Annotated in this window: 54 protein-coding genes (1 of these 54 running past the window's edge); 28 read left to right on the plus strand and 26 right to left on the minus strand. The window is 74.2% G+C overall.

Features of this window, described 5'->3' with window-relative positions:
* Positions 1–142: 142 nt before the first annotated feature.
* Complete coding sequence (locus ACIQVD_RS20885; protein ID WP_400687524.1) at positions 143–1,759, minus strand: MDR family MFS transporter; 1,617 nt, start codon at positions 1,757–1,759, stop codon at positions 143–145.
* A gap of 209 nt (positions 1,760–1,968) precedes the next feature.
* Between ACIQVD_RS20885 and ACIQVD_RS20890 the strand changes: the two genes are divergently transcribed.
* Complete coding sequence (locus tag ACIQVD_RS20890; protein ID WP_400687522.1) at positions 1,969–2,565, plus strand: TetR/AcrR family transcriptional regulator; 597 nt, start codon at positions 1,969–1,971, stop codon at positions 2,563–2,565.
* 36 nt (positions 2,566–2,601) lie between these two features.
* On the opposite strand, the gene ACIQVD_RS20895 is transcribed toward ACIQVD_RS20890, so the two are convergent.
* Entirely contained in the window at positions 2,602–3,657 is a 1,056-nt protein-coding gene (locus tag ACIQVD_RS20895; RefSeq protein ID WP_402291069.1) for a M23 family metallopeptidase, read from the minus strand.
* Positions 3,658–4,020: 363 nt separating this feature from the next.
* Between ACIQVD_RS20895 and ACIQVD_RS20900 the strand changes: the two genes are divergently transcribed.
* Positions 4,021–5,127 (plus strand): threonine aldolase family protein, encoded by a 1,107-nt coding sequence (locus tag ACIQVD_RS20900; RefSeq protein WP_402291071.1) that lies wholly within the window; start codon positions 4,021–4,023, stop codon positions 5,125–5,127.
* Positions 5,128–5,214: 87 nt separating this feature from the next.
* On the opposite strand, the gene ACIQVD_RS20905 is transcribed toward ACIQVD_RS20900, so the two are convergent.
* Both ACIQVD_RS20905 and ACIQVD_RS20910 read right to left on the minus strand, forming a co-directional pair.
* Positions 5,215–7,494 (minus strand): immune inhibitor A domain-containing protein, encoded by a 2,280-nt coding sequence (locus tag ACIQVD_RS20905; RefSeq protein ID WP_402291267.1) that lies wholly within the window; start codon positions 7,492–7,494, stop codon positions 5,215–5,217.
* A gap of 439 nt (positions 7,495–7,933) precedes the next feature.
* Positions 7,934–10,453: an ATP-dependent Clp protease ATP-binding subunit gene (locus ACIQVD_RS20910; protein WP_100837683.1), complete on the minus strand. Its 2,520-nt coding sequence runs from the start codon at positions 10,451–10,453 to the stop codon at positions 7,934–7,936.
* 465 nt (positions 10,454–10,918) lie between these two features.
* Between ACIQVD_RS20910 and ACIQVD_RS20915 the strand changes: the two genes are divergently transcribed.
* The gene (locus tag ACIQVD_RS20915; protein ID WP_400687516.1) at positions 10,919–11,350 is read left to right on the plus strand and encodes a hypothetical protein; all 432 of its coding nucleotides are present in this window, start codon (positions 10,919–10,921) and stop codon (positions 11,348–11,350) included.
* A gap of 41 nt (positions 11,351–11,391) precedes the next feature.
* Here the strand turns inward: ACIQVD_RS20915 and ACIQVD_RS20920 are convergent, their stop codons facing one another.
* From ACIQVD_RS20920 to ACIQVD_RS20985, 14 genes are all read right to left on the minus strand, one after another.
* Complete coding sequence (locus ACIQVD_RS20920) at positions 11,392–11,757, minus strand: Lsr2 family protein (RefSeq protein WP_100837685.1); 366 nt, start codon at positions 11,755–11,757, stop codon at positions 11,392–11,394.
* A gap of 104 nt (positions 11,758–11,861) precedes the next feature.
* Positions 11,862–12,389 carry an amino-acid N-acetyltransferase gene (locus ACIQVD_RS20925; protein WP_100837686.1) on the minus strand — a complete coding sequence of 176 codons (528 nt, stop codon included), beginning with the start codon at positions 12,387–12,389 and terminating at the stop codon, positions 11,862–11,864.
* Between the two features lie 11 nt (positions 12,390–12,400).
* Positions 12,401–12,793, minus strand: coding sequence for a BlaI/MecI/CopY family transcriptional regulator (locus ACIQVD_RS20930; protein WP_402291074.1), 393 nt, complete (start codon positions 12,791–12,793; stop codon positions 12,401–12,403).
* 104 nt (positions 12,794–12,897) lie between these two features.
* Positions 12,898–13,050 carry a hypothetical protein gene (locus ACIQVD_RS20935; RefSeq protein ID WP_199528246.1) on the minus strand — a complete coding sequence of 51 codons (153 nt, stop codon included), beginning with the start codon at positions 13,048–13,050 and terminating at the stop codon, positions 12,898–12,900.
* Positions 13,051–13,053: 3 nt separating this feature from the next.
* On the minus strand, positions 13,054–14,631 hold the full coding sequence (lysX, locus tag ACIQVD_RS20940; protein WP_402291077.1) for a bifunctional lysylphosphatidylglycerol synthetase/lysine--tRNA ligase LysX: 1,578 nt from the start codon (positions 14,629–14,631) through the stop codon (positions 13,054–13,056).
* Positions 14,632–14,742: 111 nt separating this feature from the next.
* A complete protein-coding gene (locus ACIQVD_RS20945) occupies positions 14,743–15,441 on the minus strand; it encodes a hypothetical protein (RefSeq protein ID WP_402291079.1) in 699 nt (232 codons plus the stop codon).
* 161 nt (positions 15,442–15,602) lie between these two features.
* Positions 15,603–16,400 (minus strand): type III pantothenate kinase, encoded by a 798-nt coding sequence (locus tag ACIQVD_RS20950; protein WP_111555941.1) that lies wholly within the window; start codon positions 16,398–16,400, stop codon positions 15,603–15,605.
* 38 nt (positions 16,401–16,438) lie between these two features.
* Positions 16,439–17,410, minus strand: a complete 972-nt coding sequence (gene nadC, locus ACIQVD_RS20955; RefSeq protein WP_100837691.1) for a carboxylating nicotinate-nucleotide diphosphorylase — start codon at positions 17,408–17,410, stop codon at positions 16,439–16,441.
* 62 nt (positions 17,411–17,472) lie between these two features.
* Positions 17,473–19,086 carry an L-aspartate oxidase gene (locus tag ACIQVD_RS20960; protein ID WP_400687507.1) on the minus strand — a complete coding sequence of 538 codons (1,614 nt, stop codon included), beginning with the start codon at positions 19,084–19,086 and terminating at the stop codon, positions 17,473–17,475.
* 16 nt (positions 19,087–19,102) lie between these two features.
* The gene (gene panD / locus ACIQVD_RS20965) at positions 19,103–19,552 is read right to left on the minus strand and encodes an aspartate 1-decarboxylase (protein ID WP_100837693.1); all 450 of its coding nucleotides are present in this window, start codon (positions 19,550–19,552) and stop codon (positions 19,103–19,105) included.
* 96 nt (positions 19,553–19,648) lie between these two features.
* Positions 19,649–20,554, minus strand: coding sequence for a pantoate--beta-alanine ligase (gene panC / locus ACIQVD_RS20970; RefSeq protein WP_400687505.1), 906 nt, complete (start codon positions 20,552–20,554; stop codon positions 19,649–19,651).
* A complete protein-coding gene (locus tag ACIQVD_RS20975) occupies positions 20,554–21,468 on the minus strand; it encodes a DUF2520 domain-containing protein (RefSeq protein WP_100837695.1) in 915 nt (304 codons plus the stop codon). Before ACIQVD_RS20975 ends, panC begins: the two co-directional genes overlap by 1 nt.
* A gap of 117 nt (positions 21,469–21,585) precedes the next feature.
* Positions 21,586–22,275 (minus strand): response regulator transcription factor, encoded by a 690-nt coding sequence (locus tag ACIQVD_RS20980; RefSeq protein WP_100837696.1) that lies wholly within the window; start codon positions 22,273–22,275, stop codon positions 21,586–21,588.
* 33 nt (positions 22,276–22,308) lie between these two features.
* Complete coding sequence (locus tag ACIQVD_RS20985; RefSeq protein ID WP_400687500.1) at positions 22,309–23,520, minus strand: sensor histidine kinase; 1,212 nt, start codon at positions 23,518–23,520, stop codon at positions 22,309–22,311.
* Between the two features lie 105 nt (positions 23,521–23,625).
* Between ACIQVD_RS20985 and ACIQVD_RS20990 the strand changes: the two genes are divergently transcribed.
* Both ACIQVD_RS20990 and ACIQVD_RS20995 read left to right on the plus strand, forming a co-directional pair.
* On the plus strand, positions 23,626–24,630 hold the full coding sequence (locus ACIQVD_RS20990; protein ID WP_402291083.1) for an SAM-dependent methyltransferase: 1,005 nt from the start codon (positions 23,626–23,628) through the stop codon (positions 24,628–24,630).
* 15 nt (positions 24,631–24,645) lie between these two features.
* Positions 24,646–25,809 (plus strand): NADH-quinone oxidoreductase subunit D, encoded by a 1,164-nt coding sequence (locus ACIQVD_RS20995; RefSeq protein WP_400687496.1) that lies wholly within the window; start codon positions 24,646–24,648, stop codon positions 25,807–25,809.
* A 31-nt stretch (positions 25,810–25,840) separates the two neighbouring features.
* Here the strand turns inward: ACIQVD_RS20995 and ACIQVD_RS21000 are convergent, their stop codons facing one another.
* On the minus strand, positions 25,841–26,731 hold the full coding sequence (locus tag ACIQVD_RS21000) for a hypothetical protein (protein ID WP_402291085.1): 891 nt from the start codon (positions 26,729–26,731) through the stop codon (positions 25,841–25,843).
* Positions 26,732–26,952: 221 nt separating this feature from the next.
* Between ACIQVD_RS21000 and ACIQVD_RS21005 the strand changes: the two genes are divergently transcribed.
* The 8 genes from ACIQVD_RS21005 (at position 26,953) to ACIQVD_RS21040 (ending at position 37,398) form a co-directional block, all read left to right on the plus strand.
* On the plus strand, positions 26,953–27,297 hold the full coding sequence (locus ACIQVD_RS21005; protein WP_400687492.1) for a WXG100 family type VII secretion target: 345 nt from the start codon (positions 26,953–26,955) through the stop codon (positions 27,295–27,297).
* Positions 27,298–27,362: 65 nt separating this feature from the next.
* On the plus strand, positions 27,363–30,632 hold the full coding sequence (locus ACIQVD_RS21010; protein ID WP_402291087.1) for a toxin glutamine deamidase domain-containing protein: 3,270 nt from the start codon (positions 27,363–27,365) through the stop codon (positions 30,630–30,632).
* Positions 30,629–31,906, plus strand: coding sequence for an SUKH-4 family immunity protein (locus ACIQVD_RS21015; protein ID WP_402291089.1), 1,278 nt, complete (start codon positions 30,629–30,631; stop codon positions 31,904–31,906). Before ACIQVD_RS21010 ends, ACIQVD_RS21015 begins: the two co-directional genes overlap by 4 nt.
* A gap of 73 nt (positions 31,907–31,979) precedes the next feature.
* The gene (locus ACIQVD_RS21020; protein ID WP_100837704.1) at positions 31,980–32,933 is read left to right on the plus strand and encodes an exopolyphosphatase; all 954 of its coding nucleotides are present in this window, start codon (positions 31,980–31,982) and stop codon (positions 32,931–32,933) included.
* Positions 32,934–33,199: 266 nt separating this feature from the next.
* Entirely contained in the window at positions 33,200–34,027 is an 828-nt protein-coding gene (locus tag ACIQVD_RS21025) for a sugar phosphate isomerase/epimerase family protein (RefSeq protein ID WP_402291269.1), read from the plus strand.
* Positions 34,028–34,088: 61 nt separating this feature from the next.
* The gene (locus tag ACIQVD_RS21030; protein ID WP_400687484.1) at positions 34,089–34,868 is read left to right on the plus strand and encodes a class I SAM-dependent methyltransferase; all 780 of its coding nucleotides are present in this window, start codon (positions 34,089–34,091) and stop codon (positions 34,866–34,868) included.
* A 116-nt stretch (positions 34,869–34,984) separates the two neighbouring features.
* Positions 34,985–36,829 (plus strand): dihydroxy-acid dehydratase, encoded by a 1,845-nt coding sequence (gene ilvD, locus ACIQVD_RS21035; protein ID WP_400687482.1) that lies wholly within the window; start codon positions 34,985–34,987, stop codon positions 36,827–36,829.
* Between the two features lie 47 nt (positions 36,830–36,876).
* Positions 36,877–37,398, plus strand: a complete 522-nt coding sequence (locus tag ACIQVD_RS21040) for a hypothetical protein (RefSeq protein WP_402291092.1) — start codon at positions 36,877–36,879, stop codon at positions 37,396–37,398.
* A gap of 7 nt (positions 37,399–37,405) precedes the next feature.
* Here ACIQVD_RS21040 and ACIQVD_RS21045 read toward each other — a convergent pair whose 3' ends face one another.
* A complete protein-coding gene (locus ACIQVD_RS21045; protein WP_402291094.1) occupies positions 37,406–38,611 on the minus strand; it encodes a hypothetical protein in 1,206 nt (401 codons plus the stop codon).
* Between the two features lie 61 nt (positions 38,612–38,672).
* The gene (locus tag ACIQVD_RS21050) at positions 38,673–39,101 is read right to left on the minus strand and encodes a hypothetical protein (RefSeq protein ID WP_400687476.1); all 429 of its coding nucleotides are present in this window, start codon (positions 39,099–39,101) and stop codon (positions 38,673–38,675) included.
* Positions 39,102–39,237: 136 nt separating this feature from the next.
* Between ACIQVD_RS21050 and ACIQVD_RS21055 the strand changes: the two genes are divergently transcribed.
* The 5 genes from ACIQVD_RS21055 to ACIQVD_RS21075 all read left to right on the plus strand — a co-directional run bounded on the left by ACIQVD_RS21055 (position 39,238) and on the right by ACIQVD_RS21075 (position 43,150).
* The gene (locus ACIQVD_RS21055) at positions 39,238–39,855 is read left to right on the plus strand and encodes a DUF6461 domain-containing protein (protein WP_402291096.1); all 618 of its coding nucleotides are present in this window, start codon (positions 39,238–39,240) and stop codon (positions 39,853–39,855) included.
* Positions 39,856–39,990: 135 nt separating this feature from the next.
* Entirely contained in the window at positions 39,991–40,818 is an 828-nt protein-coding gene (gene proC / locus ACIQVD_RS21060) for a pyrroline-5-carboxylate reductase (protein ID WP_402291098.1), read from the plus strand.
* Between the two features lie 11 nt (positions 40,819–40,829).
* Positions 40,830–41,483, plus strand: a complete 654-nt coding sequence (locus ACIQVD_RS21065) for an HAD family hydrolase (RefSeq protein WP_400687470.1) — start codon at positions 40,830–40,832, stop codon at positions 41,481–41,483.
* A 165-nt stretch (positions 41,484–41,648) separates the two neighbouring features.
* Positions 41,649–42,860 (plus strand): MFS transporter, encoded by a 1,212-nt coding sequence (locus ACIQVD_RS21070; protein ID WP_400687605.1) that lies wholly within the window; start codon positions 41,649–41,651, stop codon positions 42,858–42,860.
* 68 nt (positions 42,861–42,928) lie between these two features.
* Positions 42,929–43,150, plus strand: a complete 222-nt coding sequence (locus ACIQVD_RS21075) for a DUF6879 family protein (protein WP_402291100.1) — start codon at positions 42,929–42,931, stop codon at positions 43,148–43,150.
* A gap of 148 nt (positions 43,151–43,298) precedes the next feature.
* On the opposite strand, the gene ACIQVD_RS21080 is transcribed toward ACIQVD_RS21075, so the two are convergent.
* Complete coding sequence (locus ACIQVD_RS21080) at positions 43,299–43,514, minus strand: DUF397 domain-containing protein (RefSeq protein ID WP_402291102.1); 216 nt, start codon at positions 43,512–43,514, stop codon at positions 43,299–43,301.
* Positions 43,504–44,331 (minus strand): Scr1 family TA system antitoxin-like transcriptional regulator, encoded by an 828-nt coding sequence (locus ACIQVD_RS21085; protein ID WP_402291104.1) that lies wholly within the window; start codon positions 44,329–44,331, stop codon positions 43,504–43,506. The genes ACIQVD_RS21080 and ACIQVD_RS21085 overlap by 11 nt, the downstream gene beginning before the upstream one ends.
* Positions 44,332–44,601: 270 nt before the next feature.
* Here ACIQVD_RS21085 and ACIQVD_RS21090 point away from each other — a divergent pair, with 270 nt between their 5' ends.
* The 6 genes from ACIQVD_RS21090 (at position 44,602) to ACIQVD_RS21115 (ending at position 49,378) form a co-directional block, all read left to right on the plus strand.
* Positions 44,602–45,789, plus strand: a complete 1,188-nt coding sequence (locus ACIQVD_RS21090; protein WP_402291106.1) for an acetoin utilization protein AcuC — start codon at positions 44,602–44,604, stop codon at positions 45,787–45,789.
* Complete coding sequence (locus ACIQVD_RS21095; protein ID WP_402291108.1) at positions 45,786–46,625, plus strand: phosphatase; 840 nt, start codon at positions 45,786–45,788, stop codon at positions 46,623–46,625. The genes ACIQVD_RS21090 and ACIQVD_RS21095 overlap by 4 nt, the downstream gene beginning before the upstream one ends.
* A gap of 117 nt (positions 46,626–46,742) precedes the next feature.
* Positions 46,743–46,952 (plus strand): helix-turn-helix domain-containing protein, encoded by a 210-nt coding sequence (locus ACIQVD_RS21100; RefSeq protein ID WP_014136488.1) that lies wholly within the window; start codon positions 46,743–46,745, stop codon positions 46,950–46,952.
* Between the two features lie 123 nt (positions 46,953–47,075).
* Positions 47,076–47,174: a 30S ribosomal protein bS22 gene (locus ACIQVD_RS21105; protein WP_003948845.1), complete on the plus strand. Its 99-nt coding sequence runs from the start codon at positions 47,076–47,078 to the stop codon at positions 47,172–47,174.
* Between the two features lie 147 nt (positions 47,175–47,321).
* Positions 47,322–48,377: an NAD-dependent epimerase/dehydratase family protein gene (locus ACIQVD_RS21110; RefSeq protein ID WP_100837717.1), complete on the plus strand. Its 1,056-nt coding sequence runs from the start codon at positions 47,322–47,324 to the stop codon at positions 48,375–48,377.
* Entirely contained in the window at positions 48,374–49,378 is a 1,005-nt protein-coding gene (locus ACIQVD_RS21115) for a lysophospholipid acyltransferase family protein (RefSeq protein WP_100837718.1), read from the plus strand. The genes ACIQVD_RS21110 and ACIQVD_RS21115 overlap by 4 nt, the downstream gene beginning before the upstream one ends.
* Before the next feature lie 61 nt (positions 49,379–49,439).
* On the opposite strand, the gene ACIQVD_RS21120 is transcribed toward ACIQVD_RS21115, so the two are convergent.
* From ACIQVD_RS21120 to ACIQVD_RS21130, 3 genes are all read right to left on the minus strand, one after another.
* A complete protein-coding gene (locus ACIQVD_RS21120; protein WP_400687456.1) occupies positions 49,440–50,648 on the minus strand; it encodes a DUF5667 domain-containing protein in 1,209 nt (402 codons plus the stop codon).
* Between the two features lie 303 nt (positions 50,649–50,951).
* Positions 50,952–51,827, minus strand: coding sequence for an ECF subfamily RNA polymerase sigma factor, BldN family (locus ACIQVD_RS21125; RefSeq protein ID WP_402291111.1), 876 nt, complete (start codon positions 51,825–51,827; stop codon positions 50,952–50,954).
* Between the two features lie 500 nt (positions 51,828–52,327).
* Positions 52,328–53,260, minus strand: a complete 933-nt coding sequence (locus ACIQVD_RS21130; protein WP_400687452.1) for an HAD family hydrolase — start codon at positions 53,258–53,260, stop codon at positions 52,328–52,330.
* A gap of 95 nt (positions 53,261–53,355) precedes the next feature.
* Between ACIQVD_RS21130 and ACIQVD_RS21135 the strand changes: the two genes are divergently transcribed.
* The 4 genes from ACIQVD_RS21135 to ACIQVD_RS21150 all read left to right on the plus strand — a co-directional run.
* Positions 53,356–53,628 (plus strand): glutaredoxin family protein, encoded by a 273-nt coding sequence (locus tag ACIQVD_RS21135; protein WP_400687450.1) that lies wholly within the window; start codon positions 53,356–53,358, stop codon positions 53,626–53,628.
* Positions 53,629–53,796: 168 nt separating this feature from the next.
* Positions 53,797–54,480, plus strand: a complete 684-nt coding sequence (locus ACIQVD_RS21140) for an exonuclease domain-containing protein (RefSeq protein ID WP_402291113.1) — start codon at positions 53,797–53,799, stop codon at positions 54,478–54,480.
* Between the two features lie 107 nt (positions 54,481–54,587).
* Positions 54,588–55,445, plus strand: a complete 858-nt coding sequence (locus ACIQVD_RS21145) for a redox-sensing transcriptional repressor Rex (protein ID WP_400687603.1) — start codon at positions 54,588–54,590, stop codon at positions 55,443–55,445.
* Positions 55,446–55,476: 31 nt separating this feature from the next.
* Positions 55,477–56,432: the 5' portion of a glutamyl-tRNA reductase gene (locus ACIQVD_RS21150; RefSeq protein ID WP_400687446.1), read on the plus strand. The gene runs 451 nt beyond the window's last position; the window shows 956 of its 1,407 coding nt (coding positions 1–956); it begins with the start codon at positions 55,477–55,479; its stop codon lies beyond the right edge, outside the window.

Consider the following 56,432-nt stretch of genomic DNA (forward strand, 5'->3'; position numbering starts at 1 on the left):
GGGGCGGGGGGGGGCGCGGCGGGCGGGGGGGGGGGGGGGGCGCGGGCCCCCCCCGGGGGGGCGGGGGCGGGGGGCGCCGCGGGGGGGGCCCCGGGGCCGGGGGGGGGCCCGGGGCCGCCGCGCGTTCAGGCCGCGGGGGGCGTCAGAGCGCGCCCTCCAGGGCGGCCTCGGCCTTGGCCTCGGCGGCGTCCGCGCCGCCGCGGAGCTTGACCTCGCGCACGAACAGCGCGGCGACGACGGCGACCAGGCTGATCACCGTGCCCCACAGGAAGACGGTGTGCATGCCGTTGGAGATGCCGTGCTGGTAGGCGTTGAGCACGTTCGCCGGCAGCTGCTTCAGGGTGGCCGGGTTCATCGCCGACATGCCCTCGCCGCCGCCGCTCTGGGCCATCTTGGCCAGGGTCTCCGGGGGGAGGGTCCTGACGGAGTCGTTGACCTGGTTGATGTACAGGGTGCCAAACAGCGCGACGCCGAACGAGCCGCCGATGGTGCGGAACAGGGTGGCGGAGGACGAGGCGACGCCCATGTCCTTCATCTCCACGCTGTTCTGCGCGACCAGCATGGTGACCTGCATCAGGAAGCCCATGCCGGCGCCGAGCACCACCATGTAGCAGGAGGAGGCGAAGCTGGTGGTGTCCACCGAGAGGGTGGACAGCAGCAGCGAGCCGCCGGCCATCACCGCGGTGCCGATGATCGGGTAGATCCGGTACTTGCCGGTCCGGGTGATGGCCTGGCCGACCACCAGCGAGATCACCAGCATGCCGAACATCATCGGCATCAGCAGCAGGCCGGAGTTGGTCGCCGAGGCGCCCTGGACGATCTGCTGGTAGGTGGGCAGGAAGGTCACCGCGCCGAACATCGAGAAACCGACGATGAAGCCGATGATCGAGACCATGGTGAAGTTCCGGTTGCGGAACAGCTTGAGCGGCAGGATCGGCTCGGCGACCCGCTGCTCGACGTAGCAGAAGCCGATCAGCGAGGCCACGCCGAGCGCGCCCAGGCCGAGGATCTGCTTCGAGCCCCAGGCGTACTCGTGGCCGCCCCAGGTGGTGATCAGCACGGCCGAGACGATGCCGACGGTGAGCAGGACCGCGCCGAAGTAGTCGATCTTCGCGTTGGAGCGGACCTTGGGCAGCTTCAGCACGACGACGACGAAGGCCAGCGCGATCGCGCCCAGCGGCAGGTTGACGTAGAACGTCCAGCGCCAGCTCAGGTGGTCGGTGATGAAGCCGCCGATCAGCGGGCCGCCGACGGTGGCCAGCGCCATCACGGCGGCGAACATGCCCTGGTACTTGCCGCGGTCGCGGGGCAGCACCAGCGCGCCCATGATCGACATCACGCCGACCATCAGACCTCCGGCGCCCAGGCCCTGGACGGCCCGGAAGGCGATCAGCTGGTCCATGGTCTGCGACAGGCCGGACAGCGCCGAGCCGAGCAGGAAGATGGCGATCGAGACCAGGAACGAGCCCTTGCGGCCGTACAGGTCGCCGACCTTGCCCCAGATCGGGGTGGAGGCGGCGGTGGCCAGGGTGTAGGCCGTCACCACCCAGGACATGTGCTCGGCGCCGTTCAGTTCGCCGACGATGGTCGGCATCGCGGTGCCGACGATCAGGTTGTCGAGCATGGCGAGCAGCATGGTGATCACCAGGCCGACCATCACCAGGCGGACTTCGCGGTGCGGGCGCTGCTCGAACTCGTCGGGCTTCCCGAGTTCGACCGACGGCTCCTCCGGAACCGCCTCGGACTGCTGGGTTGTCATGGTGCGTCTCTCCCGGGGCGCAGGAGCCGCGGGGTGCCGCGGCGGTACTTACTTGACGACCGGCTAGTTAATCGTCGTCCGGCACGGTAGGTTGTTCCCTAGCCGGTCGTCAAGCCAGTTTCGAAGCAGCCCCTCTGGGCAGGGAGAATGCCGAGAGAACCGGACCTTGACACCCGTCCGCTCCCCGCTTAAGAGGCAGGCCGCCAGCGATGACCACCACCCAGAGCCCCCGCAGCGACACCAGAGCGCGGATCATCGACGTGGCCCTGGAGCTGTTCGCCGAGCACGGCTACGAGAAGACCTCGCTGCGGGAGATCGCCGACCGCCTCGGCGTCACCAAGGCCGCCCTCTACTACCACTTCAAGACCAAGGACGACATCGTCCGCGGCATCGTGGAGAAGATGGCCGCCCCGCTCGACGACGCCATCGCCTACGGCGAGGGCAGGCCCTGGTCGCCCGGACTCCGCGACGAGCTGCTGCGCCGCTTCGCGGCCGGGATGGGCGAGCGGGCCCCGCTGCTGCGCTTCTTCCACGAGAACCAGCCCGCGCTGCGGGAGTCCGCGGCCGGGCTGGCGTTCAAGGACCGGATGATCCGGATGATCGGCCTGCTGCACGGGCCGGAGCCGACCTTCCGCGACCGGCTGCGCGCCACCGTGGCGCTGACCTCCATGCACTCGGCGATGTTCCTGCTCAAGGCGGACCTCTGCGAGCCCGACCGGCCGGGCCCCTCGGTCGAGGAGGCGATGGACGCGGCCCTGGAGGTCGCCCTGGAGGTCGCGGCACGCATCGAGCCGCCCGCGCGGTAGGCGCGGACGGCTCGGCGGGGTGCGGCGGGCGGCGGATCAGAAGTTGGTCGCGCCGTGCTGCTTCAGGTAGCCGACCGGGTCGATCACCTTCGCGTACTGGTTGGCGGTGCGGATCTCGAAGTGCAGGTGCGGGCCGTGCGAGTTGCCGGTGTTGCCGGACTTGCCGACCTGGTCGCCCGCGTCCACGTGCTGCCCGGCCTTCACGCCCAGCTGCGACAGGTGCGCGTACTGGGCGAAGCGGCCGTCGGAGAGCTTCAGCACGATCTGGTTGCCGTAGGCGCCCGCGTAGCCGGAGGACACCACGGTGGCGTCGCCGACCGCCAGCACCGGGGTGCCGACCGAGACCGCGAAGTCGGTGCCGGTGTGGTAGCCGGCCGCGTACGCCGCGTTGGTCTTGTGGTACGGGTTGCTGATCGTCGCGCCCGGCGCCGGGGAGGACCAGGCCGGCTTCGCGGCGGCGGCGGCCTGCTCGGCAGCGGCCTGCTCGGCGGCGGCCTGGGCCGCCTGCTGCTCGGCGGCCTGCTGCTGGGCGGCCTGCTCGGCCGCCGCCTGCGCCGCCTGCTGCTCCGCGGCGGCCTGGGCGGCCTGCTGCTCCGCGGCCTGCTGGTCGGCGGTGGCCTGGGCGGCCTGCTGCTGGGCGGCCTGCTGCTCGTCGCTCTGCCCGGCGGCCCGCAGCTCGGTGCGCTCCTCGCCGCGGGAGGCCGACTCGTCCTGGGTCCGGGTCTGGGCCGGGGCGTCCGCCCCGGAGCCGCCGCCCAGCGAGGCGACGACCGCGGCCTTGACCGCGGCGGTCTGCTCGCTCGGCTGCTCGGCCTGGACCGGCAGGCGGAAGTCCTGCACGGCGGTGGTGGTGGCGGTGCCGGTGGCGGCGGTGGCCGCGGCGGCGTGGTCGGCCGGGTGCCCGCTCTGCGCGATGGCCTGCCCGGTGGGGATCAGCAGGGCGCCGGCGGCGACCACCGCGGCGCCGGAGGCGATCGCCTTGGCGGGGGCCAGTCGGGCGGTGGTCAGCGGCGCGGAGGAGAGCACGGAACGGACGTGGCCGGTGCTGATCGCCTGGAGAACCCGGCGGCCGGTGGCGGGGAGAGAACGCATCGGAGTCGGTACCTCACGGACGGGGCCAGTGCGGGGCCGAGTCGGTGCGACTCGCCGAACTGGTGGAACGACTCCGGTGTAAACGAACCGGATGCGCAGGCCCAAGAGTGTGACCTACGACGGCCGGTAGTGCGTGAGGGGCGGGGAATACCCCCTCGGAGCCTCGGGCGGAACGGCTTTCCGCGCCCCAAACCTCCTACCGTGGGTCGTATGTCGGAAATGTGCTGTGAGCAGCGCCACCGGCGAGCGCCCGGTTTGGGTCCGAACCGGCCCGGGTAGAACCGGCTTTCGAACCAGCTGCGCGATCCGATCCACCCGCCCCCGGCCCCGGCCGGGGAACCCCCCGTCGGAGATGATCAGCTGATGAACGACACCCCTGTTCAGGACCGCCGCTTCCGGGCCCGCCGCCAGGCCGACCGCCTGCTCTCCGGCGGCCGCCCGCAGACCGTCCGCGAGGCGCTCGCCGCCCTGGCCGCCCTGGACGACGGCCCCCTCCCGCTGGACGAGCCCGTCGACATGTACGGCAGCGGCGTCGTCCGCACCCTGGAGCGGCGCACCGCCGACCTGCTCGGCAAGCCCGACGCCGCCTACTTCCCGACCGGGACGATGGCCCAGCAGGCCGCCCTCAAGACCTGGGCCGACACCCACGGCCCGGTGGTCGCCATGCACCCGCTCGCCCACCCCGAGGTGCACGAGCGCCGCGCCCACCAGGTGCTCTCCGGCCTGCGCAGCGTCCCGCAGACCACCGCCCCCCGGCACCCCGCCGCCGCCGAGCTGGCCGCCCTGGACGAGCCGTACGACGTGCTGATGCTGGAGCTGCCGCTGCGCGACGCCGGCTTCCTGCTGCCCGACTGGGCCGAGCTGGAGGCGCTGTACGAACTGGCCGAGCGCCAGGGCCGCCCGGTCCACCTGGACGGGGCCCGGCTCTGGGAGTCCGCCCCGCACCTGGGCCGCACCCTGCCGGAGGTCTGCGCCCGGGCCGGCTCGGTGTACGTCTCCTGCTACAAGTCGCTCGGCGGCCACAGCGGCGCCCTGGTGGCCGGCGAGGAGGAGTACGTGCGCCGGCTGCGGGTCTGGCGGCACCGCTACGGCGGCAACCTCTGGCAGCAGTGGCCGGCGGTGCTCTCCGCGCTGGCCGGCCTGGACCGCGAGCTGCCCCGGCTGCCCGGGTACGTGGCGCACGCCAAGGTGGTCGCCGCCGCGCTCGCCGGCGCCCCGGGCGCCCGGGTGCACCCCGAGCCGCCGCACACCCACCAGTTCCAGTTCTGGCTGCCGCACCCCGCCGACCGCCTGAACGAGGCCGGTCTGCGGCAGGCCGAGGAGCAGGGCGTCGCGCTGTTCGGCGCCTGGCGCGAGCCGGGCCCGCAGCCCGGCCTGTCGATGACCGAGGTGACGGTGGCCGCCGACGCCGCCGAGTGGAGCGCCGAGGAGGTCACCGAGGCGCTGGAGGACTTCCTGGCCCTGCTCTGACCGGCCCGCCCGGGGTGCGCCGGGCACGCGAAGGGCCCCGGCGGTTCGGAAACCGCCGGGGCCCTCGCTGTCGCTACCGCCGCCGGGTCACTTCTTCCGGACCGGCTTGACGTGGATCAGGGCCTCCAGGTCGTTGTAGGACTGCCACAGCACCTCGATCTGGGTGCCGGTGTCCGGGACCTGGACGCTGCTGTACGGGTTGTCGGCCGACCAGTACTTGGTGGTGTGGTCGTTGAAGACCGTCACACCGCGCGAGCTCGGGATCTTGGTGAGCACGTCGGCCTTGTGGATGTTCAGGCCGTCGGTGCGCTCGAAGCCGAAGGTCGAGTCGTAGCCCTGGAAGCGCGGGCGCAGCAGCGTGCCGTCGCTCCACTTCAGCGGGGCCGGGTGGGCGTCGATCGGGAGGATCAGGCCCTGGCCCGGGTGGTTGGCCACGTTGTTGTCCGACTGCGAGGAGTCCCACAGCCAGATCAGGATGCCGTTCTGGTTGGCGTAGTGCTCCACCCAGTCCGGACGGGCGGCCGAGCCGAAGTTGTACGGGCCGGTCTTCAGCGTGGTGTCGTACGAGACGTACTGGCGGTTCTCGACCAGGTAGTGCTGGTCGTAGTCCTTGGCGAACTTGCCGGTGATCCGGGAGAACCCGGTGGCGGTCCAGCCGTTGTCGCCGTTCTCGGCGCCGTCGGTGAACAGGGCCGCGCCGTTCGCGGTCACCGCGATGTTGTCCAGGGCCAGGCCCTTGTAGTGGACGCCGCCGTCGGTGGTGTTGTGGAAGCGGATCTTGACGGCCTTGCCGGCGTACGCGTCCAGCGGGAAGGACAGGTCGCCCCAGGCGCCGTTGCTGGAGCCGTTGATGGCGTTGTCCGGCAGCGCGGTGCCGTTGAAGGTGCCGGCCAGCGGGGTCCAGTTCTTGCCGCCGTCGGTGGAGACCTCGGCGTACGCGTAGTCGTAGTCCGTCTCCAGGTCGAACCAGGCCTTCGCGGTCAGCGTGGCCGAGGTCTTCCCGGTCAGGTCCAGGTCACGGGTCAGCGCGACGTTCAGGTCGTCGGCGCTGCCGCTCCACCACTCGTTGGCGCCCTCGAACGGGGTGTTGACCTCGGTGGTGACGGTCTTCGCCGGCAGGTTGACGATCAGGCCCTGCTTGCGCTTGCTGTTGTACTCGACCGGGCCGAGCAGCGAGAGCGACTCCTTGCCGGCCTTGGCGGTGTCGTAGTTCAGCCAGCCCAGCTTGAGCTTCGACCAGACGTCGAGGTCGTTCGGCATGTCGCCGATCTCGTTCTTGCCCTCGCCCAGCCAGGAGCCGGAGGACATCAGCGACCAGAAGCCGACCGAGTTGTCGATGCCCTGGCCGGAGGTGTCGTACAGGTCCGGCAGGCCCAGGTCGTGGCCGTACTCGTGGGCGAACACGCCCAGGCCGCCGTTCTCCGGCTGCATGGTGTAGTCGCCGACCCACAGGCCGGTGGCGCCGATCTGGGTGCCGCCGAGCTTGTTGTTGTCCGGGCCGGTCTTGCCGGCCTGGTTGGCGTACGCGTAGGAGCGGTGCGCCCACAGCGCGTCGGTGCCCTGGACGCCGCCGCCGGCCGACTGGTCCTCACCGGCGTGGACGATCTGGAAGTGGTCCAGGTAGCCGTCCGGCTCGTTGAAGTTGCCGTCGCCGTCGTAGTCGTAGCGGTCCCACTGGTCGTACTGCGCCAGGTCGGCCTTGATCTGGGCGTCGGTGCGGCCCTTGGCCTTCTGGTCGGCGACCCAGGCGTCGATGCCGTCGCGGATCAGGTCCTGCGCGTTGGCGCAGACGTGCTGGCCGCAGTAGTCCGAGCCGTAGCGGGCCTCGTTCCACGGCACCCGCACCCAGTCGGTGACCAGGCCGTCGACCGAGTACCGGCCGGAGGACTGGCGCTCGTAGTACGTCTTCAGCGAGGGCTTGTTCTTCGCGAAGTAGATGTCCTGGTAGTGCGCCTGGTTGTAGTCCGCCTGCCAGGCCGTCGAGTTGTCGTTCTTGCGGTCCGGGGCGGCGATCTGGTTGTGCGCCGGGCCGGGGGTGCCGCCGTACTTGACCTTGCCGTCCGGAGTCGTGCTGGTGGTGTCCACCTGGGTGCCGAAGTCGACCAGGATCGTGAAGATCTTGTCGGTGCGCTCGCGGGACAGCTCGACGTACTTGTCGCGGCCCAGCTTGATCGAGGAGCCGTTGCCGTGCTGCTCGACCTTCGCGGTGCCGTTGACCAACTGCTCCACCGCGGCGGTCTGCTCGGCCTGCTGCTTGTCGGCCAGCGGGCTCTGCAGTTCGCGCGGGACGCTGTCGTTCTGGAGCGCCTCGGCCGGGTCGGTGACCGTCTTGGTCGCGGGGGCGGCGGTGGCGGTCCCCGGGAGCATTCCGGCGCCCAGCGCGGCGGTCACCGCGATGGCGGCGGAAGCCGCGACAGCCCTCTTGGTTATCTTCAACGTGGTGACGTCCTCCCCTTACCGGTCGGGCTGGTTGGCCGAACCGGTGAACCAATGCAAGACAGGTGGACGACATTTGACCCAAGGTCCGGTAAAAAAGAAAGACCTTGACCCTGGTGTGGCCACGCCGCTATGCTCCCGCATCCCGGTTTCCCTGACGGTCCGTCAACCTACCTACCGTTCCTGTCCGCTAAGGGTCGGTCGTGCCCGCACCGCGCCGCGGTCCACCCGTTCGGCGGGCCGCCCGGCCGCATTCACAGCACACGGAAACCTAAACAGTTTTTCAACTGAAGAGCAGGACGGTAGAAAACCGCCGCCCCCGACCTGATCAGGTCGGGGGCGGCGGCTTGCCGAACGCTTTGCGGGGCTATTACTTGGTCAGGTCCGGACCGGCCGCCGAGACCGCCGCGGGAGTGTCCGCCACCGGGGACTTCTCCTCACCGCGGAAGGTGAACTTGGCTTCCTTGCCCTCGCCCTCCACACCGACCACCACGATGTGGCCGGCCCGCAGCTCACCGAACAGGATCTTCTCGGACAGGTGGTCCTCGATCTCCCGCTGGATCGTGCGGCGCAGCGGACGCGCGCCCAGGATCGGGTCGTAGCCGCGCTTGGCCAGCAGCTGCTTGGCCTCGACGCTGAGCTCGATGCCCATGTCGCGGTCCTTCATCCGCTGGTCGACCCGGGCGATCATCAGGTCGACGATCTCGATGATGTTCGCCTCGGACAGCTGGTGGAAGACCACGATGTCGTCGACGCGGTTCAGGAACTCGGGGCGGAAGTGCTGCTTGAGCTCCTCGCCGACCTTCGCCTTCATCCGCTCGTAGCCGGCCTGGACGTCACCCGTGGCGGCGAAGCCCAGGTTGAAGCCCTTGGAGATGTCCCGGGTGCCGAGGTTGGTGGTCATGATGATGACCGTGTTCTTGAAGTCCACGACCCGGCCCTGGGAGTCGGTCAGGCGACCGTCCTCCAGGATCTGCAGCAGCGAGTTGAAGATGTCCGGGTGGGCCTTCTCGACCTCGTCGAACAGGACCACCGAGAACGGCTTGCGACGCACCTTCTCGGTGAGCTGGCCGCCCTCCTCGTAGCCCACGTAGCCGGGCGGGGAGCCGAACAGCCGGGAGACGGTGTGCTTCTCCGAGAACTCGGACATGTCCAGCGCGATCAGCGCGTCCTCGTCCCCGAACAGGAACTCCGCCAGGGTCTTGGACAGCTCGGTCTTACCGACGCCGGACGGGCCGGCGAAGATGAACGAGCCACCGGGGCGCTTCGGGTCCTTCAGACCCGCCCGGGTGCGGCGGATCGCCTGGGAGAGCGCCTTGATCGCGTCCTCCTGGCCGATGACCCGCTTGTGCAGCTCGTCCTCCATGCGCAGCAGGCGCGAGGACTCCTCCTCGGTCAGCTTGAAGACCGGGATGCCGGTGGCGGTGGCCAGGACCTCGGCGATGAGCTCCTCGTCCACCTCGGCCACGACGTCCATGTCGCCGGCCTTCCACTCCTTCTCCCGCTTGGCCTTCGCCTGGAGCAGCTGCTTCTCGTTGTCGCGCAGCGACGCGGCCTTCTCGAAGTCCTGCGCGTCGATCGCGGACTCCTTCTCCCGGCGCACGTCGGCGATCTTCTCGTCGAACTCGCGCAGGTCCGGCGGCGCGGTCATCCGGCGGATGCGCATCCGGGAACCGGCCTCGTCGATCAGGTCGATCGCCTTGTCCGGCAGGAAGCGGTCCGAGATGTACCGGTCGGCCAGGGTGGCGGCGGCGACCAGGGCGGCGTCGGTGATCGAGACCCGGTGGTGCGCCTCGTACCGGTCGCGCAGGCCCTTGAGGATCTCGATGGTGTGCGGGAGCGAGGGCTCGGCGACCTGGATCGGCTGGAAGCGGCGCTCCAGCGCGGCGTCCTTCTCCAGGTGCTTGCGGTACTCGTCCAGCGTGGTGGCGCCGATGGTCTGCAGCTCGCCGCGGGCCAGCATCGGCTTCAGGATGGAGGCGGCGTCGATCGCGCCCTCGGCGGCGCCCGCACCCACCAGGGTGTGGAGCTCGTCGATGAACAGGATGATGTCGCCGCGGGTGCGGATCTCCTTGAGCACCTTCTTCAGGCGCTCCTCGAAGTCACCGCGGTAGCGCGAGCCGGCCACCAGGGCGCCGAGGTCCAGCGTGTAGAGCTGCTTGTCCTTCAGCGTCTCCGGGACCTCGCCCTTGACGATCGCCTGGGCCAGGCCCTCGACGACGGCGGTCTTGCCGACGCCGGGCTCGCCGATCAGCACCGGGTTGTTCTTGGTGCGGCGGGACAGCACCTGCATGACCCGCTCGATCTCCTTCTCGCGCCCGATCACCGGGTCGAGCTTGGCCTCGCGGGCGGCCTGCGTCAGGTTGCGCCCGAACTGGTCGAGCACCAGGGAGGTGGAGGGGGTGCCCTCGGCGGGACCGCCGGCCGTGGCCGACTCCTTGCCGCTGCCGGTCTGGTAGCCGGACAGCAGCTGGATGACCTGCTGGCGCACCCGGTTCAGGTCGGCGCCGAGCTTCACCAGGACCTGGGCGGCGACGCCCTCGCCCTCGCGGATCAGGCCGAGCAGGATGTGCTCGGTGCCGATGTAGTTGTGGCCGAGCTGAAGCGCCTCGCGGAGCGACAGCTCCAGGACCTTCTTCGCCCGGGGGGTGAAGGGGATGTGCCCGGACGGGGCCTGCTGGCCCTGGCCGATGATCTCCTCCACCTGCTGGCGGACCGCCTCGAGCGAGATGCCGAGGCTCTCCAGCGCCTTTGCGGCGACACCCTCGCCCTCGTGGATCAGGCCCAGGAGGATGTGCTCGGTGCCGATGTAGTTGTGGTTGAGCATCCGGGCTTCTTCCTGTGCCAGGACGACAACCCGCCGCGCGCGGTCGGTGAACCTCTCGAACATCGTTAATCGCTCCTCAGAGCGGTCGGTCAGTTCGGGGGCCGTCCCCGCCCTGTCCTTCCGCATGCTAGTCCCGCTCAGCAGCGCGGCTACGGAACTCCCACGGAGCGGGAGCAACATGCTGCGCGACCAGCCGACACCTTTCCCAACCTGATGCTGGGAGACGGTGTTCCCAGCGACGGGCCCGATGCACCGGATCCCGCTACGCCAACGGCGAACACGGTCCGGCGGAACCGGCGGACCGGCCCCGCGGTGTGCTGCGGGCGGACTCCGCGGAGCCCGTCCACCAGCATTCATACCCGGTAATCCGGCGGGTTTCGCGTGGTTTCCCGGGGGTCTGTGTTCGCCTGGCGAGAAGTCTGCCGACCGGGGACCTGGATGACGGGCCGTCAGGTCGGCTGCGGGCGGCTCACCGCCGTTCCGGTGGCGGTCGCGTGACCGCCCGGCCCCTCCAGCGTTGCACAGGTCGTGACCCGTCCGCCGCCGCCCGCCCCGGCCGCACCCCGTGCGGCGGTCGGCTGGCGCGGCTCGGACCGGGTGACCGCGCCGCTGGGGCCCGCGCGGGCCGCGCTGGGCCGGCTGGAGCGGCTGGGCCGCCCCACCGGGCCGGTGCTGCGGCAGTCCGGCCGGGCCGTCTTCCTGCTCGCCCCGGGGGCCGCCGAGCCGGTGCCCGACCTGCTCCGCTGGCTGGGCTGGGGCCCGGAGCTGGGGCTGCCGATCGAGGCCCGGGCGGCGCACCCGGGAGACCCCCGGGTGCCCGAACCGCGGACCGCCGACTGGCTGCGGGCCGGAGCGCCGCGGCCCGCCCTGGACCTGCGCTCGCCCGCCCTGCTGCACCTGCTGGACGCCCTCGCGGACGCCTGCGCGCGGGAACGGCTGGGCCTGCCGCCCGCCCGCTGAGAGCCCCGCCGGGGCTCGGGCGACTCCCCCGGGAGCCGCCGTCAGGAGGCGTTGGCCTTCTCGTACGCCTCGCGCACGTTGCTCGGGACGCGGCCGCGGTCGTTGACCGGGAGGCCGTTCTCCTTCGCCCAGGTGCGGATCTTGGCGGTGTCGGCCTGGCCGGCCGCGGCGGACCGGCCGCCGCCGCTGCGCCCGCCGCCGCTGCCGCCGCGCCGCGGGGCGGTCAGCCGGCCGCTCTGCTTGCGGCCCTTCTCGACGTACGGGGCGAGCAGGTCGCGGAGCTTCTCCGCGTTGTCGCTCTTCAGGTCGATCTCGTAGGCCACGCCGTCCAGGGCGAACGTCACCGTCTCGTCCGCGGAGCCGCCGTCGAGATCGTCTTCCAGAATGACCTGAACCCTCTGTGCCACGGGCTTCCCTTTCCGCGATAACGATCCATTGCCTGGAGAAAGGAAAGCGTCTTTTCCCGGAAAACACAAACCCCTGTGTCGCCGGTCGTGCCGCGGGGCATGACTCACAGGTGCAGCAGCATCCGCGAGTTGCCCAGCGTGTTCGGCTTCACCCGCTCCAGGTCGAGGAACTCGGCGACGCCTTCGTCGTACGAGCGCAGGAGTTCTTCATAGACTTCTGTGGCCACGGCCGCCGGGTCTGCCGTACGATCGTCGTTTTCGCCGATCTCCACGAAGCCGTGTTTCGAGAAGAACGGAACCTCGAACGTCAGGCAGAAAATCCGACGGACGCCGAGCCAGCGCGCGGTCTCCAGCAGCTTGTCCAGCAGCAGGTGCCCGATACCGAGGCCCTTGCAGACCGGGTCCACCGCGAGGGTGCGCACCTCGGCGAGGTCCTCCCACATCACGTGGAGCGCGCCGCAGGCCACCACCCGGCCGTCCTGGTCGCGTTCGGCGACCCAGAACTCCTGGACGGATTCGAACAGTGTGACGGTCGGCTTGTCGAGCAGAATGCCGTCCCGGGAGTACGCGTCGATGAGCCGGCGGACGGCGCGCACGTCGGTGGTCCGCGCACGGCGGATGGTGACCTCCATGCCGGGGAACGTTATCGTGCCGCGGGCGGCCCGGTCTCGTCGGTATCGGCGCCCGCCACCCGCAGCGCGTCGCGCAACCACTCGCGCTGTTCCGGGGACATCATCCCGAAGAAGTGCACCAGGGCGGCGGCCGGATTGTCGCTCGTCGCCCAGGCGTCGTTCATCAGCGCGGCGGTGTACGCCTCCCGGGAGGAGACCGGCTCATATCGGTATGCGCGCCCGGCGCGCTCCCGGCGCACCCAGCCCTTTCGATAGAGCTTGTCGAGCACCGTCATCACGGTGGTGTACGCGATTTCGCGTCCCGACCGCAGATCCTGCAGAACCTCCCGAACCGTGACCGGGCGGTTCCACTGCCACACCCGGGTCATGATGTCGTTCTCGAGTTCTCCGAGTTGCCGCACCATAGTGCCGCCAAGGATAGGACCGATGCGGACAAAAGGCGGCAAACGGCAAACGGACCGGCGCGCCGCTCCCCGGAGGGGGGAACGGCGCACCGGCCCGGAGACCGCTATTCGGCGGCGGAACGCGCCGCCATGGCCTCGGCGGCGGCGTCCTCCTTGGCCTTCTGGGCGCCGCCCTGGCTGCGGATGATGGCCCGCACCAGGAAGGCGAAACCGACCGCCATGACCAGCGGCGGGACGATCGCGCTGACGTACTCCATCGGTTACTCCTCGGTCGGGTCGGACGCGCCCTCGGCGGCGGTCCTCTCGTTCTTCGCCGCCTTCTCCGGCTTCACCAGCGGGAAGAGCACCGTCTCGCGGATGTTCTTGCCGGTGAGCAGCATGATCAGGCGGTCCACGCCCAGGCCGAGGCCGCCGGTGGGCGGCATCGCGTACTCCAGGGCGCGCAGGAAGTCCTCGTCCAGCTGCATCGCCTCGACGTCGCCGCCGGCCGCCAGCAGCGACTGCGCGGTGAGCCGGGCGCGCTGCTCGACCGGGTCGATCAGCTCGGAGTAGGCGGTGCCGATCTCGGTGCCGAAGATCACCAGGTCCCACTTCTCCGCGACGCCCTCGATCGAGCGGTGCTGCCGGGTCAGCGGGGAGACCGAGGTCGGGTAGTCCTTGATGAAGGTCGGCCGGATCGCGTGGTGCTCCAGCAGGCGCTCGATCAGCTCCAGCACGATCTGGCCGTGGTCCCAGGCCGGGTCCAGGTACTCGCCCAGGCCGTGCTCGGCGGCCAGCTTCCGCAGCTCCTCGGCGGAGGTGGCCGGGGTGACCTCGGTGCCCAGGTGGGCGGAGATGCCCGGGTAGACCGAGACCTCCTCCCAGGGCTCGGCCAGGTCGATCTCGTGCTCGGCGCCGTCCGGGCCGAGGCCCCTGACCACGGTGGTGCCCAGCGCGTCCCGGGCGGCGTTGACGATGACCGCCCGGATCAGCTCGGCCTGGGTGTCGTAGTCGCCGTACGCCTCGTACGACTCCAGGGCGGTGAACTCCGGGTTGTGGGTGGCGTCCGCGCCCTCGTTGCGGAAGTTCCGGTTGATCTCGAAGACCTTCTCGGCGCCGCCGACCACCAGGCGCTTGAGGTACAGCTCGGTGGCGATGCGCAGGTACAGGTCGATGTCGTACGCGTTGATGTGCGTCGTGAACGGGCGGGCGTTGGCGCCGCCGTGGATCGGCTGCAGCATCGGGGTCTCGACCTCGAGGTAGCCGCGGTCCTCGTAGGTGCGGCGGATCGAGCGGATCACCCGGGTGCGCAGCTGGAGCATCTCGCGCGCCTCGGGGTTGACGATCAGGTCCACGTAGCGCTGGCGGACCCGGGCCTCCGGGTCGTTCAGGCCCTTGTGCTTGTCCGGCAGCGGGCGCAGGCACTTGGCGGTGAGCTCCCAGCGGTCGACCATCACGCTGAGCTCGCCGCGCTTGGAGGTGATCACCTCGCCCTCGACGCCGACCTGGTCGCCGAGGTCGATGTCGCCCTTCCAGGCGGCCAGCCGCTCGGCGCCCAGCCTGTCCAGGGAGAGCATCACCTGGAGGTCGCCGGAGCCGTCCCGCAGGGTGGCGAAGCAGAGCTTGCCGCCGGTGCGGGCCAGGACCACCCGGCCGGTGACGCCGACCCGCTCGCCGGTGGCGGTGTCCGCGGCCAGGTCGGGGTGCTTGTCGCGCAGCTCGGCGATGGTGGTGGTGCGGGGGAAGCCGACCGGGTACGGGTCGACGCCGGCCGCCCGGAGCCGGTCCAGCTTCTCGCGCCGGACGCGCATCTGCTCGGGAAGGTCGTCGGTCGCGGGGACGGTGCTCTGATCACTCACCCCACCAGGGTAGCCAGGCTCACGGCCCGCTCCGTCACGGGATGTCGGAGGGGGCGCGCCGGGAACGGCGGAGCCCCCTCCGGGGGAGGGGGCCCGGGGCGCGGCGGCCGGTCAGCCGTCGGTGCCGGTGGCGAGTTCCGGGTGCTCCTCGTCGGCCGGGGGCTCCTGGTGCGGGGCCGAGCGGGCGCGGCGGCCGAACAGCTCGGCGGGGGTGGGCATCCGGCGGGGGCGGGGGCGCTCGGCCGGGTGCGGGGGCTGCTGGTCGTTCATCGGGGACCGTCCTCCGACTGGGGTGGCGGGCTGGGGTTCGGACGCCGGGCTGGGCACCGCCGCGAGGTGCCGCTGGCCGGAGCCCAGCGAGAGCCGCTCGCGGACCTCGGCCTCGGCGAGCGCGTGGCAGCGCCCGGCGAGCCGGGAGCGGCGGGCCTGTTCGGGCGGGCCGCAGGGCTGGCGGGACAGCGAGCGCAGGGCCGAGAGGTCCTCGGCGGTGGGCAGGTAGCCGTCGGCGACGGCCTCCTCCAGGCGGTCCAGGTAGCCCGCGACGCTCCCGGGCAGGGCGGCCCGGTAGCGGGCCAGGTCGGTGAGCAGGAAGGCCCGCAGCCGCCCGCCCTCCTGGACCGCCTCGTCGATGGCCTCGGTCAGCCGCAGCGCGTCCTGGACGTCCTCGGTCCACAGTTCGCCGGCCGCGGCGGGCAGCGGGAGCCGGTCGGGCGCGGCCGGGTAGAGGGCTTGGGCGAGGACACGGCGCAGCACCCGGACTTCATCGGCGCTGAAGGCCATGCCGCCGCGCGATCCGTGTGGCGTTGGCATGGGTCGACAGTACGTGTCGTACGTCCGACTTATGGCGATTGATGACGTGTTTGTCCCGATTGGCCTATGAGATGGCCCGCGGGCCGCCCGCGCCCCGGGAACGCGGCGGGCCCCGGCGCCCGCCGGGGCGGACCGGGGCCCGGGCGGGGTGGCCGGGGCTGTCAGGCGGCGGTGGCCGGGCGGTTGCGTTCGAAGATCAGGCGCAGGCCGATCAGGGTCAGCCAGGGCTCGTGCACGTCGATCGAGTCGGCCTCGCCGAGCACCAGCGGGGCCAGGCCGCCGGTGGCGATCACCTGGACGTCGTTCGGGTCCTTGGCGAGTTCCTTGGCCATCCGGTTGACCAGGCCGTCGACCTGGCCGGCGAAGCCGTACAGGATGCCCGACTGCATGCCCTCGACGGTGTTCTTGCCGATCACGTTCCGCGGGCGGGCCAGCTCGATCTTGCGGAGCATCGCGGTCCGGCCGCCCAGGGCGTCGACCGAGATCTCGATGCCCGGGGCGATCGCGCCGCCCACGTAGTCGCCGCGCGCGTTGATCGCGTCGAAGGTGGTCGCGGTGCCGAAGTCGACCACGATGCACGGGCCGCCGTACAGGTGGTTGGCGGCCAGCGCGTTGACGATCCGGTCCGCGCCGACCTCCTTCGGGTTGTCCATCAGCACGTGCACGCCGGTCTTCACGCCCGGCTCGACGATCACCGCCGGGACGTCCCCGTAGTAGCGGCGGGTCACCTCGCGCAGTTCGTGCAGGACGGCCGGCACCGAGGAGCAGATCGCCAGGCCGGCCACCCGGTCGTCCGCCGAGACGATCGGGTGGGCGCCCATCAGGCCCTGCATCAGCACCGCGAGTTCGTCCGCGGTGCGGCGCGGGTCGGTGGAGATCCGCCAGTGCTCGACGATCTCCTCGCCGTCGAACAGGCCGAGCGTGGTCTGGGTGTTGCCGACGTCGATGGTGAGGAGCATGGGGCGCTTTCTGCTTCGAAGGGTTGGGGTTCGAAGGGTCAGGAGCTGCGGAGGTCCAGGCCGATGTCGAGGATCGGTGCGGAGTGCGTCAGGGCGCCGACGGCCAGGTAGTCGACCCCAGTCTCGGCGACCTCGCGCGCGGTGGCCAGGGTCAGGCCGCCGGAAGCCTCCAGCTTCGCCCGGCCCGCGACCAGCGCGACCGCCTCGCGCAGCTGCGCGGGGGTGAAGTTGTCCAGCAGGATCAGGTCCGCGCCGGCCTCCAGGACGGGCGCGATCTGCTCGACCGTGTCCACCTCGACCTCGATCGGCAGCTCCGGGAACGCCTCGCGCACGGCGGTGAACGCCTCCACCACACCGCCCGCCGCGACCACGTGGTTGTCCTTCACCAGCGCGGCGTCCGAGAGCGCCATCCGGTGGTTGGCGCCGCCGCCGGCCCGCACCGCGAACTTCTCCAGCGCGCGCAGGCCCGGGGTGGTCTTGCGGGTGTCGCGGACCACCGCGCCGGTGCCCTCCAGGGCGTCCGCCCAGGCCCGGGTCGCGGTGGCGATGCCGGACAGGTGGCAGAGCAGGTTCAGCGCCGAGCGCTCGGCGGTGAGCAGGTCCCGGGTGCGGCTGCGCACCGAGAGCAGCACCTGGCCGGGGGCGACCCGCTCGCCGTCCTCGACGTGCCGCTCGACCTCGAACTCCTCCTCGCAGACCAGCGAGACGACGGCCTCCGCCACCCGCAGACCGGCCACCACGCCCGCCTGGCGGGCGGTGAAGTCGGCGGTGGCGACGGCCTCGGCCGGGACGGTCGCCACCGAGGTGACGTCCTCGCCGCCGGCCAGGTCCTCGGACAGGGCCGTCATCGCCACGTCCTCCACCTCGACCGGGTCCAGCCCGGCGTCCTCCAGCAGGGCGGCGAGCGCCGGGTCGAGACCGGTCTCGTACTCCTCGCCCTCGCCGCACGCGCAGCCGTCGCCGCAGCCGCCGGACTCGGTGGACAGGAGGGGCAGTTCGGAGTGGGACATGGTGGCAGGGCTCCAGGTTTCGGCGGTACGGGGATCGGCTGGCGGGGGTGCGCTCGCGGACGTCAGCCGGCGAGCGGGTGGACGACGTGGCGGTGCCAGTGGGCGTCGTCGCGGTCGGGGAAGTCCTCGCGCCAGTGGCAGCCGCGGGTCTCCTGGCGCAGGGCGGCGGAGGTGGTGAGTGCGGTGGCGACCTGGTGCAGGTTGGTGGCCTCCCAGGTCTCCACGGACGGGGAGCCGGGGTGGTCCGGGTCGGCCAGGTCGGCCAGGCCCTTGGCGGTGGCGGCCAGCGAGTCCGCGGAGCGGATCACGCCCGCGCCGGTGGACATCAGCTGCTGGAGCTCGCCGCGGGCCCCGGCGGGCAGCAGCGGGACGGGCTCGGCCGCGTGCGCCGCGTCGGTGGTGACGGTGCGGGCCGGGAGCCGGCCGGCGGCGTTCAGCGCGGCCAGGTCGGCGGCGATCCGCTCGGCGAAGACCAGGCCCTCCAGCAGCGAGTTGGAGGCCAGCCGGTTGGCGCCGTGCACGCCGGTGCAGGCGACCTCGCCGCAGGCGTACAGGCCCGGGACGGTGGTGCGGCCGTGCAGGTCGGTGCGGACGCCGCCGGAGGCGTGGTGGGCGGCCGGGGAGACCGGGATCGGCTCGGTGACCGGGTCGATGCCGTGCGCCCGGCAGGCGGCCAGGATGGTGGGGAAGCGGTGCTCCCACATCTCGGCGCCGAAGTGCCGCCCGTCCAGGTACATGTGCCGGGCGCCCTGCTCGTGCATCCGGCGGATGATCGCCTTGGCGACGATGTCACGCGGGGCGAGCTCGGCCAGTTCGTGCTGGCCGACCATGAAGCGGACCCCGTCCGCGTCGACCAGGTGCGCGCCCTCGCCGCGGACCGCCTCGGAGACCAGCGGCTGCTGGCCCTGGGCGTCCGGGCCGAGGAACAGCACGGTCGGGTGGAACTGGACGAACTCCAGGTCGGTGACCTCGGCGCCGGCCCGCAGGGCGAGCGCGACGCCGTCGCCGGTGGAGACCGCCGGGTTGGTGGTGGCCGAGAAGACCTGGCCCATGCCGCCGGTGGCCAGCACCACGGCCCGGGCCAGGATCGCGCCGACGCCGTCGCGCTGGCCCTCGCCCATCACGTGCAGGGTGACGCCGGAGGCGTGCCCGTCGGCGTCGGTGAGCAGGTCCAGGACCAGGGCGTGCTCGATCAGCTCCAGGCCCGGGTCGGCCTCGATCGCGGCGACCAGGGCGCGCTCGATCTCGGCACCGGTGGCGTCGCCGCCGGCGTGCGCGATCCGGCGGCGGTGGTGGCCGCCCTCGCGGGTCAGCACGATCTCGCCGTCCTCGTCGAGGTCGAACTCGGCGCCCGCCTCGATGAGCCGGCGCACCGCGTCCGGGCCCTCGGTGACCAGGGTGCGCACCGCCTCCTCGTCGCACAGGCCGGCGCCCGCGACCAGGGTGTCCTGGAGGTGCTGCTCCGGGGTGTCGCCCTCGCCCAGGGCGGCGGCGATGCCGCCCTGGGCCCAGCGGGTGGAGCCCTCGTCCAGCACCGCCTTGGTGACCACCATGGCCCGCAGGCCGGCCTTGCGGGCGTTGAGCGCGACGGTGAGCCCGGCCACGCCGGAGCCGATCACGACCACGTCGGTGCTCGTGGTCCAGCCGGGGGCGGGGGCGGTCAGGCGGTGCGACATGGGTTCAGCTGCTCCTTCAGCGCGCGGCGGCGTCGGCCGCGCCGTTCGCACCACCGTACGCGCCGTCCCCGCGCACCAGTCCGCTGCCCTCGGGGGCGTCCGCGGGGTCGCCGCCGAGGCCGGTGATCCGGTTGCGCTCGTCGACGAACACCACCTTCGGCAGGTACGCCTTGGCCTCGGCGGTGTCCATCTGCCCGTAGGCGATCAGGATCACCAGGTCGCCGGGGTGGACCAGGCGCGCGGCGGCGCCGTTGATGCCTATGACGCCCGAGCCGCGCGGGCCGGCGATGGTGTAGGTCTCCAGCCGGGCGCCGTTGTTGATGTCGACGATGTGGACCAGCTCGCCGGGGAGCAGGTCCGCGGCGTCGAGCAGGTCCTCGTCGACCGTCACCGAACCGACGTAGTGCAGGTCGGCCTGGGTGACGGTGGCGCGGTGGATCTTGGACTTGAGCATGGTGCGGAACATGGGTCACGCCTCCTGTGAGTGCATGCCTGGTGGTGCCTACCGGTGGTGGACGGGACGGCCGGGCCCTCGGGGGGCCGGCCGCCCCGGGTGTCCGGGCTAGCGGACGATGACGCTCACGTTGTCGATCAGCCGGGTCGAGCCGACCCGGGCCGCGACGGCGAGCACCGCCTCGCCCCGGAAGTCGTCCGGCGCCTCGGTGAAGGACAGCGGATCGACCAGGGCGAGGTAGTCGGGGGAGACGCCGTCCGCGCCCTCCAGCACGGCGGCGGCCGCCTCGCGGACGGCCTTCGGGCCCTGCGCGCCGGCGTCCCGGCCGGCGAACAGGGCGCGGGAGAGGGCGAGCGCCCGGGTGCGCTCCTCCTCGGAGAGGAAGCGGTTGCGGGAGGACAGCGCCAGGCCGTCCTCCTCGCGGACGGTCGGGACGCCGACCACCTCCACGTCGAAGTCCAGGTCGGCGACCATCCGGCGGACGATCGCCAGCTGCTGGGCGTCCTTCTCGCCGAACACCGCGAAGTCCGGGTCGGTGATGTGCAGCAGCTTGGCGACCACGGTCAGCATCCCGTCGAAGTGCCCCGGGCGGGACGCGCCCTCGAAGCCCTCGCCCATCGGGCCGGCCGAGAGCCGCACCAGCGGCTCGCCGTTCGGGTACACCTCGTCCACGGACGGGGCGAACACCACGTCCGCGCCCGCCTCCTCGGCGAGCGCGAGGTCCGCGTCCAGGGTGCGCGGGTAGCGGTCCAGGTCCTCGCCGGCGCCGAACTGCAGCGGGTTCACGAAGACCGTCACCGCGACCCGGCCGTCCCGGCCGACCTGGCGGCGGGCCTCCCGCACCAGCGCCGCGTGGCCCGCGTGCAGCGCGCCCATGGTCATCACCACGGCGTTGTCCACCGGCTGCTCGTCCGGCCAGAACGCGGCCTCGAACTCCTCCACGGTGCGGGTCAGCACCGCCGTGCGGGCCTTCGCCGCCTTCGGGGCCTTCGCCGGGCGCCTGTCGCGTGCCATCAGTGCTTCTCCTCGTTCAGTACGTCCAGCAGCGCCGCCGCCGGCTCCGGCTTCAACGTGCCGTTGGCCACCGCGCGCTGGGCGGTCGCCCGCGCCATCGCCCGGTACGCCTGGCCGATGTCCGGGGTCACCGTAGCGAGTCGGTCCAGGTGCGTGCGCACCGTCCCGACGTCACCGCGGGCCACCGGGCCGGTCAGCGCGAGGTCGCCCGAGCGCAGGGCGTTGTCCAGGGCCGCGCCCAGCAGCGGGCCGAGCATCTGACCGGGTTCCTGGACGCCCGCCGTGCGCAGCAGCTCCATCGCCTGCGCGACCAGCGTCACCAGGTGGTTCGCGCCGTGCGCGAGCGCCGTGTGGTAGAGCGGCCGGACCTCCTCGGGGATCCAGGACGGCTCGCCGCCCATCTCCACCACCAGGGCCTCGGCGACCGGGCGCAGCTCCTCCGGGGCGGTCACCCCGAACGGGCAGCCGGCCAGCCGGGCCACGTCCACCGAGGTGCCGGTGAAGGTCATCGCGGGGTGCAGCGCCAGCGGCAGCGCGCCCGCCCGGGCGGCGGGCTCCAGCACGGCCACGCCGTGCGCGCCCGAGGTGTGCACGAGCAGCTGGCCCGGGCGGACCGCGCCGGTCGCGGCCAGGCCCTGCACGAGACCGGGCAGGGCGTCGTCCGGGACGGTCAGCAGCACCAGGTCCGCGGCGGCCGTCACCTGCGGGGGCGCGACCAGCCGCACCCCCGGCAGCAGGGCCTCGGCCCGGCGGCGGGACGCGGCGGAGACGCCGGACGCGGCGACCACGCGGTGGCCGGCGAGCTGCAGGGCGGCGCCCAGGGCGGGGCCGACGCGGCCGGCGCCGAGAACGCCCACGGTGAGTCGGGCGGGGCGGTTACCGGGGTCGGAGGGGTCTCCGAAGTCGGGCAGCACTCTTCCGTTCCAGTCCTCTAGGGGTACCAGACGTACCGGTCAATGGTACGGGGGTTTCCGGCCCGCCCACCCGTGCGCCCGGTCCGGGGGCGCGCGGGCCGGGGCGGCGGCTCCCCGTCAGGGGGTCTCGCCGGCTCGGACGAGGCCGTTCTCGTAGGCGAGGACGACGGCCTGGACGCGGTCGCGGAGGCCGAGTTTGGCGAGGATGCGGCCGACGTGGGTCTTGACGGTGGCTTCGGAGAGGACCAGGCGGGCGGCGATCTCGCCGTTGGAGAGGCCCTGGGCGACCAGCAGGAAGACCTCGCGCTCGCGGTCGGTGAGCGGGCCGAGCAGGGGGGAGCCGGGGGTGCCGGCGGGGGTGGGGAGGACCTCGGCGAAGCGGTCGATCATGCGGCGGGTGGTGGTGGGGGCGACCACCGCGTCGCCGCCGTGCACGGAGCGGATCGCGGCGACCAGCTCGGTGGGCGGGACGTCCTTGAGCAGGAAGCCGGAGGCGCCGGCCTTGAGCGCGGCGAAGGCGTACTCGTCCAGGTCGAAGGTGGTGAGGATGAGGACCCGGGGGGCGCCCTCGATCGGGGTGCCGTGCTCGTCGAGGCAGATCCGGCGGGTGGCCTGGACGCCGTCGAGCCGGGGCATCCGGACGTCCATCAGGATCACGTCGACCTCGGCGGTGCGCAGCACGTCGACGGCCTGCTGGCCGTCGCCCGCCTCGGCGGCGATCTCGATGTCGCCCTGTGACTGCAGGACCATCCGGAAGCCGGTGCGCAGCAGTTCCTGGTCGTCGACCAGCATGACGCGGATCGGCATCGCTCGGGTCTCCTTACATGGGGGGCGGGTGGGTCAGGCGGAGGCTTTGAGCGGCAGGACGGCCCGGATCCGGAAGCCGCCGCCGGGCCGGGGCCCGACGTCCAGGCTGCCGCTGACCATACCGACGCGTTCGCGCATGCCGATCAGGCCGTGGCCGAGCCCGTCGGTGCCGCCGGAGAGCTGTTCGCGGGTGGAGCCGCGGCCGTCGTCCTCGACCAGGACCTCCAGGTCGCCGTCCCGGAAGTCGACGGCGACCCGGGCCCGGGCGTCCGGCCCGCCGTGCTTGCGGACGTTGGTGAGCGCCTCCTGGACGATCCGGTAGACCGTCAGCTCCAGGCCGCGGGGCAGTTCGCGGACCTGGCCGGTGGCGGCGAACTCGACCGGCAGGCCGGCCGTGCGGACCTGCTCCAGCAGGTCGGGCAGCTCCTCGACGCCGGGCTGCGGCACGTACTCGCCGGCCGTGTCGGCGGTGCGCAGCACCCCGAGCAGGCGGCGCATCTCGGCGAGGGCCTGGCGGCCGGTGGACGCGATGGTGCCGAGCGCCTCCTTGGCCTGCTGCGGGGAGGAGTCCATCACGTAGGCGGCGCCGTCGGCCTGCACGATCATCACCGAGACGTTGTGCGCGACCACGTCGTGCAGCTCGCGGGCGATCCGGGCGCGCTCGGCGGCGACCGCGACCTGGGCCTGGGCGTCGCGCTCGCGCTCCAGCCGGGCGGCCCGGTCCTCCAGCTCGACCAGGTAGGCGCGGCGGACCCGGGTGAGCCGGCCCCAGGCCCAGCACAGCACGAACGGGGTGGTCATCAGGACGGCCAGGAACACCGCCGCGTAGCCGCTCTGGCGCTGCTCCGCGGGCGTCAGCCGCCACAGCGTCAGCGGACCGGCCGCCAGGCTGGCCGCCAGCGCCAGCCGGGACGTCCAGGCGTGGCCGAACGCGGCGCCGGTGTAGCCGAACACCAGGTAGGCGACGCTCGACACGTTGGGGTCGATCCCGAACGCGACCTGGCCGAGGCCGAGCGCGACGGCCGCCGCGGTGGTGGCGTCCGGCCGGCGGCGGCGCACCACCATCAGGGCGGGCAGCAGGACGGCGACCGCGACGCCGGTGTAGTGCTTCCAGGAGGGCAGCGGGTCGTCCGGCATGCCGGACGACTCGACCGCGGCGAGCACGCCGAGCATCAGGACGAGCAGTGCCCAGCCGGAGTCGACGACCACGGGATGTCGGCGGAGCCAGGCGTTGAGTCGATGCACGTCTCCAGCGTAGGGAGTCCGCGGGGCCGTTCTGCTCCGCCGCGAGGTCGATCCGGGGCTACTCCCCAGGGTGGAGGCGGATCCGCCCCGGTAACGTCGCCCACCATGACATGGATGCGGTGGCGGCCCGCGATCGAACACGCCCTGTACCGGCCCGACGGCGGCTTCTACCGCAGGCCGGAGGGCCCGGCCGGGCACTTCCGCACCTCGGTGCACGCCTCCGCGCGCTTCGCCGCCGCCGTCGCCCGCCTGCTGGCGGGGGTCGACGCGGCGCTCGGCCGGCCGGAGCGGCTGGCCTTCGTCGACGTCGGCGCCGGCCGCGGCGAACTCACCCTCGCGGTGCGCGACCTGCTCCCCGCCGGGCTGCGCGGACGGGTGAACCTCCGGGCCGTCGAGCTGGCCGACCGCCCGGCCGGCCTGCCCGCCGAGATCGGCTGGTCCGCCGAGCCGCCCGCCGGCGTCCGGGGCCTGCTGTTCGCCAACGAGTGGCTGGACAACGTCCCGCTGGAGGTGGCCGAGCGCGGCGCGGACGGGCGGCTGCGCTACGTCGAGGTCGCGCCGGACGGGGCGGAGCGGCCCGGCGGGCCGGTGGACCCGCAGGACGCGGCCTGGGCCGGGCGCTGGTGGCCGGACGGGGAGCGGGTCGAGCTCGGCGGCCCGCGGGACGCCGCCTGGGCCGCGGCCGTCGGCACCCTGGAGCGGGGCCTGGCGGTGGCCGTCGACTACGGGCACCTGCGGGCGGCCCGGCCGCCGTTCGGCACCCTGACCGGCTTCCGGGACGGCCGCGAGTGCGCCCCCGTCCCCGACGGCTCCCGCGACCTGACCGCGCACGTCGCGCTCGACGCGGCGGCGGTCGCCGGGCACCCGGTGCTGCTCACCACCCAGCGCGAGGCGCTGCGCGCGCTGGGCGTCAGCGGCGCCCGCCCGCCGCTGGCGCTGGCGGGCAGCGACCCGGCGGCCTACCTGCGCGCCCTCGGCGGGGCGGGCGAGGCCGCCGAGCTCACCGACCCGGGCGGGCTCGGCGCGTTCCACTGGCTGGTCCAGGCCGTCCGGATGCCGGTACCGGACGACCTCGCGGGCCTGCCGGGATGGCAGACTCTCCCCTCGTAGAAGGAGGCGACGGCCATGACGGAGACCACGGTCGGCATCGGCCCGGGCGCGCAGACGCTCCCCGGCGACGGCGGCAGCACCGACATGGTGCTCAACATCGGCCCGCAGCACCCGTCCACGCACGGCGTGCTCCGCCTGAAGCTGGTGCTCGACGGGGAGCGGATCGTCTCCGCCGAGCCGGTGATCGGCTACATGCACCGCGGCGCGGAGAAGCTCTTCGAGGCCCGCGACTACCGGCAGATCATCATGCTGGCCAACCGGCACGACTGGCTGTCCGCGTTCGCCAACGAGCTGGGCGTGGTGCTGGCCGTCGAGCGGATGCTCGGCATGGAGGTCCCCGAGCGGGCGGTCTGGCTGCGGACGCTGCTGGCCGAGCTCAACCGCGTCCTCAACCACCTGATGTTCCTCGGCTCCTACCCGCTGGAACTGGGCGGCATCACCCCGATCTTCCACTCCTTCAACGGCCGCGAGGAGCTCCAGCACGTCCTGGAGGAGGCCTCCGGCGGCCGGATGCACTACATGTTCAACCGGGTCGGCGGCCTCAAGGAGGACCTCCCGGCCGGCTGGCTCGGCCGGGTCCGGCGCGCGGTCGGCGTGGTGCGCGGGCAGCTGCCGGTCTTCGAGGACCTGGTGCTCGGCAACGAGATCTTCCGCGGCCGCACGGCGGGCGTCGGCGTCCTCTCCCGCGCGCACGTGCACGCGTACGGCGTCAGCGGGCCGATCGCCCGGGCCAGCGGCGTCGACTTCGACCTGCGCCGCGACGAGCCCTACCTCGCCTACGGGGAGCTGCGGGACGTCCTGAGGGTGGCCGTCCGGGAGGAGGGCGACTGCCTGGCCCGGTTCGAGTGCCTGCTGGAGCAGACCGCCAACTCCCTCGACCTCGCCGACGCGTGCCTCGACCGGCTGGCCGACCTGCCGGCCGGGCCGGTCAACCTGCGGCTGCCCAAGGTGCTCAAGGCGCCGGAGGGCGAGACGTACGCCTGGACCGAGAACCCGCTCGGCCTGAACGGGTACTACCTGGTCTCGCGCGGCGAGAAGACGCCGTGGCGGCTCAAGCTGCGCTCGGCGTCCTTCAACAACGTCCAGGCGCTGACCGAGCTGCTGCCGGGGACGCTGGTGGCGGACATGGTGGCGATCCTGGGGTCGATGTTCTTCGTGGTCGGCGACATCGACAAGTGAGCGGGCCCCGGCGGGGGCCCGCTCCCGGGCGCTACTGGTCCGCGGGGTGCGGGGCCAGCCGGGTGTCGTGGGCCTCGCAGAGGGCGACGAGCTGGTCGTACGCGGCCCGGCCCATGAGCTCGGTGAGCTCGGGGCGGTAGGAGACGTAGACCGGGTCGGGCGCGCGGTGGGCCTCGGGGGAGCCGGTGCACCACCAGTGCAGGTCGTGGCCGCCGGGGCCCCAGCCGCGGCGGTCGTACTCGCCGATGGAGACCTGGAGGTAGCGGGTGTCGTCGGGCCGGTCGATCCAGTCGTAGGTGCGGCGCACCGGCAGCTGCCAGCAGACGTCGGGCTTGGTCTCCAGCGGTTCGAGGCCCTCGCGCAGGGCCAGGACGTGCAGGGCGCAGCCGGCGCCGCCGGGGAAGCCGGGGCTGTTGAGGAAGAGGCAGGCCCCGTTGACCCGGCGGGTCTGGCGGTCGCCGTCCTCGTCGAACATGGTGATGCCGCCGTCGCGGCGGATCCGGCCCCTGGCGTCGGTGCCCTCGGCGTGGTGCTCCCAGATGTCGGGGGTGAGCCGGGCGGCGTGCCCGGCGACGCGCTGCTCGTCGTCCTCGTCGGAGTAGTGGGCGCCGAGGGTGCAGCAGCCGTCGGAGGCGCCGCGGCCGGGCTGGATGCCGTGGCAGCCCTTGCCGAAGATGCAGCCCCAGCGGGAGGTGAGCCAGGTGAGGTCGCAGCGGAACACCTGGTCCTCGTCGGCGGGGTCGGTGAACTCGACCCAGGCGCGCGGGAAGTCGAGGGCGACCTCGCGGACGGTGGGCATCGCCAGGTCGACGGCGGGGCCCTTGGCCTTGGCGGCCTTGGCGGCCCTGGCGGTCTTCGCCGGCTCGTCGGCCTTGGCGGGCTTCTTGGTCTTCTTGTTCTTGGTGCTGTCAGCTGGTGCCACCCGGCAAGGGTATGGCCTGGGCGGGACGGGCCGGGGTCGCGGCGCCGCGGCTTTGCCGGGGGTTCGTCCGAGTTGGGGTGGTTCCGGGGGTTTCGGGCGGCCGGGGAAGGTGAAACGGCTGTGAAAAGGGCCGCCGGCCGGTCGGCGCGGGCGGAGTGTGGTCCTAGGATGGCTCAGCCGATAGGTCGGGCGCACGGGCGCCCTTGCACGGGGGAGTGCAGATGGGCGACGAGGTCGTCATCCGGTCGTGGGAACTCCACGGCGAGGGACGTGAGTTCGAGAAGATCTCGGACGAGTTCGGTAACGCGGCGAAGCAGCTGGAGAGCGGCCTGGCGGCGCTGGGCGCGCCGTGGGGCGAGGACGAACCGGGGCAGCCGTTCGGCACCGCGTACGGCGAGGCCCGGGAGGGCGCGCTGGCCGGGCTGCAGGGGCTGTCGGAGCGGCTGGGCCGGATCGGGCGCGGGCTGCACACGATGGCGGACACCACCGACCGCACCGACCAGGAGATCAGCGCGGACTTCGACGCGCCCTCGCTGAACCACCCGACCGCAACCGGCCGGGCCTGAACCGGAGTCAGTCCACCTGGCGGGCCGCCGCGCGCGCCGAGCCGTACCACCCGAAGGGGGAGCACGTGTCCAGGAACCTGCCGGAGGAACTCGCCCCCGCGCTGGCGCGGACCGGCCACGCGTGGCCGCAGGCGGACGAGGACGGGCTGCGCCGGGCGGCCGGCCTGTGGCGCGAGTTCGGGTCGGACGCGGACGCCCTGGTGGCCCGCGGCGCGGCCTCCGTGCAGCGGGTGTCGGGGGAGAACAAGGGCCGCGCGGTGGACGCCTTCGCCGACCACTGGCGGCAGTTCAGCGGCGGCGGGCGCGGCCAGCTGGACGACGCCGCGGCGGCGGCCGGGCTGGTGGCCGCCGCGCTGGACAAGGCGGCCGGGGTGGCCGACCAGGTGAAGGCCGACATCATCGCGGTGCTCACCGAGCTGACCGAGAAGATCCGGGCGGCCGACGCGGCCGAGGCCAAGGCCAAGGCGGACATCGCGCAGGCCGGCAAGGAGGCCGCCACCGGACTGGGCGGGCTGGTGACCGGCACGATCGGCGCGGCCGTCGGCGCGGTCAAGGAGCTGGCCGCCGAGGCCGAGGAGCTGGCCGCGGTCGAGCACGCCAAGTCGAGGATCGGCCAGCTGCTGGAGCGGCTCGGCCGGGACATGGGCGAGGCCGCCAGGTCGCTGGCCAAGGAGCCGCCCCTGGTCGCGCTGGAGCGGATCGCCCAGACCGACGGCCGGGGCCTGCACGGCGAACTGCGCGAGACCTCGATGGCGGCCCGCTCCGGGAAGGTCACCGGGGCGCTGGCGCGGGCCGGGGTGGCCCGCTCGGTCGAGGTGGCCGCCGTCGCGGGCCTGCACGCCGAGGTCAAGGCCGACGGCACGGTGCGCACCGACCGGCACGGCAACCCGGTGCTGGTCGGCGAGGACGGGCAGCGGGTCAAGGGCGTGGACGGCCTGACGGTCACCCAGGGCCCGGACGGCACCCAGCAGTTGGTCGACGCCAACGGCACCCCGGTCACCGGCGTGGCGATGGGCGAGGACGGCAAGCCGCTGCTCGGCGGCAACGGCAAGCCGCTGCTGGTGGGCCTGGGCGGCGCGCTGGTCGGCACCGGCATCACGCTGGCGCTCGGCCTGAACGGCAAGCCCCAACTCGGCGACGACGGCCACCCGGTGATGCTGGACGCCGACGGCACCCAGGTCGCCGGCCTGGTCGCCGACCCGGACGGCCACCTGCTGACCGGCCACGACGGCCACCCGGTCACCGTGGACGCCTCCGGCCGGGCGGCCGGCCCGGGCGGACAGGTGATCCAGTTCGGCGCGGACGGCCGCCCGCTGGACCTGCTCGGCCCCGACGGGCAGCCGGTCAGCGTGATGGACGGCCAGCAGCCGGGCGGCCCGTTCCAGAACGACCTGCCGCACGCCCACGGCCACGGCGGCCCGGACGGGCACGGCACCTGGGCCGGCGACGGCACCGGGCCCGGCACGGGCCCGGGCCCCGGGCACGGCGGCCCGCTCGGCCCGCTCGGCCCCGGCCACGGCGGCCTGCTGACCGACCTGGCCGGCACCGTCACCGAACCGGTGTCGGCGGTGACCCAGAGCGCGCTCGGCGACCCGGGCGGTCACCCGCAGTCCGGCCCGGCCGACAGCGGCGGCTACCGCGGCCACCAGAGCACCGGCTACCAGGGCGGTTCGCACAACGTCTCCTACGGCAGCCCCACGGCACCCGCCTACAGCGGACCGACCGTCAGCACCCCGTCCGGCGGCGGTTCGTACGGCGGCGGTGGCGGCTCGTACGGCGGTGGCTCGTACGGCGGCGGCTCGTACGGCGGCGGCGGCCACAGCGTGCCGGACCTGCCGGTGTCGGTGCACGTCGACTCGGTGGCCGCGCCGCCCGCGCCGAGCGCCCCGCCGGTGGTGAGCGGCGGCGACATCTGGTCGTCCGGCGGCGGGGGCGGCGGCGGTCACCGCCTCGCCGACCCCGGGCCGTCCTCCGGCGGGTCGGGCCCGTCCGGCGGCTCCTCGTTCCAGCTCGGCCCGGTCGGCGGCGGTACGGCCGCCCCGGTCGGCGGCGGCATCCCGACGGGCGGGCCGGTGGCGACCGGCCCGGTGGCCGGTGCGGGCCCGATCGGCGGACCGGTCGGCGCGGTGCCCGGCGGCGCGGCGGCGGTGCCCGGTGCCCCGGGGGCCCCCGGCGCGGCCGGTGTCCCGGGCGCGCCCGCGGCGGGCCCGGTGGGCGGCGCGGTCGGCGCTCCCGGCCAGGTCGGCGCGGTCGGCACCCCCGGTGCCCCCGGCGCGGCGGGCGGCGGGGCCGCGGTGATCGGCGTCGGCCAGCAGCCGGTCGGCGGACGCCCGGTGACCGGCGTCCCGGTGCCGCCCGCGGGCGGCGGCGGGATCGGCCAGCACGCGTCCGGCACCCCGGCCCGCGGCTACGAGCCGCTGGTGGACACCCGGCGCCAGGCCGGTACGGACGAGCAGGGCCTGCCGGTGAACCCCGGACAGGCGTCCGCGGCCTGGCTGGTGATCGCCAACGGCCGCCACCCCGGCGCCGTCGCCCCGCGACCGGCCGGCGAGCGCGAGCGGACCCTCGCCGACAGCCGCCCGTACGGCCTGCCCGGCGGGCTGGGCCCGGTCGACCCGGCGCACCAGGCCGAGGCGGTGCGCCGCACCCCGGTGCCCGCGCCGGACCCGATGGTCGGCGAGTGGACCGAGGTGCTCAACGGCGGCGGCCCCGCCGAGAGCGGGCGCGCCAACAACTGCGTGGACGTGTCGCTGTCCGCCGTGGACACCCTCGGCGGCGTCCCGACCTGCGCCGCGCCCCGGCTGCCCGACGGCCCGGCCGGCGAGCGCGGCGGCCGCGACCGCGCCGAGCTCGAACTCGGCACCCGCTTCCTCGACCTCGGCGACGGCACCGAGGCCCACGGCAAGCTAGGCCGGGCCCTGCTCGCCCACGGCACCGGCACCCGGGCGGTGCTGCTCACCGTCGACGCGTTCGGCCGCTCGCACACCTGGAACGCCGTCAACCACAAGGGCGTCCTCAGCTACCTGGACCACCAGACCGGCTACGCCGGGCCCACCCCGCTCTACCCGGCCGACCACGGCCTGTGGGCGATCGCGGTGGACGCCGCCGACCGGCCGATCGACCTGACCGCGCCGCTGCCGGCCACCGTCGCCGTCCCGGAGCGCGCCCCCGAGCGCGCCCCGGAGCCGGCCCTGGTCGGCGCGGCCGGTGCGGCCGGTGCGGAGGACGGTGCCGCCGCCGGGGCCGCTGACGACACCGCCCCCGCCGCGGCGCCCGCCCCGCCGCGCTCCCGGCTCACCATCCACCGCACCACCACCGGGAGCACCAGCCGATGATCACCCGCGAGCAGGCCCTCGCCACCGCCCACCGCTGGGTCAACGGCGACCTCCCGCAGGAGGGTTCACGGCCTGTCAGGTGCCACGAGTTCGACCTCGGCTGGGTGCTCTGGCCCGAGCCCGCGCCGGTCCTCACCGACCCGCTGACCGGCGCCCGCCGGGCCCCCGAGGAGATCGGCGCGGCCTGCGCCGTGGTCGACCGGGTCACCGGCGAACTCGTGGTCTACCCGTCCGTCCCGGTGCCGGTGGTCGAGCAGCTGCACCGCGACCGGCTCGGCGCCGGCAGCCACCATCCGGCGCTGCCGCCGGTCACCGGCCCGGGCACCCGGGCCACCCTGACCTACCGGGACGACCGGGACGAGCTGCGCTCGCTGACCGTCCACTCCGCGCACGGCCGCCCGCACCCCGCGCTGCGGGCCCGCCGCCAGCTCGCCGAGCAGGGCGTCCCGGCCGAGAACCTGGTCGCGCTCCGCACCGACCTGCGCCTGTCGATGCTCCCCGGCGGCTACTTCGAGCAGGCCGTCACCGAGCAACTGCCGGGCGTCCGGCTGGAGTTCGAGCAGCCGTACGGGCCGCGCCACGACCACCGGGCGGTGGCCGTGCGGGCCCTGGTGGCCCGGGCCCGCAGCGGCTACAACCGGGTGCCGTTCCCGCCCGCGGTGCCGCCCGCCCAGCCCGAGGACGAGACCGGCCTGGGCAAGCGGCTGGCCGCCCTGTTCGGCGAGGACGGCACCCGCCGCTTCGAGCAGGCCGAGGTGCTCGCCGCCGACCTGCCCGAGGCCGTCGGCCGCCCGCTGCGGCGCACCGGGCTGCCGCGCGAGGTCCCCGGCTTCTTCACCCTGTACCTGCCGGAGGCCGACGGCATCGCCGGGCCGGCCGCCCCGCCGCTGCCCGACCTCGCCGAGCTGCTGGCCGCGCGCGGCCGGGGCCGCCGGGCCACCGCCGCCGCCCGGGCCGCGCTGCTCGGCCAGCGCGTGATCGGCACCGACGGCTGGGCGCTGCTCACCGTCGACACCGCCCAGGGACGGGTCCGCGCCGTCGACCCCGACACCGGCGAGGCCCGCTACTGCAACGCCGACCTGACCGCCTTCACCCGCTGCCTGGCGCTGCTCGCCGAACGCCGCCCCCGGCTGCTCGACCTGCCCCCCGAGCAGGCCGGCCCGGCCGTCGCCGAGTTCCAGTGGGCGCTGGCCGCCCTGGACCGCACCGCGCTGCGCGACCCGGAGAACTGGTGGGCGGTCATCGTCGAGCAGCTCTGGGACGGGATGCTGTGACCCCGGTGGTACCGCCGGCGGTGTCCCCGCCGGTATCCCTGGCGGTCACCGGTTTGGGCTAGGTTGGGCGGTCATGCGACTCGGTGTGCTCGACGTAGGCTCCAACACCGTCCACTTCCTCGTGGTGGACGCCCACCCCGGCGCGGCCCCGCTGCCCGCCTACTCCCACAAGGCCGAACTCCGCCTCGCCGAGCTGCTGGAGGAGGACGGGGCGATCAGCGGGACGGGGGTCGAGCGCCTGGTCTCCATGGTCGCCTCCTCGCTGCGGGTGGCCGAGGACAAGGGCGTGGTCGACCTGCTGCCGTTCGCCACCTCGGCGGTCCGGGAGGCCGCCAACGGCGAGGAGGTGCTGCGCCGGGTCGAGGACGAGACCGGCGTCGCGCTCAACGTGCTCTCCGGGCAGGACGAGGCCCGGCTGACCTTCCTCGCCGTCCGCCGCTGGTTCGGCTGGTCCTCCGGCCGGCTGCTCAACCTGGACATCGGCGGCGGCTCGCTGGAGATCGCCTGCGGCATCGACGAGCAGCCCGCCGTCGCCACCTCCCTGCCGCTCGGCGCCGGCCGCCTCACCTCCCGGCTGCCCGGCGAGGTCGCCGACCCGGGCGACCTGCGCGAACTGCGGCGGCACATCCGGGCCGAGATCGCCGGCGCGGTCGGCGACATCGCCCGGCTCGGGCCGCCCGACCACGCGGTGGCCACCTCCAAGACCTTCAAGCAGCTCGCCCGGATGACCGGCGCCGCCCCCGAGGGCGCGGGCGTCCGGGTCCCCCGCCGGCTCACCCGCGCCGGCCTCTCCGCCTGGCTGCCCCGGCTCGCCGCGATGACGCCCGCCGAGCGGGCCCAGATCCCCGGCGTCTCGGCCGGCCGGGCCCGCCAGCTGCTGGCCGGCGCGCTGGTCGCCGACGCGGCGATGGACCTCTTCGGCCTGGAGGAGCTGGACATCTGCCCGTGGGCCCTGCGCGAGGGCATCATCCTGCGGCGGCTGGACACGATGGACGGACCCGAGCACCGGATCGCCGTCGGGGCCTGACCGGACGGCGCGGGCCCCGCGCGGCGGCGCGGCTCGCCGCCCTGCGCCGCGGGCCCCCGCGCGGGCCCGGCCGGCCGCGTGGTCCCCCGCGTCCCCGTCCGCGCTCCCGGCAGGGCGGTTCTCCCCGAGCCCCTGGTTTTCCCGGGGCGTGACCTAGTCTGGTCTGCGTGGCGGATGCAACGGGCGGTCGGAGGACGAGGCGCGGCCCGCTGCCGTCCAAGGCGGCCCGGGCCGCCCGGGCGGCGCGGCGCAAGCTGGACCGGCCGGTGCTGCCGGCCCCGCACCCGGCGCTGCACGTGCCCGACACGAAGGTCGCGCTGTCGACCGCGTCGGTGTACCCGTCGACCACCGAGACGGCCTTCGAGCTGGCCGCCCGGCTGGGGTACGACGGCGTCGAGGTGATGGTCTGGAACGACCCGGTGAGCCAGGACGTGGAGGCGCTGCGGCGGCTCTCCGACCGGCACGGGGTGCCGATCCTCGCGGTGCACGCGCCGTGCCTGCTGATCACCCAGCGGGTGTGGAGCACCGACCCGTGGACCAAGCTGGTGCGGGCCCGGAAGGCGGCCGAGCGGCTGGGCGCGGACACCGTGGTGGTGCACCCGCCGTTCCGCTGGCAGCGGCAGTACGCCAAGGACTTCGTGGCCGGGATCGGCCGGATGGCGGGGGAGACCGACGTCCGGTTCGCGGTGGAGAACATGTACCCGTGGCGCTACCGGGACCGCGAGGTGCTGGCGTACGCGCCGGGCTGGGACGTCACGGACGAGGAGTACCGGCACTTCACCGTCGACCTCTCGCACGCCGCGACCTCCCGCACGGACGCCCTCGAACTGGTCGACCGGATGGGCGACCGGCTGGCCCACGTGCACCTGGCGGACGGCTCGGGCTCCGGCAAGGACGAGCACCTGATCCCCGGACGCGGCAAGCAGCCCTGCGCGGAGCTGCTGGAGCGCCTGGCCCGCACCGGCTTCGACGGGCACGTGGTGCTGGAGGTCAACACCCGCAAGGCGGGCGGCCCCGCCGAGCGGGAGGCCGACCTGGCCGAGGCGCTGGCCTTCACCCGGCTGCACCTGGCGACGGCGCGGCCGGCCGACTGACACGTCCTCCGTCGGCGAACCCCCGCCACCGCGCGGGGCGTTCGCGCCTAGAGTCGGACCCGTGACGGAACAGGGGAACCCGCCGGTGTACGACACCGCGGCGCACGCCAACTCCTTCGGCCCGGTGGCCGCCCAGTACCAGGCCGCCCGGCCGTCCTACCCGGACGCGCTCTTCGACGAGCTGGAGCGGCTGGCCGGCCGCCCGCTGGCCGGGGCCGAGGTGCTGGACGTCGGCGCGGGCACCGGCATCGCCACCCGGCTGCTGGCCGGACGCGGAGCCCGGGTGGTCGCGGTCGAGCCGAGCGAGGGGATGGCCGCGGTGCTGCGCGAGCTGAGCCCGGGCGTCCCGGTGGTGAAGGCGGTGGGTGACGAACTCCCGTTCCACGACGCCTCGGTGGACCTGGTGACGTACGCCCAGGCGTTCCACTGGACCGACCCGGCGCGCTCGATCCCGGAGGCGCTGCGGGTGCTGCGCCCGGGCGGGTCGCTGGCGGTGTGGTGGAACGTCAAGGACTTCGAGGTGCCCTGGCTGGCGGCCCAGCAGGAGCGGCTGGCGGCGGCCCTGCCCACGTACGACCACCACAGCGGGGTGAACGCCAGGCCGGAGAAGTTGACGGGATCGGGCCTGGAGGTGCGCTCCGCGCGGCTGCGCTGGGAGCGGACCGTCCCGGTGGAGCAGGTGATCGACGACCTGACCTCCCGCTCGTACTTCGCGGTGCTGGAGCCGGAGCGGCGGGCCCCGGTGCTGGCCGCCGAGCGGGCGGCGCTGCTCGCCGAGTTCCCGGACGGGCAGGTCACCGAGCCGTACCGGCTGGACGCCTTCGTGCTGCCGAAGCCGTAGCGTCCGGGGCCGCGGAGGCCGCCCGCGCTGACCGCATCGCGGACACCGGGTCCGGGAACGGCCGGTGCGGGCGTAGGCTCGACAGCCCCCGAGAGTCTCCTGAAGGAGCGGCAACGATGCCCCAGCTGAGGTCCAACACGGTCACCCAGGGTCGCAACATGGCGGGCGCGCGCGCCCTTCTGCGCGCCGCGGGCGTAGCCCGCGAGGACTTCGGCAAGCCGATCATCGCGGTCGCCAACTCCTTCACCGAGTTCGTCCCGGGCCACACCCACCTCCAGCCGGTCGGCCGGATCGTCTCCGAGGCGATCAAGCAGGCGGGCGGCATCCCGCGCGAGTTCAACACCATCGCGGTGGACGACGGCATCGCGATGGGCCACGACGGCATGCTGTACTCGCTGCCCTCGCGCGACCTGATCGCCGACTCGGTGGAGTACATGGTCAACGCGCACTGCGCCGACGCGCTGATCTGCATCTCCAACTGCGACAAGATCACCCCCGGCATGCTGATGGCCGCGCTGCGCCTGAACATCCCCACCGTCTTCGTCTCCGGCGGCCCGATGGAGGCCGGCAAGGCCACCCTGGTCGACGGCACGGTGCGCAAGCTGGACCTGGTGGACGCGATCTCCCAGGCGGTGAACGAGAACGTCTCCGACGCGGACATCTCGATCATCGAGGAGAACGCCTGTCCGACCTGCGGCTCCTGCTCGGGCATGTTCACCGCCAACTCGATGAACTGCCTCACCGAGGCGATCGGCCTCTCGCTGCCCGGCAACGGCTCGCTGCTGGCCACCCACACCGGCCGCCGCGCCCTGTACGAGCAGGCCGGCCGCACGGTCGTGGAGATCACCAACCGCTACTACGGCGGCGACGACGAGTCCGTCCTGCCGCGCAACATCGCCACCCGCGCCGCGTTCGAGAACGCCATGGCGCTGGACATCGCGATGGGCGGCTCCACCAACACCATCCTGCACCTGCTGGCCGCCGCCCAGGAGGCCGAGGTCGACTTCGACATGCGGGTCATCGACAGCATCTCCCGCAAGGTGCCCTGCCTGTCCAAGGTCGCCCCCAACGGCTCCTACTACATGGAGGACGTGCACCGCGCGGGCGGCATCCCCGCCATCCTGGGCGAGCTGTACCGCGGCGGCCTGCTGCACGAGGACGTCCACACCGTGCACTCCGACTCGCTCGCCGAGTGGATGAAGACCTGGGACGTGCGCGGCGGCTCGGCCTCCGCCGAGGCGGTCGACCTCTGGTACGCCGCCCCCGGCTGCGTCCGCTCCGCCGAGGCGTTCAGCCAGTCCGAGCGCTGGGACACCCTGGACACCGACGACGCGGGCGGCTGCATCCGCAGCGTCGAGCACGCCTACTCGGTCGAGGGCGGCCTCGCCGTCCTGTACGGCAACATCGCCGAGGACGGCTGCGTGGTGAAGACCGCCGGCGTGGACGAGTCGATCTGGCGCTTCCGGGGCAAGGCCGTGGTCTGCGAGTCCCAGGACGAGGCGGTCGAGAAGATCCTGACCAAGCAGGTCACCGAGGGCGACGTGGTGGTCATCCGCTACGAGGGCCCCAAGGGCGGCCCCGGCATGCAGGAGATGCTCTACCCCACCTCCTTCCTCAAGGGCCGCGGCCTGGGCAAGGCCTGCGCGCTGATCACCGACGGCCGGTTCTCCGGCGGCACCTCCGGCCTGTCCATCGGCCACGTCTCCCCGGAGGCGGCCTCCGGCGGCGCCATCGCGCTGGTCGAGGACGGTGACTCGATCACCATCGACATCCCGGCCCGCACCATCAACCTCGACGTCTCCTTCGAGGAGCTGCACGAGCGCCGCCTCAAGCTGGAGTCCGAGGGCGGCTACCGCCCCAGGAACCGCGACCGGAAGGTCTCCGCCGCGCTCAGGGCGTACGCCGCGATGGCCACCTCCGCCGACAAGGGCGCCGTCCGGGACGTCTCCAAGCTCGGCTGAGGCGCGTTGCCCCGGGGGCGGACCCCGCTCGTGGTGATAATCGGACCGTGAGTACGACGCGTACGACGGCCACGACCACCACCGCGGACGGGGCACCCGCCCCCCAGCCGATCCGCTGGTTCGGCACCACCTGGGTCCGGCGCGGCCCCGACTACTGGCTGCGCCGCGTCGCGGTCTCGCTCGGCGCCCTCGCCGCCACCGCCGCCGGGGCGCTCGCGCTGCGGCTGGGCGTCTCCGGCGTCCGGCTCTCCGAAGCCGCCCCGCTCTCGCTGCCGCTGACGCTCGCCATCGGCCTCTGCTCGGCGCTGGCCGGCCTGCGGAACTGGAGGATCCTCACCGAGGGCCGGGACTCGCTCACCGGCTGGATGGCGGAGGAGAAGTCGCTGGCCGGGGTCTGGCTGATCGGCTCCGTCGGCGCGCTGGCCGCCTACTTCGCCCGCAGCCTGGTCGAGGCCCCCGGCGAGGGCCTCAGGCGGGCCGTCCACGACCGGGAGACCGCCACCTGGCACCGCCGCGGCGCCGCCCGGGCCGGGCGCGACGCGCGCAAGGCGGCCCGGCGGCGCTCCTGAGCGGCCGTCAGGTGCGGCTGACCGTCCCGCACTCCCGGTCCTCCCGCAGTGGCGCGGTCCGGTTGTACGGGTCGACGGTCGGGCCACTCTGCGACGGGTCGGCCGACGGCGCCCGCAGGAAGGCGAAATCGGGCTCCAGGTAGCCGGCCCCCCACGCGCACCGGTTGTTGCCGAACTCGCTGTTCCCCTTGTCCAGCACCAGCTTCCCGGGCGTCACCCGGTAGTGCTCCGGGTCGTAGAACCGGAAGTCCTGCACCCGGCGGACGATCTCCCGGTCCACCGACCGGCTGTGGTCCGCCCCCGCCCAGGAGGCCGGCCGCGCGTCGGCGCCGCCCCCGCCGGCCTTCCCGGCGTCCGGGCCGGGGCGCAGCGCGTACACGTAGGTGACGTCGGTGTGCACCAGCATGCCCTTGTCGCCGTCGCCCTCGAAGCTGATCCGGCCCTGCACCTTCACCTGGTCGGTGACCGGCACCGCCCGGGCCGGGTCGAACCGGCTCAGCCAGCCGGTCGGGTCGTGCTCGGCGTCCGGGTGCGCCAGCGCCTGGGACAGCCGGTCGGCGTCCTCGCCGTTCAGCAGCTCCAGGGCGCGCTGCGGGCTGCCGCCCGCCAGCACCTGCGGGTCCAGGTTGGTGGCCACCAGGTACGCCTTCACCGCGTCCAGGTGCGCGGCCACCTGCTTCGCGCCGAACACGCCCGTCGCGGGCGTGCTGTCGGGCATCCCGATGCCGTCCGCGCCGTTCGGCCACGCCTCGGCGGGCGAACCCGCCCAGGGGCGCTCCGGGGTCGGCACGTCCGGGTCCACGGTGGGCGGGGCGCTGCTGGGCGGGGCGGTCTCCGCGCCCACGGTGGGCAGCGCGGAGGACTCCGGGGCGTCCGAGCGGCCCGTGCCGGTCAGCCGCAGGCCGACCAGCACGACCGCCACCGCCAGCGCGAACAGCAGCACGCCGCGCACCGGGCGGGCGCGCTTCGGCCCGGCCGCGCGGCCGGCCCGCCGGGCCTTCCCGGCGGGCCGCACCTCGGTGGTGGGCCGCCACGGCTCGTTCGCCGGCGGCGGTTCCCGCCTCCACCGCTCGGTCAGCATCCGGGCCCGCCCGGAGGCTTCCTTGTTCGTCGCGGCGCGGACGAACTCCTCGTCCAGCACCAGCCCCTCGAAGGGGTCGTCGGAGCTGCCGGGACCACCGTCGCCCGGCCTCGGCTCATCTATCGTCGGCACGGCCGGAAGTATGCCGACCACCGCCGACACGCACGACGACGGGGTCGGACGTGACGCGGCGTCAACTCCGGCGGGCCGACTTCACCGCGCCCACCACGCCCGCCACCGCCAGCAGCACGCCGGCCGGCAGCAGCGAGGTGAACAGCGCCCCGAACAGGCCGTGGCTGCCCAGCAGCCACAGCGCCAGGGTGTTGAGCACCAGCAGCGCCCCGGTGGCGGGCAGCGCCGACTGCCACGGGTGGGCGTCCGCCCAGCGGCGCAGCCGCCGGTCGCCGCCGCCGCGCAGCCGCCCGCCCACGGTGCCGACCAGGAAGAAGAAGAACAACCCGAGGCTCACCGGCCCGGCCAGGATGCCCCATGACCAGTCCAGGGTGACCACGTCCACCGCGAGCGCGGCCCCGCCGACCACCGTGCCCACCGCCGCCGCCGTCCGCCACGGGCCGAGCGTCGCGGCGGCGACGGCGACCTGGCGGTTCTCACGTCCTGACAACTCTCCGTGTCCCATGCCTCCACGGTGCTCCCCGCCGGGCCCGGAAGCCATAGCCGGTACCCCTGAGATTCCCCCTACGGGCCCGGGCCCGCCGCGGCCGTGACGGGGTGTCGGAGCGGCCCGCCACAATGGGGCCATGACGTCGACCGCGCACGACTACGCCTGGATCACCGACTCCGACTGGTTCCCCGACTGCCTGGACGCCGGCTACTCGCTCACCCTGGTCCGCGGCCGTCCCCCGCGGGAGGCGCTCGACCTGCTGGGCGCCGTCCCGCAGGGCTTCGCCGACGGCGTGGACGACCTGTTCGACTGCGCGGAGGAGCTGCGCGCCTGGGTCCGGGGCGGCCGGGACGCCTCGTTCACCGTCGGCGCCCTCCCCGTCCCCGGCGACGGCGGCGACTGGACGCTGCTGCTGGCCCTGGACCGGAGCGCCGGCCTGGACGCCGCCCAGCTGGCCGCGCTGTCCCGCGGCGGCGACGCCGTGCAGCACGACAGCGCCGCGGACGGCTCCGTCGACCGCTTCCGGCACTACCGGGACGGCGAACGGCGGGTCTCCTTCGCGCACCCGGACGCGGCGGACGGCCCCGACGCGGCGGCGACCCGGGCGCTGCTGGCCGAGGTCGACCGCCGGGGCGGCGGCGACCTGCGGCCGGCGGTCTTCGCGCTCGCCGAGCGGCTCACCGGCGTCCGGATCACCGAGGAGCTGGTCCGGGACGGCGCGTTCGCCCTCGGCGTCGTCCCGGACGCGGACTGACCGGGGCGGGCCCGGCCGGCGGACTGACCGGGGCGGCCCGGCCCGCGCCCGCAGGGTGGACACCTCCGCCGGGCCGGGCCGCTCCGGGGGCAAGATGGCGGCCAGGAACCGGAACCGCAGCGTACGGAGAGGCCCATGAGCGACACCACGACCGGCGGCCAGAAGATCGCCTTCCTCGGCACGGGCAAGATCGGCGAGGCCCTGCTCTCCGGACTGCTGCGGGCCGGCACCTCGCCCGCCGACGTGCTGGTCACCGCCCGCCGCCCCGAGCGCGCCACCGAACTCGCCGACCGCTACGGCGTCACCACCGTCGGCAACGCGGAGGCCGCCAAGCTCGCCGACACCCTGATCCTCGCGGTCAAGCCGCAGGACATGGGCACCCTGCTGGAGGAGCTGGCCGAGCACGTCGCCGCCGACAAGCTGGTCGTCTCGGCCGCCGCGGGCATCCCCACCGCCTGGTTCGAGGAGCGCCTCGCCCCCGGCACCCCCGTGGTCCGGGTGATGCCCAACACCCCGGTGCTGGTGGACGAGGGCATGAGCGTGATCTCCGGCGGCTCGCACGCCACCGAGGCGCACCTGGTCCGCACCGAGGCGATCTTCCGCTCGGTCGGCAAGGCGCTGCGCGTCCCGGAGAACCAGCAGGACGCGGCCACCGCGCTGTCCGGCTCCGGCCCCGCCTACTTCTACTTCCTGGTCGAGGCGATGATCGACGCCGGCATCCTGCTCGGCCTGCCCCGGCAGGTCGCGCACGAGCTGATCGTGCAGTCCGCGATCGGCGCCTCGGTGATGCTCCGCGACTCCGGCGAGCACCCGGTCAAGCTCCGCGAGGCCGTCACCTCCCCGGCCGGCACCACCATCGCCGCCATCCGCGAACTGGAGAACCACGGCGTCCGGGCCGCCCTGCTCGGCGCCCTGGAGGCCGCCCGGGACCGCTCCCGGGAGCTGGCCGGCGGCGGCAAGTAGGCTCGGGCCCCGTGAGCTACGACCTGCTGATCCTGGACAACGACGGCGTGCTGGTGGACAGCGAGCCGATCTCCAACCGGGTGCTCGCCGAGTACCTGACCGAACTCGGCCACCCCACCACCGTGGAGGACTCCTACCGGGACTTCATGGGCACCGCCGCGCACACCGTGCACGACGTGGTCGCCGAACGGTACGGGGCCCGGCTCCCGGAGGGCTTCGACGACCTGTTCCACGCCCGGGTGTTCGCCGCCTTCGAGCAGGAGCTGCGGCCGGTGGCCGGGGCCGGGAAGCTGCTCACCCACCTCCGGGAGCGCGGCGTCCGCTACTGCGTCGCCTCCTCCGCCCACCACTCCTGGATCCGCACCGCGCACCGCCTCACCGGCCTGTCCGGGTACTTCACGGACGAGCTGCTGTTCTCCGCCCAGGACGTCGGCGTCGGCAAGCCCGCCCCCGACCTGTTCCTGCACGCCGCCCGCACCATGGGCGCCGACCCGGCCCGCTGCCTGGTCCTGGAGGACAGCCGCAACGGCGTGCTGGCCGCCCGCGCGGCCGGCATGGACGTGTACGGGTACGCCGCGCTCACCGACCCGGCCAAGCTCACCTCGGCGGGCGCCACCGGGCTGCTCACCGGGCTGGACGAGGCGATCGGCCTGCTGGGGAGCTGACCGGCCGCCGCCGCGCCCCTCCCGCCCCTCCCGCCGCGCCGCGCCCCGCCGGCCGGCGCCGCCGAACTGGTCCCGCCGCACCCCTCCCGCCGGCGCCGCCGACCGCCTACGCTCTGCCCAACAGTTGCGTACCGGCCGGTAGCGTCGGTGGTGAGCGAGGTCCCGATGCAGGTCACGGCCACGGCCGCCCCCACTCCCCGGCTCCGGCGGGCCCGGGCCGCGCTGGCCGTCTCCTTCTTCCTCCAGGGCACCACCTTCGCCCTGCTGGTCACCTGCATCACCGACTTGCAGAAACGTTACGGCCTCAGCGACGGCCTGCTGCCGGTCTTCCTGGCCGCCGTCCCGATCCTGGCCGGGGTCGGCTCGATCACCTCCGAGACACTCGTCAAGCGCACCACCGCCCGCGGCGTCCTGCGGGTCGTCCAACCCGCGCTCTGCCTCACCCTCGCGCTCACCGGCCTCGGCTCCCGGCTCTGGCAACTCGCCGTCGCGCTCGGCCTGTTCGGCCTGCTGGTCGGCGCCCTCGACGCCTCCATGAACATGCTCGGCGTCGGCCTCCAGCACCGCTACGGCCGCAGCATCATGATCGGCTTCCACGCCGCGTTCAGCCTCGGCGGCATCCTCGGCGCCGCCCTCGCCGCCCTCGGCGCGCACCGGGACACCGGCCTGCCCCTGCTGTTCGGCGGCGCCGCCGCCGTCCTGGTCCCCGCCGCGCTGATCGCCGGCCACTGGTTCGCCGGCCCCGCCGAACTCGGCGACGCCGTCCGCGAGGCCGCCGCCCTCGCCGCCCGCCGCATCCCCTGGAAGCCGCTGCTCCCGCTGTGCGCCGTGATGGCCTTCGCCTACATCGCCGACGCCTCCGTCTCCAACTACAGCGTCAAGTACCTCACCGACGGCCTGCACAGCCCCGACGACCTCGCCAAGTTCTCCTACCTCGGCTACATGGTCGCCATGCTGCTCGGCCGCGCCGTCGGCGACCGCGCCGTCCAGCGCTTCACCGTCCTCCCCGTGGTCCGCACCGGCACCGCCGTGGCCGGCGCGGGCTTCCTGATCGCCGTCCTCGCCCCCGGCACCTGGACCGGCGTCCTCGGCTTCACCGTCCTCGGCTTCGGCATCTGCGCGATCATCCCCCAGGTCTTCGCCGCCGGCGGCCGCCTCTTCCCGCACGCCAGCGACGCCGCCGTCGCCCGCCTCAACCTCTTCAACTACGTCGGCTTCCTGATCGGCTCCCCCCTGGTCGGCGCCCTCGCCGAACTCTCCGACTACCGCTGGGCCTTCTGCGCCCCCATGCTCCTCGTCCTCGCCATCCTCCCGCTCGCCCCCCACTTCGCCCCCGCCCCGGCCGAACAGCCCGCCCCGGCCCGGACGCCCGCCTGAGACCCGGCCCTCCCCGGCTGAACGCGCCGGACTTCGACCGACTCCTCGGCGGTGCCCGGCACACCGCGGTGCACCTGGAGCTGCGCGACACCTGCGACCTGGCGCTGCCCGGCGAGGACTTCCGGCTGGTCGACAGCGGCCGGGTGCGCTTCCACCACTTCACCGGCGACGGCGACCGGGCCGACCCGCGCTTCTCCCGCACCGAGGACCCGGCCGTGGTGAAGCTGTGCACCACCGCGTTCGACGCGGTGTGGGAGCGCGCCGTCCCGCACGGGCAGTACACCGTCTGACCCGCCGCGCCGAGCCCCACCGTGTCCGCCTCCCCGTCGTCCAGCGCCCGGGCCCGACGGGAGCAGGGCGAATCGGACCAGCCCGAGTCGGCCGCACGGCGGGAAGCCCCTCCTCGGGGAGGGGTGTCCTCGGCGGCGGGCGGCGCGGTCAGGCCGGGCCGAACCCGCCGGTCGCGGTGGCGGTGACGAAGGCTGCCCAGGCGGTGGGGGCGAACTCCAGGTGCGGGCCGTGCGGGTCCTTGGAGTCGCGGACGTGGCCGAAGTTGGCGTCGTCCACCTCGACGCACCCGCCGCCGTCGGAGTTGCTGTGGCTGCTCTTGCGCCAGCGGCGCTCGGCGGGCGGCTCGGGGTCGTCATGGGCCATCGTGGGTCAGTCCTTCCAACTCGGCACTGATCCGCCGCTCGGACCCGGCCTCGGACAGCGCCTGGGTCTTCAGCAGATCGTAGAGCGCCCTGCGTTCCGCGACATCGCGTTCCCCTTCGAAGACCGTCCCGGCCCGCGTGGTCTCCTCGTAGGCGATCTGCCGGCCGTCCTCCAGCCCGAGGAGCCACAGCGACGCGGTCTCGGAGTGGGCGCCGGCGGAGAAGGGGAGCACCTGCACCACGACGTTCGGGAGCCGGGCCGCCGCGAGGACGGCGCGCAACTGCTCGGCCATCTCGGCCCGGCTGCCGATCCGGCGGCGGAGCGCGGTCTCGTCGAGGATGAACCGGTACCGGCACTCCGAGCTGTTGTGCAGGCGGATCTGCCGTCCGAGCCGCGCGCGCACGCGCTGCTCGACCTCCTCCTCCGGGCCGTAGGGCAGGCCGGAGCGCAGGATGTGCCGGGCGCACGCCTCGGTCTGGAGCAGGCCGTGGATGCCGGGGCTGTAGGACTCGTCCATCTCGGCCCGGTCGGCGAGGGCCAGGATCTCCCGGTACTTCGCGGGATGGTCCTCCTGCCGGGCCGCCGGCAGCAGCCGCACGAAGTGGCCGTCCGTCGCGAACACCCGGTCCAACTCCTCGGACAGGCCCTCGGGCACGCGGTGGTCCTCGGTCTCCACCCGGAACAGGGCGGTGGTGGAGGAGTGCGTCTCGGCGGCCAGGCGGGCCAGCGACCAGCCGTGTTCCTCCCGGAGCCGCAGGACCTCGGACCCGTAGAACTGGCGGGCGCCCGGGGCCGGGCGCCGCTTCTGGAAGGCCATGACCGTTCTCCCCACCTCTCCGTGGTGCACGCGTGCCGTGCGGCAGGACGCGGAGTTCCGCCGCGTTCCGGCTCCCGGTCGGCGCGTGCCCCTCCCGCCCAGGCTAGTACCGTTCCGCGACGCCCGGGGCGCAGAGCGTGACAATCGCGGAGCGGGGAGAGGCCGGTGACCGCCGTGCCCGCCTCCCCGCCCTCCCGCGGGGGCGGCACCGCCCGCGAAACCGTCCGGAGCGGACCGGGTGCCGGGGGCGGTCCCGATACGGTGGGGGTCATGGCGGAAACCACCTGCGGCCTGCACCTGTTCTGGGACGAGGCAGAGACCGGATACGACTTCGGGCCCGGGCACCCGATGGACCCGACGCGCCTGGCGCTGACGATGCGGCTGGTCGAGTCGCTGGGGCTGGCGGAGCGGCCGTCCGTGACGGTGCGTTCGGCACCGGCCGCGGGGGACTCGACGCTGCGCCTGGTGCACACCGCCGAGTACGTGGCGGCGGTGAAGCGGGCCGCCGCCGACCCGTCCGCCGTCGACGCCGCGCACGGGCTGGGGACGGACGACAACTGGGCGTTCCCGGGGCTGCACACCGCGTCCGCGCTGATCGCCGGCCAGTCGGTGGCCGCCGCCGAGGCGGTCTGGCGCGGGGAGACCCCGCACGCCGTCAACTTCGCGGGCGGGCTGCACCACGCGATGCCCGGGCGGGCGTCCGGGTTCTGCGTCTACAACGACCCGGCGCTGGCCATCGCCCGGCTGCTCGAACTCGGCGCCGAGCGGATCGCCTACGTCGACGTGGACGTCCACCACGGCGACGGCGTGCAGCAGGCGTTCTGGAACGACCCCCGGGTACTGACCGTCTCGCTGCACGAGAGCCCGGCCACGCTGTTCCCGCAGACCGGCTGGGCCACCGAGACCGGCGGCCCGGACGCCGAGGGCACCGCCGCCAACCTCCCGCTGCCCGCCGGGACGGGCGACGCCGGCTGGCTGCGCGCCTTCCACGCGCTGGTGCCGGAACTGCTGGCCGCGTTCCGCCCGCAGGTGATCGTCAGCCAGCACGGCGCCGACACCCACGTCGAGGACCCGCTGGCCCACCTCGCCGTCACCGTCGACGCCCAGCGGCTGATCGCCGAGGCCGTCCACCGCCTCGCCCACGAGCACGCCGACGGCCGCTGGATCGCCACCGGCGGCGGCGGGTACGCGGTGGTCGACGTGGTGCCCCGCGCCTGGACGCACCTGGTGGCCACCGCCGCCGGCCACCCCGTCGACCCGGCCGCCGAGACGCCCGAGGCGTGGCGCGCCGAGGTGTACCGGCTCACCCGCCGCCCCGCCCCGCTGCGGATGACCGACGGCGCCACCCCGCGCTGGTCCGACTTCCAGGACGGCGGCTACGACCCGGCCGACCGGCTCGACCAGGCGATCCTGGCCGCCCGCCGGGCCGTCCTGCCGCAGCACGGGCTGATCCCGTGACCGCCCGCGCGGAGCTGCGCGCCTACCTGGTCAAGCACCGCCTGGCCGGCCCCGAGGTCCCCACCCCCCGGCAGAACAACCTGCGCCACTACCGGCTGTTCGCCCAGGGCGACCCCAAGGCGCTGATGGGGCTGGAGCCGGAGCCCCGCCGCGACGAGGCCGCCGTGCTGCGGCTGATGGCCGAACGCGTCGGGGTGAGCCCCGACCCGCGCCACACCCGGGGCCCGGACTCCATCGACCCCGACCGCACCCTCGACGCCCTGGACCGCCTCGCCGCCCTGCTGCGCCGCACCGCCGACCGGCGCGGCAGCGTGCTGGCCGGCACCGGCCACCCCACCAAACTGGCCGGCTTCCACCGCGCGCTGGCCGAGGCGCTCGAAGCGGCCGGCTGCACCGTGCACACCCCCGCGCGCGGGGCGCGCTTCCGCGAGCCCACCCCCGAGGGCGAGCGCCCCCGCCGCCTCGACGTGCTCGACGGCGTCCTGGTGGTGCGCGCCCTGGACGGCCCCGACGGACCCGGCCGCCCGGGCCCCGGCGACCTCGCGCACACCCACTCCCCGCTGCCCGTCCGGCTCGCCCTGACCGCCCTCGCCGACGCCGGACACCCCCCGCCCGACCTGGTGCTGGGCGACCACGGCTGGCTCTGCGGCGCGGGCCGCCTCGGCATCCCGGCCGGCGGCATCGCGGACTGCAACGACGTCGCCCCGTTCGCCGCCGAGGCGGACGGCCTGGTGGAGGTGGTCGTCCCGCTGGAGGACGGCTCCGCGCCGAGCTGCTACGTTCCGCTGAGCGACTACGTACTGCAACGGGCGGATCTCGCACCGTACAACAGGTGACGGCCCCCCTCTTCCCACCCGTACCATGCATAACTACTCTGGGGATACACGTGTGCCGGTGGAGTCACCGGAGGGGAAGCCGGTGCCTTGCACACGGGTAAGGGTCGGTGATGGGTCATGAGTTCCGGCGAGCGTCCCCTGCAGGATGTCGTCTTCCTGACCGTGGCCGAGGTCGCCTCGGTGATGCGGGTGTCGAAGATGACGGTCTACCGTCTGGTGCACAGCGGCGAGCTTCCGGCCATCCGGGTCGGCCGCTCCTTCCGGGTGCCCGAGCAGAAGGTGCACGAGTACCTCCAGGAGTCCTACGTGCGGCTCGAAAGCGCGTAGCTCACCACCACCACGGGCACCGATTACGGCAAACGCGAGGTGGACGGTAGGCTAGGGCCTCCGTCAGTCGTATGGACTCCCGTTCTCTCACGGGCGCGGGTCCGAGTGAGCGAGGAATGTTCCGTGGGCTCTGTCATCAAGAAGCGTCGCAAGCGTATGGCCAAGAAGAAGCACCGCAAGCTTCTGAAGCGCACTCGCGTGCAGCGTCGCAACAAGAAGTAACACCGCCTGCGGTCGCCTCGCGTCGCCAGGTTTCCGTCCTGCCCGTCCCGGATTGATTTCCGGGGCGGGCAGTGGCGTTTCAGCCCGGGTGTCCTCCGCGCGGTACGGTGCAGACGCAGGGTGGGCATCCAGGGAGGACGGGGCAGCGTGGGCAAGGTCGTGCTCGTCACCGGCGTGGCGCGCCCGCTCGGCGCGCGCTTCGCCGAGCGGATCGCCGAACGGCCCGAGGTGGACCGGGTGGTCGGGGTGGACGCCGTCCCGCCGCCCCCCGGACTCCCGCTCGGCGTCCGGTACGCCCAGGTCGACCCGCGGCGCCCCGCGGTCGCCCGGGTGATCGCCGAGCACGAGGTCGACACCGTCGTGCACCTCAACGTCACCGCGCTCGGCCACGGCGGCCGGGCCGCGGTGAAGGAGAGCAACGTCATCGGCACCATGCAGCTGCTCGGCGCCTGCCAGCAGGCCCCCGGGCTGGCCCGGCTGGTGGTCAAGTCCACCACCGCCGTCTACGGCTCCGCGCCCCGCGACCCGGCCGTCTTCGGCGAGCTGACCCAGCCCAAGGCGCTGCCCCCCGACGGCTTCGCCCGGGACGCCGCCGAGGTCGAGGGCTACGTCCGCGGCTTCGCCCGCCGCCGCCCCGACGTCGCGGTCACCGTGCTGCGCTTCGCCAACATCCTCGGCCCGGACGGCGACACCCCGCTCGCCGCGTACTTCCGCCTCCCGGTGCTGCCCACCGCCTTCGGCCACGACCCCCGGCTCCAGTTCGTCCACGAGGACGACGCCCTGGAGGCGCTGCGGCTGGCCGTCCTCGGCGCGCCCCCCGGCACCTACAACGTCGCCGGGGACGGCGTCCTGCTGCTCTCCCAGTGCGCCCGCCGGCTCGGCCGCCCCACCGTCCCGCTGCTGCGGCCCGCGCTCGGCCTGGTCGCCCGGCTGACCCGGCGGCTGGCCGCCCCCGCGGACCGCGCCTTCTCCCAGGAACAGCTCCAACTGCTCACCCACGGACGGGTGGTGGACACCGCCCGGCTGCGCGAACGGCTCGGCTGGAGCCCGCGCCGGACCACCCCGGAGACCTTCGCCGACTTCGCCGCGCACTGCCCGCCCGGCCCGCTGCCGCCCGAGCGGCTGACCGCCGTCACCGACCGGCTGGCCGGCCTGCTCGGCGACCACCACCCCACCGAGACCCAGGAGTTGAGGCCGCGATGACAGCCGCCCGGGAGTCCGCCGACCCGGCGGCCAAGGTCATCCCGATCGAGTCCGCCCCCAGCTGGAGCGGCCCGGAGCCGCGGCCCGCCCTCGCCGACCGGATCGCCGACGGCGTCGGCGCGGCCCTCGCCGGGCAGCTCGGCGCCACCGCCACCCGGGTCCTCGGCAAGGGCTGGGAGGAGCGCGCCGCCCACGGCCTCGGCTTCCTGCGCCGCCGGCTCACCGGCGACTACGAGGTCGACGACTTCGGCTTCGACCGGGAGCTCACCGAGGAGGTCTTCCTCGCCCTGCTGCGGCCGCTCGCCGAGAAGTACTTCCGGATCGAGGTCCGCGGCACCGAGCACATCCCCGCCGAGGGCGGCGTGCTGATCGTCGCCAACCACTCCGGCACCGTCCCGCTGGACGCCCTGATGACCCAGGTCGCCGTCCACGACCACGCCGACCGCCACCTGCGGATGCTCGCCGCCGACCTGGTCTTCGTCCTCCCCGTGGTCAACGAGCTCGCCCGCAAGGCCGGACACACCCTGGCCTGCAACGAGGACGCCCAGACCCTGCTGGAGCGCGGCGAGGTGGTCGGCGTCTGGCCCGAGGGCTTCAAGGGCATCGGCAAGCCCTTCGCCGACCGCTACAAGCTCCAGCGCTTCGGCCGCGGCGGCTTCGTCGCCTCCGCGCTGCGGGCCGGCGTCCCGATCGTGCCCTGCTCGATCGTCGGGGCCGAGGAGACCTACCCCATGATCGGCAACTTCAAGTCCCTGGCCCGCCTGCTCGGCCTGCCCTACGTCCCGATCACGCCCACCTTCCCCTGGCTCGGCCCGCTCGGCGCGATCCCGCTGCCCACCAAGTGGACCATCCAGTTCGGCGAGCCGATCCCCACCGACAGCTACCCGAAGGACGCGGCGGAGGACCCGATGCTGGTCTTCAACCTCACCGACCAGGTCCGGGAGACCATCCAGCACACGCTGTACAAGCTGCTGGTGCAGCGGCGCTCCGTCTTCGGGTGACGCACCGGCCGGGGGGCGGGGGGAGCCGTCCGGCTCCTCCCGCCCCCCGGCGGACGCGCCCTCAGTTGAGCGTCAGCCCCGGCAGCAGGCCCGGGATGAGCGGCGGGAGGGTGATGCCCGGCACCGCGCCCGCGGCGGGCGCGGACGGGGAGCCCGAGGGGGCCGCCGGGGTGGCGCCGCCGGAGGCCGCCGGGGAGCCGGTCGCGGCGGGGGAGGCCCCGGTGCCGGTCAGGCCGCCCAGCAGGTCGCCGAGCCCGCCCGAGGTGGCCGCGCCGGGCGGCGGCGTGACCCGCACGGACGGGACGGCGCCCGGCTCGTGGCCGCCGCTCGCGCCGCCGGGCGCCCCGGTGCCGGGCAGCAGCGGCTGCTGCCCCGTGCCGGTGCCGGTGCCGGCGCTGCTGCCGCCGTCCCCACCGCTCCCGGCGGTGCTCCCGCTGCCGCCGCTGCCGCCCTGGCCGGGGGTCTGCTCCAGCCGGAGCGGCGCGACGTCCTCGCTTATGTCGTCGAAGAGCCGGTCGACCTTGGTGGCCTGGCTGCTCAGCCCGGACGGGAGCCTGGACTGCAGGACCGACCAGCGCTGGTCCTCCCCGGCGAAGCCGGCGAGCTGGCGCATCGGGGTGAGCGAGCCGTTGGTGCGGTAGACGGCGCGCAGCAGGTCCCGGCCGCGCAGCGCCTCGGCGTGCATGTCGTCGAGCGCGCGGCGGACCTGGTCGACCGTGGTGGGGCTGAGCGCGGTCGGGCTGTCGGAGCGGCCGAGCAGCGACTGCGCCTCGTCGAGGCGGGTGGACGCCTGCCGGAGCAGCAGCGCGCCGCGCTCGGTGTCGTTGTCCGCCCAGTCGAGGCGCAGCCCTTCCAGGCCGCGCTTCATGCCGTACAGGGCGTCGCCGGGGAGGGCGTTGGTGGAGGCGGCGGCGGCCCCGGCGAACCCGCCGACCGCGACGCCGGCGACCAGGCCGCCGATGGCCAGGCGGCGGCCCCAGCGGGTGCGCCGGCCGCGCCGGCCGCGCTGGGCGGGGAGGACCGCGGTGGGGGCGCCACCGGCCCACTCCTGCTCGAACGCGGCCATCAGCTGGGCGCGTTGGACCGTCCGCGTCTCGGCGCTGAGCTCGGGGGCGGGGACCGCACCGAGCGCGTCGGCCGTCGCGAGGAGCTCGGTCATGGCGGCGGAGCCTGCCCGGTGCGAGCCGCTGCTCCGGTGGTCACTCTGGTGGGCCTCCAGCGCCTCGGCGAAGGACTTCGCCCGCCGGTGCTCCAGCACGTTTGCCGTCACGGGCCACACCTCCCTTCGTCGTTTTCGACACCGTGGCCCGCCGGTTGGTTGTCCCGACAGGCCGAAACCACACCATCGGGTGACAGTTCGAGTTCCCACTTGACCGCGGGCCCGGTGGCGGATTGCACGCTGGCCAACGAGCGGTGTCCGGAGTCGGTTACGCACGACCCCCCTGGCGTATTAAGCAGAGCAGATGACCGCCGCTTCACCCGGACGTGCCTGTGCCCGACGCGGGTTGACGGCCCGTCGGGCGCCGGCGGGCGCGGCGACGGTCTGTGGGCTATCGCGTCCACGGTCGGCGGTTCACCTGGCGTCCGGCGGCAGCAGGCGGGCCAGCGTGCGCACCGCCCGGTACTGCAGCGTCTTGATGGCGCCCTCGTTCTTGCCCATGATCCGGGCCGTCTCGGCGACCGACAGGCCCTGGAGGAAGCGCAGCGTGACGCACTCCTGCTGCTGCGGGTTGAGCCGGCGCACCGCGTCCAGCAGGGCGGCGTTGGAGAGCGACTCCAGCACCGACTCCTCGGGGCTGCGCTCGCACTCGTTGGAGTCGAGCATCTCGCCGGTGGTGACCTCCAGCCGGAACCGGCTGGACTTGAAGTGGTCGGCCACCAGGTTGCGGGCGATGGTCACCAGCCAGGCGCCGAAGTCGCGGCCCTGCCAGGTGAAGGTGCCGATCCGGCGCAGCGCGCGCAGGAAGGTCTCGCTGGTCAGGTCCTCGGCGGTGGCCCGGCTGCCGACCCGGTAGTAGATGTACCGGTACACGGTGTCGGCGTAGTGGTCGTAGAGCCGGCCGAAGGCTTCGCTCTCGCCGTTCTGGGCCCGCTCGACCAGCTCCACCACCGGGTTGTGCTCGGTGTCGTAGCCGGGCCCGGCGGGCGCGCTGCGGGAGCGGCCGCGGCTGCCGGGGGCGGGCACGGTGCGGCCGCGCGGGCCCGTGGCGGGGGTGCTGCCGGAGGTTCCGCCGCCGGTGGAGCCGGTCGTGGTCGAGCGCAGCAGCGGCGCGGCGAACGCGGCCGGGGCGGGCGCGGCGAACGCGGGGCCGGCCACCGCGGGCTGCGGGACGGCCAGTTCGAACTCGCGGATCGCGGCCCACAGCCGTTCCAGGCGCACACCGCGGCGCAGAGTGGCGGTCGACGGGCGGGAGGTGGCTGGCGCGTCGTTCCGGACGGGTGGGTACACGGGACTCCCAGAGGCAGAACTGTGGACGGATCACCTCCGCCTGTGCGGAGAGCACGCCGCACGGGCCGCCCGTCACGGGGACGCTGCGGGCGGGGTGCATCCAGGAGAGAATAACGCTTTGTGCAATGACAGCTACACCGCGTGGTCGAAGTGGTCGATTGAGGTCCACTTCTTGCGGATATTCACCTGTCGGTGACCGGAGTTGGCGCCATCCATCCGGCTCAATGTGACCACTTGTGCACATCGGGTGACCGAACACCGGTGTGCGGGCCGGGTTTCCCCGCTATCGGCCGCCCCAACCCATGACTTTGCCCGTCTGCCGAACGATCAGTTCCGGTCAGGGCCGGACGTTCCCGAACCGCCGCCCGCCCGGGGCGGGTTCACCCCCGCTGACGTGCACGACCACCCGCCGGGGGGCGTGTCGTCGGCATCGCGTTGACGCCGGGTGGCAGCGTCGCGTTGACACCGGGTCGACGCGTCGATCTGGTGTCGACGCGGCGTCAGGCCCGCTGCCGACGGTGCACCGCGACCGCCGCCGCGGCCGCCCCCACCAGCACGCCCAGCCCGGCCGCCGCCGGGACGCCGATCCGGGCCGCCTTCCGCCCGGTGCGGAAGTCCCGCACCCGCCAGCCCATCGCCCGGGCGTGCCGGCGCAGCTCCCCGTCCGGGTTGATCACGTACGGGTGGCCGACCAGGCTCAGCATCGGGATGTCGTTGGCGGAGTCGCTGAACGCCGCGCAGCGCGCCAGGTCCAGGTGCTCGCGGCGGGCCAGCGCCTGCACCGCGGCCGCCTTGGCCGGGCCGTGCAGCATCCCGCCGACCAGCCGGCCGGTGTACGCGCCGTCCCGGGTCTCCGCGACGGTGCCGAGCGCGCCGGTCATGCCCAGCCGGCGCGCGATCAGCCGGGCCACCTCCTGCGGCGCGGCGGTCACCAGCCACACCCGCTGCCCGGCGTCCAGGTGCATCTGCACCAGCGCCCGGGTGCCCGGCCAGACCTTCTCGGCCAGCACCGGCTCGAAGATCTCCTCGCAGATCTGCTCCAGGTCCGCGGTGCGCTTGCCGGCCACCAGGCCGAGCGCGCTGTCCCGGGCGTCGGCGATGTGCTCCGGGTTCTCCGCGCCGCGCAGCCGGAACGCCGCCTGCTGCCAGGCGAACCGGGCCAGGTCGCGGCGGGAGAAGAAGCGCCGCCGGTACAGCCCGACCCCGAGGTAGAAGATCGCCGCGCCGCGCAGGATCGTGTTGTCGCAGTCGAAGAACGCGGCCGCCCGGACGTCCCCGGGCTCCGGCGTGTGGTCCCCCGCCGGCGCCGCGGGGGCCTTCGACGGCTCCGGCGCGAGCTGGGCGCTGGCGGCGTCGGCGGCGGCCTCGGCCGCCAGGGCGGTCCGGTCGTCGGTGGAACGCCTTGACTGGGTGAGCCTTCGTAGCGCGGCCATGCGACGAGCATAGTCAGCGCGGTCGCCCCGCCCCGTGACCGAGGAGTGCCCGAGCAGTGAACGGGCGGCGGCGCGACGAGCGGCACAATGAACCGGTGAGCCTGCTGCGACGCGCGGGGAAGAACCCCGCCGACACCACCGTCACCCTGATCGGCAAGCCCGGCTGCCACCTCTGCGAGGACGCCCGCGCGGTGATCCTCAGGGTCACCGCGGAGCTGGGCGCGTCCTTCGAGGAGAAGGACATCCTCCAGGACCCGGCCCTCTACGAGCAGTACGCCGAGCAGATCCCGGTCACCCTGGTCGACGGCCGCCAGCACGACTTCTGGCGGGTCGACGAGGCCCGGCTCCGCAAGGCGCTGGGCGCCTAGCCCCCGCCCGGCCCCGCGCGCCCCGCTGCCGGCTCCGCCGCCCGCCCCTCCCGGGGCACCGGTGCTTCGTGAACGTTCGATGAAGATCGGCCTAGGAGTTCCTTCACTTCTCGGCTTACGATCGAACGGTTTCCGTGTCCGCCGGGGGCCGTGCAAGAGGAGGGCGCGATGAGCGGCTACGCCGTCGTCGACGTCGAGGCCACCGGTCGTAGCCCCTGGCGCCACCGGGTGGTCGAGGTCGCCGTGGTGCAGCTGGACGCCGCGCTGCGCACCGAGCGGGAGTTCGCCACCCTGCTCGACCCGGCCGGCCCGGTCGGGCCGACGCACGTGCACGGGATAGCGCAGGGCGACGTCGAGGGCGCGCCGAAGTTCCGGCAGATCGCGCCGCGGCTGCTGGAGCTGCTGGCCGGCCGGGTGCTGGTGGGCCACCACGTGACCTGCGACCGGGCGTTCCTGGAGCGCGAGTTCGCCCGGATCGGGGTGGCGCTGCCGCCGGTGCCGCTGCTGTGCACGATGCGCATCGCCCGCCGGATGCTGCCGGAGGCGGGCGGGTTCGGCCTGTCCGCGTGCGTGGAGGCGGCCGGGCTGGGCTGGTTCCCGGCGCACACCGCGCTGGGCGACGCGCGGGCGACGGTCGAGCTGCTGCGGCACTGCCGCCGGACGGGCTGCGCGGACGTCCGGCTGCCGGCCGCCCCCGCCGGGCCCGCGGTGCCGTGGCCGCGGCTGGGTCCGGCCGGTTCGGCGCGCTCCCGGGCGGAGGCCCCGCTGCTGCGCCGGGTGGCGCCGCTGGGGCCGTGGCCGGCCGGGGTGGAGGGCCCGCGGGCGCTGATCGGTTCGGCGGGCGACGAGTGATGCGTGTCACTGTTCGGGGACAAATCGGACACCATCTTTGTGCACACGTTCACAAACGCATAGCCTGGCGGTCCAAGCCCAGCTTCACCCACAGGAGCAACGTGGCAATCGGCCGACCCTCACCCAGCAGTTCGCAGACGCCCGACCAGGGCGCCGCGCGCAGGCCCTCGCGTGCGCGGGGCATCCCGGAGGCGACCGTGGCCCGCCTCCCGCTCTACCTGCGGGCCCTGACCGCGCTCTCCGAGCGCTCGGTCCCGACCGTCTCCTCCGAGGAGCTGGCCGCCGCCGCCGGGGTGAACTCGGCGAAGCTCCGCAAGGACTTCTCCTACCTGGGCTCCTACGGCACCCGCGGCGTCGGCTACGACGTGGAGTACCTCGTCTACCAGATCTCCCGCGAGCTGGGCCTCACCCAGGACTGGCCGGTCGTCATCGTCGGCATCGGCAACCTGGGCCACGCCCTCGCCAACTACGGCGGTTTCGCCTCCCGCGGGTTCCGGGTGGCCGCCCTGCTGGACGCCGACCCGCACGTGGTGGGCAGCACCGCCGCGGGCCTGCCCGTGCGGCACATGGACGAGCTGGAGGAGATCGTCGCCACCCAGCAGGTCTCCATCGGCGTGATCACCACCCCGCCCGGCGCCGCCCAGCAGGTCTGCGACCGGCTGGTGGAGGCCGGCGTGACCAGCATCCTGAACTTCGCCCCGACCGTGCTGACCGTGCCGGACGGGGTGGACGTGCGCAAGGTCGACCTGTCGATAGAGCTGCAGATCCTCGCCTTCCACGAGCAGCGCAAGGCCGGCGACGAGCCGTCCGCGGGCGACTCGGTGCTCGACCGCGCCCCCGGTCCGGTCCGGGCCGCGGCCGCCAAGCTGCGCCGGGCCGCCGGCGGCAAGGCCGAGCAGGCCAAGGGCACCCCCGCCGCCAAGGGCGGCCCGGACGACGACCTGTCCGCGGTGATGCCGGCGTGAGCACGAACATCCGTCACGACGAGGTGGGGGCATGAGTCTTCTGGTAGTCGGTCTGAGCCACCGGACCGCGCCGGTCGGCGTGCTGGAGCGCGCGGCGCTCACCGGCGACGGCCCGACCCGGGTGCTGCACGAGGCGGCCGCCTCGGCGACCGTCGGCGAGGCCGCGCTGGTCAACACCTGCAACCGGATCGAGCTGTACGCCGACGTGGACAAGTTCCACGCGGGCGTCGCCGAGCTGTCCCAACTGCTCGCCGGGCACAGCGGCGTCGACCTCGACGAACTCACCCCCCACCTGTACGTGCACTACGAGGACCGGGCCGTCCACCACCTCTTCTCGGTGGCCTGCGGACTGGACTCGATGGTCGTCGGCGAGGGCCAGATCCTCGGCCAGCTGCGCGACGCGCTGGCCAAGGCGCAGGAGGAGCACACCGCGGGCCGCGGCCTGAACGAGCTGTTCCAGCAGGCCCTGCGGGTCGGCAAGCGGGCGCACAGCGAGACCGGCATCGACAAGGCCGGGCAGTCGCTGGTCACCTTCGGCCTGGAGCAGGTCGCCGCCGGGGCCGGCCCGGTGGCCGGCAAGCGCGCCCTGGTGGTCGGCGCGGGCTCGATGAGCTCGCTGGCCGCCGCCACCCTGGTCCGCTCCGGCGTCACCGACCTGCTGATCGCCAACCGCACCCCGGCCCGCGCCGAGCGGCTGGTGGAGATCCTCGGCGGCGCCGCCCGCACCCTGGACTTCGCGAAGGTCCCGCAGGCGCTCGCCGACGTCGACCTGGTGATCTCCTGCACCGGCGCGGCCGGCACCGTCATCGACGCCGCCGAGGTCGCCGCCGCGCTCACCGCCCGCAGTGCCACCTCCCCGCTGGCCTTCCTCGACCTGGCCATGCCCCGGGACGTCGACCACGCCGTGCGCGAGCTGGACGGCGCCCTGCTGGTCGACCTGGAGAGCCTCTCGCACGCGCACGCCGCCACCCCCGGCGCCGGCGACGT

Origin of the sequence: Kitasatospora sp. NPDC090308 (genome assembly GCF_044769485.1) — a bacterium.
GTDB classification, from domain to species: Bacteria; Actinomycetota; Actinomycetes; order Streptomycetales; family Streptomycetaceae; genus Kitasatospora; species Kitasatospora fiedleri.

Bases quoted from the DNA above. Each gene is read 5' to 3' on its own strand.
- ACIQVD_RS20885 (WP_400687524.1), bottom strand. From the start codon at position 1,759: ATGACAACCCAGCAGTCCGAGGCGGTTCCGGAGGAGCCGTCGGTCGAA.
- ACIQVD_RS20890 (WP_400687522.1), top strand. From the start codon at position 1,969: ATGACCACCACCCAGAGCCCCCGCAGCGACACCAGAGCGCGGATCATC.
- ACIQVD_RS20895 (WP_402291069.1), bottom strand. From the start codon at position 3,657: ATGCGTTCTCTCCCCGCCACCGGCCGCCGGGTTCTCCAGGCGATCAGC.
- ACIQVD_RS20900 (WP_402291071.1), top strand. From the start codon at position 4,021: ATGAACGACACCCCTGTTCAGGACCGCCGCTTCCGGGCCCGCCGCCAG.
- ACIQVD_RS20905 (WP_402291267.1), bottom strand. From the start codon at position 7,494: ATGCTCCCGGGGACCGCCACCGCCGCCCCCGCGACCAAGACGGTCACC.
- ACIQVD_RS20910 (WP_100837683.1), bottom strand. From the start codon at position 10,453: ATGTTCGAGAGGTTCACCGACCGCGCGCGGCGGGTTGTCGTCCTGGCA.
- ACIQVD_RS20925 (WP_100837686.1), bottom strand. From the start codon at position 12,389: ATGGAGGTCACCATCCGCCGTGCGCGGACCACCGACGTGCGCGCCGTC.
- ACIQVD_RS20930 (WP_402291074.1), bottom strand. From the start codon at position 12,793: ATGGTGCGGCAACTCGGAGAACTCGAGAACGACATCATGACCCGGGTG.
- ACIQVD_RS20935 (WP_199528246.1), bottom strand. From the start codon at position 13,050: ATGGAGTACGTCAGCGCGATCGTCCCGCCGCTGGTCATGGCGGTCGGT.
- ACIQVD_RS20945 (WP_402291079.1), bottom strand. From the start codon at position 15,441: ATGCCAACGCCACACGGATCGCGCGGCGGCATGGCCTTCAGCGCCGAT.
- ACIQVD_RS20950 (WP_111555941.1), bottom strand. From the start codon at position 16,400: ATGCTCCTCACCATCGACGTCGGCAACACCCAGACCACGCTCGGCCTG.
- nadC (WP_100837691.1), bottom strand. From the start codon at position 17,410: ATGTCCCACTCCGAACTGCCCCTCCTGTCCACCGAGTCCGGCGGCTGC.
- ACIQVD_RS20960 (WP_400687507.1), bottom strand. From the start codon at position 19,086: ATGTCGCACCGCCTGACCGCCCCCGCCCCCGGCTGGACCACGAGCACC.
- panD (WP_100837693.1), bottom strand. From the start codon at position 19,552: ATGTTCCGCACCATGCTCAAGTCCAAGATCCACCGCGCCACCGTCACC.
- panC (WP_400687505.1), bottom strand. From the start codon at position 20,554: ATGGCACGCGACAGGCGCCCGGCGAAGGCCCCGAAGGCGGCGAAGGCC.
- ACIQVD_RS20980 (WP_100837696.1), bottom strand. From the start codon at position 22,275: ATGCCGATCCGCGTCATGCTGGTCGACGACCAGGAACTGCTGCGCACC.
- ACIQVD_RS20990 (WP_402291083.1), top strand. From the start codon at position 23,626: ATGACATGGATGCGGTGGCGGCCCGCGATCGAACACGCCCTGTACCGG.
- ACIQVD_RS20995 (WP_400687496.1), top strand. From the start codon at position 24,646: ATGACGGAGACCACGGTCGGCATCGGCCCGGGCGCGCAGACGCTCCCC.
- ACIQVD_RS21005 (WP_400687492.1), top strand. From the start codon at position 26,953: ATGGGCGACGAGGTCGTCATCCGGTCGTGGGAACTCCACGGCGAGGGA.
- ACIQVD_RS21015 (WP_402291089.1), top strand. From the start codon at position 30,629: ATGATCACCCGCGAGCAGGCCCTCGCCACCGCCCACCGCTGGGTCAAC.
- ACIQVD_RS21020 (WP_100837704.1), top strand. From the start codon at position 31,980: ATGCGACTCGGTGTGCTCGACGTAGGCTCCAACACCGTCCACTTCCTC.
- ilvD (WP_400687482.1), top strand. From the start codon at position 34,985: ATGCCCCAGCTGAGGTCCAACACGGTCACCCAGGGTCGCAACATGGCG.
- ACIQVD_RS21055 (WP_402291096.1), top strand. From the start codon at position 39,238: ATGACGTCGACCGCGCACGACTACGCCTGGATCACCGACTCCGACTGG.
- proC (WP_402291098.1), top strand. From the start codon at position 39,991: ATGAGCGACACCACGACCGGCGGCCAGAAGATCGCCTTCCTCGGCACG.
- ACIQVD_RS21070 (WP_400687605.1), top strand. From the start codon at position 41,649: ATGCAGGTCACGGCCACGGCCGCCCCCACTCCCCGGCTCCGGCGGGCC.
- ACIQVD_RS21080 (WP_402291102.1), bottom strand. From the start codon at position 43,514: ATGGCCCATGACGACCCCGAGCCGCCCGCCGAGCGCCGCTGGCGCAAG.
- ACIQVD_RS21085 (WP_402291104.1), bottom strand. From the start codon at position 44,331: ATGGCCTTCCAGAAGCGGCGCCCGGCCCCGGGCGCCCGCCAGTTCTAC.
- ACIQVD_RS21090 (WP_402291106.1), top strand. From the start codon at position 44,602: ATGGCGGAAACCACCTGCGGCCTGCACCTGTTCTGGGACGAGGCAGAG.
- ACIQVD_RS21100 (WP_014136488.1), top strand. From the start codon at position 46,743: ATGAGTTCCGGCGAGCGTCCCCTGCAGGATGTCGTCTTCCTGACCGTG.
- ACIQVD_RS21115 (WP_100837718.1), top strand. From the start codon at position 48,374: ATGACAGCCGCCCGGGAGTCCGCCGACCCGGCGGCCAAGGTCATCCCG.
- ACIQVD_RS21130 (WP_400687452.1), bottom strand. From the start codon at position 53,260: ATGGCCGCGCTACGAAGGCTCACCCAGTCAAGGCGTTCCACCGACGAC.
- ACIQVD_RS21140 (WP_402291113.1), top strand. From the start codon at position 53,797: ATGAGCGGCTACGCCGTCGTCGACGTCGAGGCCACCGGTCGTAGCCCC.